At 63.6% G+C, this 57,671-nt stretch carries 41 protein-coding genes and 1 riboswitch (2 of these 42 running past the window's edge); of the genes, 15 read left to right on the top strand and 26 right to left on the bottom strand.

The genetic code is table 11. The features are described from left to right. From FSY45_RS09645 to FSY45_RS09630, 4 genes are all read right to left on the bottom strand, one after another. Positions 1–1,294 carry the 5' portion of a hypothetical protein gene (locus FSY45_RS09645; protein ID WP_046460337.1) on the bottom strand. It extends 1,067 nt beyond the left edge of the window, so only the first 1,294 of its 2,361 coding nucleotides appear in the window; it begins with the start codon at positions 1,292–1,294; the stop codon falls past the left edge of the window. Between the two features lie 74 nt (positions 1,295–1,368). Continuing rightward, positions 1,369–2,925 (bottom strand): PAS domain-containing methyl-accepting chemotaxis protein, encoded by a 1,557-nt coding sequence (locus FSY45_RS09640; protein ID WP_046460336.1) that lies wholly within the window; start codon positions 2,923–2,925, stop codon positions 1,369–1,371. Between the two features lie 137 nt (positions 2,926–3,062). Next, on the bottom strand, positions 3,063–4,280 hold the full coding sequence (gene dinB / locus FSY45_RS09635; protein WP_187427553.1) for a DNA polymerase IV: 1,218 nt from the start codon (positions 4,278–4,280) through the stop codon (positions 3,063–3,065). Positions 4,281–4,479: 199 nt separating this feature from the next. Continuing rightward, positions 4,480–6,000, bottom strand: coding sequence for an amino acid permease (locus FSY45_RS09630; RefSeq protein WP_003067734.1), 1,521 nt, complete (start codon positions 5,998–6,000; stop codon positions 4,480–4,482). A gap of 543 nt (positions 6,001–6,543) precedes the next feature. Continuing rightward, positions 6,544–6,643, top strand: a riboswitch (glycine riboswitch). 171 nt (positions 6,644–6,814) lie between these two features. Here FSY45_RS09630 and FSY45_RS09625 point away from each other — a divergent pair. Then, on the top strand, positions 6,815–8,083 hold the full coding sequence (locus tag FSY45_RS09625) for a D-amino acid dehydrogenase (RefSeq protein WP_003067736.1): 1,269 nt from the start codon (positions 6,815–6,817) through the stop codon (positions 8,081–8,083). 100 nt (positions 8,084–8,183) lie between these two features. Further along, positions 8,184–9,614: an amino acid permease gene (locus FSY45_RS09620; RefSeq protein ID WP_046460334.1), complete on the top strand. Its 1,431-nt coding sequence runs from the start codon at positions 8,184–8,186 to the stop codon at positions 9,612–9,614. A 162-nt stretch (positions 9,615–9,776) separates the two neighbouring features. On the opposite strand, the gene FSY45_RS09615 is transcribed toward FSY45_RS09620, so the two are convergent. Continuing rightward, complete coding sequence (locus tag FSY45_RS09615) at positions 9,777–10,709, bottom strand: DMT family transporter (RefSeq protein WP_046460333.1); 933 nt, start codon at positions 10,707–10,709, stop codon at positions 9,777–9,779. Between the two features lie 350 nt (positions 10,710–11,059). On the opposite strand from FSY45_RS09615, the gene nhaA reads away from it, so the two are divergent. Continuing rightward, a complete protein-coding gene (gene nhaA, locus FSY45_RS09610; RefSeq protein WP_046460332.1) occupies positions 11,060–12,448 on the top strand; it encodes a Na+/H+ antiporter NhaA in 1,389 nt (462 codons plus the stop codon). A 75-nt stretch (positions 12,449–12,523) separates the two neighbouring features. Here nhaA and FSY45_RS09605 read toward each other — a convergent pair whose 3' ends face one another. Continuing rightward, positions 12,524–13,702 carry an alpha-hydroxy acid oxidase gene (locus tag FSY45_RS09605; protein WP_003067744.1) on the bottom strand — a complete coding sequence of 393 codons (1,179 nt, stop codon included), beginning with the start codon at positions 13,700–13,702 and terminating at the stop codon, positions 12,524–12,526. 32 nt (positions 13,703–13,734) lie between these two features. On the opposite strand from FSY45_RS09605, the gene FSY45_RS09600 reads away from it, so the two are divergent. The 5 genes from FSY45_RS09600 (at position 13,735) to lldD (ending at position 19,602) form a co-directional block, all read left to right on the top strand. After that, positions 13,735–13,923 carry a hypothetical protein gene (locus tag FSY45_RS09600; RefSeq protein WP_148748056.1) on the top strand — a complete coding sequence of 63 codons (189 nt, stop codon included), beginning with the start codon at positions 13,735–13,737 and terminating at the stop codon, positions 13,921–13,923. Beyond that, a complete protein-coding gene (locus tag FSY45_RS09595) occupies positions 13,901–15,559 on the top strand; it encodes an L-lactate permease (RefSeq protein ID WP_003067746.1) in 1,659 nt (552 codons plus the stop codon). Before FSY45_RS09600 ends, FSY45_RS09595 begins: the two co-directional genes overlap by 23 nt. 460 nt (positions 15,560–16,019) lie before the next feature. Beyond that, positions 16,020–17,684 carry an L-lactate permease gene (gene lldP / locus FSY45_RS09590; protein WP_046460331.1) on the top strand — a complete coding sequence of 555 codons (1,665 nt, stop codon included), beginning with the start codon at positions 16,020–16,022 and terminating at the stop codon, positions 17,682–17,684. A 17-nt stretch (positions 17,685–17,701) separates the two neighbouring features. Then, the gene (gene lldR, locus FSY45_RS09585; protein ID WP_003067750.1) at positions 17,702–18,472 is read left to right on the top strand and encodes a transcriptional regulator LldR; all 771 of its coding nucleotides are present in this window, start codon (positions 17,702–17,704) and stop codon (positions 18,470–18,472) included. Further along, on the top strand, positions 18,469–19,602 hold the full coding sequence (gene lldD / locus FSY45_RS09580) for an FMN-dependent L-lactate dehydrogenase LldD (protein ID WP_046460330.1): 1,134 nt from the start codon (positions 18,469–18,471) through the stop codon (positions 19,600–19,602). The genes lldR and lldD overlap by 4 nt, the downstream gene beginning before the upstream one ends. Before the next feature lie 114 nt (positions 19,603–19,716). On the opposite strand, the gene pbpC is transcribed toward lldD, so the two are convergent. The 11 genes from pbpC to argH all read right to left on the bottom strand — a co-directional run bounded on the left by pbpC (position 19,717) and on the right by argH (position 37,485). Continuing rightward, positions 19,717–22,089 (bottom strand): penicillin-binding protein 1C, encoded by a 2,373-nt coding sequence (gene pbpC, locus FSY45_RS09575; protein WP_046460329.1) that lies wholly within the window; start codon positions 22,087–22,089, stop codon positions 19,717–19,719. Positions 22,090–22,258: 169 nt separating this feature from the next. Further along, positions 22,259–22,816: an HdeD family acid-resistance protein gene (locus tag FSY45_RS09570; RefSeq protein ID WP_012837236.1), complete on the bottom strand. Its 558-nt coding sequence runs from the start codon at positions 22,814–22,816 to the stop codon at positions 22,259–22,261. Between the two features lie 106 nt (positions 22,817–22,922). Continuing rightward, positions 22,923–23,798, bottom strand: coding sequence for an endonuclease/exonuclease/phosphatase family protein (locus tag FSY45_RS09565; protein WP_003067758.1), 876 nt, complete (start codon positions 23,796–23,798; stop codon positions 22,923–22,925). Between the two features lie 66 nt (positions 23,799–23,864). Next, positions 23,865–24,251, bottom strand: a complete 387-nt coding sequence (locus FSY45_RS09560) for a VOC family protein (protein WP_003067760.1) — start codon at positions 24,249–24,251, stop codon at positions 23,865–23,867. Between the two features lie 34 nt (positions 24,252–24,285). After that, positions 24,286–25,152: a carbohydrate ABC transporter permease gene (locus tag FSY45_RS09555; protein WP_046460328.1), complete on the bottom strand. Its 867-nt coding sequence runs from the start codon at positions 25,150–25,152 to the stop codon at positions 24,286–24,288. After that, entirely contained in the window at positions 25,149–26,069 is a 921-nt protein-coding gene (locus tag FSY45_RS09550) for a carbohydrate ABC transporter permease (RefSeq protein WP_046460342.1), read from the bottom strand. Before FSY45_RS09550 ends, FSY45_RS09555 begins: the two co-directional genes overlap by 4 nt. A 35-nt stretch (positions 26,070–26,104) precedes the next feature. After that, positions 26,105–27,394 carry an ABC transporter substrate-binding protein gene (locus FSY45_RS09545; protein ID WP_046460327.1) on the bottom strand — a complete coding sequence of 430 codons (1,290 nt, stop codon included), beginning with the start codon at positions 27,392–27,394 and terminating at the stop codon, positions 26,105–26,107. Between the two features lie 46 nt (positions 27,395–27,440). Beyond that, the gene (locus tag FSY45_RS09540; protein ID WP_046460326.1) at positions 27,441–28,562 is read right to left on the bottom strand and encodes an ABC transporter ATP-binding protein; all 1,122 of its coding nucleotides are present in this window, start codon (positions 28,560–28,562) and stop codon (positions 27,441–27,443) included. A gap of 230 nt (positions 28,563–28,792) precedes the next feature. Further along, positions 28,793–34,804 (bottom strand): alpha-2-macroglobulin, encoded by a 6,012-nt coding sequence (locus tag FSY45_RS09535; protein WP_148748055.1) that lies wholly within the window; start codon positions 34,802–34,804, stop codon positions 28,793–28,795. Between the two features lie 152 nt (positions 34,805–34,956). Continuing rightward, positions 34,957–35,937: a Bug family tripartite tricarboxylate transporter substrate binding protein gene (locus tag FSY45_RS09530; RefSeq protein WP_034353263.1), complete on the bottom strand. Its 981-nt coding sequence runs from the start codon at positions 35,935–35,937 to the stop codon at positions 34,957–34,959. Between the two features lie 99 nt (positions 35,938–36,036). Then, positions 36,037–37,485 (bottom strand): argininosuccinate lyase, encoded by a 1,449-nt coding sequence (gene argH / locus FSY45_RS09525; RefSeq protein ID WP_003067776.1) that lies wholly within the window; start codon positions 37,483–37,485, stop codon positions 36,037–36,039. A gap of 339 nt (positions 37,486–37,824) precedes the next feature. Between argH and FSY45_RS09520 the strand changes: the two genes are divergently transcribed. The 3 genes from FSY45_RS09520 (at position 37,825) to FSY45_RS09510 (ending at position 40,767) form a co-directional block, all read left to right on the top strand. Further along, the gene (locus tag FSY45_RS09520; RefSeq protein WP_046460324.1) at positions 37,825–38,784 is read left to right on the top strand and encodes a DMT family transporter; all 960 of its coding nucleotides are present in this window, start codon (positions 37,825–37,827) and stop codon (positions 38,782–38,784) included. Positions 38,785–38,978: 194 nt separating this feature from the next. After that, a complete protein-coding gene (locus FSY45_RS09515; RefSeq protein ID WP_046460323.1) occupies positions 38,979–40,049 on the top strand; it encodes a sensor histidine kinase in 1,071 nt (356 codons plus the stop codon). After that, positions 40,030–40,767, top strand: coding sequence for a LytTR family DNA-binding domain-containing protein (locus tag FSY45_RS09510; RefSeq protein WP_003067782.1), 738 nt, complete (start codon positions 40,030–40,032; stop codon positions 40,765–40,767). Before FSY45_RS09515 ends, FSY45_RS09510 begins: the two co-directional genes overlap by 20 nt. A 48-nt stretch (positions 40,768–40,815) precedes the next feature. On the opposite strand, the gene FSY45_RS09505 is transcribed toward FSY45_RS09510, so the two are convergent. From FSY45_RS09505 to polA, 5 genes are all read right to left on the bottom strand, one after another. Beyond that, positions 40,816–41,775, bottom strand: coding sequence for a ZIP family metal transporter (locus FSY45_RS09505; protein ID WP_003067784.1), 960 nt, complete (start codon positions 41,773–41,775; stop codon positions 40,816–40,818). A 200-nt stretch (positions 41,776–41,975) separates the two neighbouring features. Beyond that, the gene (locus FSY45_RS09500) at positions 41,976–42,881 is read right to left on the bottom strand and encodes a dienelactone hydrolase family protein (RefSeq protein WP_003067785.1); all 906 of its coding nucleotides are present in this window, start codon (positions 42,879–42,881) and stop codon (positions 41,976–41,978) included. Between the two features lie 95 nt (positions 42,882–42,976). Continuing rightward, entirely contained in the window at positions 42,977–43,288 is a 312-nt protein-coding gene (locus FSY45_RS09495; RefSeq protein WP_003067787.1) for an AzlD domain-containing protein, read from the bottom strand. Further along, a complete protein-coding gene (locus tag FSY45_RS09490; protein ID WP_222864859.1) occupies positions 43,285–43,965 on the bottom strand; it encodes an AzlC family ABC transporter permease in 681 nt (226 codons plus the stop codon). The genes FSY45_RS09495 and FSY45_RS09490 overlap by 4 nt, the downstream gene beginning before the upstream one ends. Positions 43,966–44,153: 188 nt before the next feature. After that, positions 44,154–46,967 (bottom strand): DNA polymerase I, encoded by a 2,814-nt coding sequence (polA, locus tag FSY45_RS09485; protein ID WP_046460322.1) that lies wholly within the window; start codon positions 46,965–46,967, stop codon positions 44,154–44,156. A gap of 100 nt (positions 46,968–47,067) precedes the next feature. Here polA and FSY45_RS09480 point away from each other — a divergent pair, with 100 nt between their 5' ends. From FSY45_RS09480 to FSY45_RS09465, 4 genes are all read left to right on the top strand, one after another. Then, positions 47,068–47,430, top strand: coding sequence for a hypothetical protein (locus FSY45_RS09480; protein ID WP_003067794.1), 363 nt, complete (start codon positions 47,068–47,070; stop codon positions 47,428–47,430). Positions 47,431–47,542: 112 nt separating this feature from the next. After that, positions 47,543–48,499, top strand: coding sequence for a homoserine kinase (locus FSY45_RS09475; protein ID WP_046460321.1), 957 nt, complete (start codon positions 47,543–47,545; stop codon positions 48,497–48,499). Positions 48,500–48,611: 112 nt separating this feature from the next. Beyond that, positions 48,612–49,442: a BPSS1780 family membrane protein gene (locus FSY45_RS09470; protein ID WP_046460320.1), complete on the top strand. Its 831-nt coding sequence runs from the start codon at positions 48,612–48,614 to the stop codon at positions 49,440–49,442. A gap of 231 nt (positions 49,443–49,673) precedes the next feature. Further along, the gene (locus FSY45_RS09465) at positions 49,674–51,677 is read left to right on the top strand and encodes a PhoX family phosphatase (RefSeq protein WP_046460319.1); all 2,004 of its coding nucleotides are present in this window, start codon (positions 49,674–49,676) and stop codon (positions 51,675–51,677) included. A 67-nt stretch (positions 51,678–51,744) separates the two neighbouring features. Here the strand turns inward: FSY45_RS09465 and FSY45_RS09460 are convergent, their stop codons facing one another. The 4 genes from FSY45_RS09460 to FSY45_RS09445 form a co-directional block, all read right to left on the bottom strand. Beyond that, complete coding sequence (locus FSY45_RS09460) at positions 51,745–54,228, bottom strand: UvrD-helicase domain-containing protein (protein ID WP_046460318.1); 2,484 nt, start codon at positions 54,226–54,228, stop codon at positions 51,745–51,747. 182 nt (positions 54,229–54,410) lie between these two features. Next, positions 54,411–55,991: a DHA2 family efflux MFS transporter permease subunit gene (locus FSY45_RS09455; RefSeq protein ID WP_046460317.1), complete on the bottom strand. Its 1,581-nt coding sequence runs from the start codon at positions 55,989–55,991 to the stop codon at positions 54,411–54,413. Between the two features lie 7 nt (positions 55,992–55,998). Continuing rightward, positions 55,999–57,171 carry an HlyD family secretion protein gene (locus FSY45_RS09450; RefSeq protein ID WP_046460316.1) on the bottom strand — a complete coding sequence of 391 codons (1,173 nt, stop codon included), beginning with the start codon at positions 57,169–57,171 and terminating at the stop codon, positions 55,999–56,001. A gap of 122 nt (positions 57,172–57,293) precedes the next feature. Further along, positions 57,294–57,671: the final stretch of an efflux transporter outer membrane subunit gene (locus FSY45_RS09445; RefSeq protein WP_046460315.1), read on the bottom strand. 1,119 nt of this gene lie beyond the right edge of the window; the window shows 378 of its 1,497 coding nt (coding positions 1,120–1,497); its start codon lies off the right edge, out of view — the gene reads right to left on this strand; the stop codon is at positions 57,294–57,296.

Genomic DNA, 57,671 nt, shown 5'->3' with positions numbered 1-57,671 from the left:
TCAAGCGCTGCCCCTTGAGCGGCTCGCTCTGCGCGCGCCACAGCGCGGGCTGCGCCGGATCACGCAGCCAGTCGAAACACAAGGGAAGCGAGGGTTTGAGGATGGGCAGGCCATCGCGCTGATGGGCAGCGCAGACATCCACCTCGCTCATGGCGCAACTGATGCTGGTGCCATCGTGCAGGCGCTCGGTCTCGGGCGTATCTAGCTGCACTTTCTGCAGCAGCAGTTCATTGAGCCAGCTCAGCGGCAAAACCGCTGGCGCTTGCGGCTCGCTCGGCGGCTCAAGATCCGGCAGGGCCAGGGCCCAGGGCTTGCGATCCTCGGGCATCAACTCCAGCCATTGCTGCCAGCCTCGCTCCATGGTCCAGACGGCCAGCCGCAGGCTGGCCTGGCTGGCATCGCCCTGGGTGGGGTAGGCATAGAGCGCAAAGGCCCGGGCATCGGCACGCCAGACCATGCTGTGGCTCTCGTCCAGCACCCAGGGCTGGGCGGCCTCACCCAGCATCAGCTGCCAGTGCGGATTCTGCAGCGGAGCCATGGGATAGCGCAGCTTGCGCAGCGAAGCCGGCCAGTGGCGCTGCAGCGCCACCGGCGGCACTGAGGTGGGCTGAGCCGGTTGTGGCAGAGTCGGCATGGGCCGGGCGACTTCGGCAGGCAGGCAGTCGGCCGGCACCCAGAGATCCACCACCTGCAGCAGGGGCTGCGGCTGCGCAGCCATATGCTCGCCCAGCCAGGCCTCGAAGCTGGCATCAGACATGATCACATGCGCATCGTCGGCAATGCCGCTTTCGTTGATGCTCTCGCCACTCCAGCGCGGCATGCGCCAGTGGATGACATCCAGCAGCTCGCCTTCCGGCTTGCTGATCACCCAGCTGCGACGTGATTTGCGATCGACCAGATGGGCGACCTCGCTGTCATAAAAGCCCGTGCGCAGCCAGCGCCCGTCATAGGAGGTGTGCATGTCCATCTCCCAGACATGGGGCAGGTAGACGCCGTCCGCACACAGCACATCGCCATAGATGGGACCGCCCATGCCGCGCTCGCCCTGGGGGCGAAAATTCACATCCCTGCTGGCCTCTGACGCCGTATCCGCCTGCGCCGCAAGCTCTTGATCGGAGAGTGTCTGCGCCGCAACCTCCGACGCCGTTCCGGCCTGGGCCACGGACGGCTCGGCCTCCTGCTGGGCAGTTGCAGACGACGCGGGTCTGGCGTCAGCGCGCAAACGCGATATCAGCCAGATCAGCAAACACAGGGCCAGCGCCGCAATGGCGATCAGGATCAGCACAACACTCATGGCGCAATCCTACCGAAAGCCGATGTGAAAAAGGCAGCTCCAAGGCTGCCTTTTCAGAGCAAGACCACAAAAGCCTAGAGATGGAACACGTCCACCGAACGCTCCAGCGTCTTGGCACTCTGGCGCAGCGATTGCGCAGCACTGGTCGACTGCTCCACCAGGGCCGCATTCTGCTGGGTCACGGAGTCGAGCTGGGCCACGGCCTCGTTGACCTGGGAGATCCCTATCGACTGCTCACGCGTGGCAATGCTGATCTGGTGCACCAGGGAGCCGACCTTGTCCACGGCCTGCACCATGCCGTCTATGGTCTGACCCGCGGCACGCATGCGCGCGTTGCCGTCATTGATGCCGTCGACCGTGCGGTTGATGAGCACGCTGATCTCCTTGGCCGCTTCGGCGCTGCGCTGGGCCAGTGCCCGCACCTCGCCCGCCACCACGGCAAAGCCGCGACCCTGCTCGCCGGCCCGCGCCGCTTCCACGGCCGCGTTCAGCGCCAGCAGATTGGTCTGGAAGGCAATGCTCTCGATCACGCCAATGATCTCGCTCATGCGGGTGGAGGAGCCGCGGATATGCTCCATGGCCAGTCCCACTTCGCTGATGGCCGCGCCGCTGCGGCTGGCCACCTTGCTGCTCTCGTCGCTGGCACCGGCCATGAACTGTGCCGTATCGGCCGTCTGCGACACGGTGCCCGAAATTTCCTCCATCGAGGCCGCAGTCTGCTGCAGGCTGGTGGCCTGTGACTCGGTACGCCCTGCCAGATCGAAACTGCTCTGGGCGATTTCATGGGCGGTCTGGGCAAAGCCCTGCACCTCGGTACGCACATCGCCCACCACGGCGCGCAGATTGATCTGAATCTGCTGCAACCTCAGCATCAGCGCCCCCACGGCACCGCTGTAGCTCTGGCTGCATTCGGTGCTCAGATTGCAGGCTGCCACATCGGCCGCAAAGCGGCTGGCTTCCTCCAGTCCCGCCACGCAGCGCCGTTGAAAGCGCCACAGCACGAATGCGCCGCCTGCCACCAGGCTTGCAGCACGCCAGCCCCAGGCGGCTGCACCCAGCCAGCCCAGCATATCGGGCAGCATGGCGATCAAGGCCACGATGGCCAGCAACCAGGCCATGCGCGCCACCAGGCCCACATCCTTGCGACCGTCCCACCAGCCCATCAGCCCCAGACGGCGCACCGCGCCCGCACGCAGGCGGAAGCTGGCCTGGGCCTGCTTTTCCTCGTTGCGCATGCGCGCGTACAGCGCTTCGGCTTCGGCCACTTCCCTGGCCGAAGGCTTGGTACGCACCGACAGATAGCCGCTGGGCTTGCCGCCTTCCATGATGGGCGTGACATTGGCGCGCACCCAGTAGTGGTCGCCGTTCTTTCGGCGGTTCTTGACCAGTGCCGTCCAGGGATAGCCATGGGCGATGGTGCGCCACATGTCCTTGAAGGCGGCGGCCGGCATGTCGGGATGGCGAATCAGATTGTGCGGCTGGCCGATCAGCTCTTCATAGCCATAGCCGCTGACGCGCACGAAAGCGGGATTGCAATGCGTGATCTCGCCCTTGGTGTTGGTGCTGGAGACCAGCAGCTCGTCACCTGGAAAGTCGTAGTTTTGTTGAGATACCGGCAGGTTCAGGCGCATGCTTTGCACTCCTCCAATAAGCCTGTTTAGTTTTTGTTCGAGAGTGAGCGATCAGGCATCCCGTCGACAGCTGGTTAACCAGATACACAAATTCACACTTGGATCATCGCACAGTGATGATTCCCGAGCCCCCAGGCTCAGAACAGAGATGCGGTATAGGGATCCGAATGCTTGACCGAGGTCAAACCATGAGGTCTGAGCAGCAGATCTCTTGCCACCGGATCGTGGGCGCTGGCCTGCCAGAGCTGCTCGGCAATCAGGCCCGAGACCTTGACCCCCAGCAGCCTGATGCGCTTGCCAAGCGGCACGCGCTTGAGGCATTGGCCTGCGGCCAGGCGGATGGCTGCCGCATTCTGTATCGGCAGGTTCAGGGTCTGGTCCCGCGTGGCGATCCTGAAATCGTCATAGCGCAGCTTGATGCCCACGGTGCGCCCCACATAGCCCTTGCGCTGCAGATCCTCGGCCAGACGCTCGCACAGGTCCGTGAAGATCGCGCCCAGTTCGGCCTTGTCGCGCACGGCATGCAGATCGCGCTCGAAGGTGGTCTCGCGACTCATGGAAACCGGCTCGCTCTCGGTTACCACAGCGCGTTCGTCCCGCCCCCAGGCAGACTCGTGCAGCCAATGGCCATAGCTTTTGCCAAACCAGTGCAGCAGCTGCGGCAGGCTTTGCGCGGCCAGGTGACCAATGGTTTCTATGCCCAGGCTCTTGAGCTTGGCATCGGCCTTGGGCCCTATGCCGTTGACCTTGCGGCAGGCCAGCGGCCAGATCCGGCTTTGCAGATCTTCGGGCTGGACGATGGAGATACCGTTGGGCTTGTTGAACTCGCTGGCCATCTTGGCCAGCAGCTTGTTGGGAGCCACACCGACCGAGCAGGTCAGGCCCGTGGCATCGAAGATGGATTTCTGGATCAGCCGGGCCAGCACGCGTCCGCCTTCGCGCTGGCCGCCGGGCACGTCGGTGAAGTCGATGTAGACCTCGTCCACGCCGCGGTTCTCCATCAGCGGAGCAATCGACACGATGATCTCTTTGAAGGCCCGGGAAAAGCGCCTGTACTCGGCAAAGTCCACGGGCAGAAGAATCGCCTGCGGGCACAGCCTGGCGGCCTTCATCATGCCCATGGCCGAGCCCACGCCGAACTGCCGTGCCGGATAGGTGGCCGTGGTGATCACGCCGCGCCCCGTGTAATCGCGCAGCAGCGGAAAGTCCGCCACCGGGATCTCGGACAGCGGCCGCCCCGCATGCCGCGCCAGCAGCTCTTCGTCAAAGCTGCGCCTCCCACCACCGATCACCACCGGCAGCCCCTTGAGCTGCGGGTAGCGCAGCAGCTCCACGGAGGCGTAGAACGCATCCATGTCCAGATGCGCGATGCGCCTGGGTCTGGGCTCGGGGCTGGTGGGAAGATCGCTCACAGCACCGATTTTGCCTGGGCTGGCCAGAGACGGCAGTCATGCGTCAAACAGGCACACAGACACCGGGAAACGGCAAGCAGCGCCAGCCCCCGGACCTGCTGCCATCCCCTCCCGAACAGAGAAGGGGAAGGCTCAAACAGCCTCAGGACGAAACCTTGCCCTGCTTGATGTCTTCGAGCTCGTCAAAGCGCATATCGGCATAGCTGACCCAGGTCTTGCGCTTGACCAGCCAGTAACCCAGCCAGAACAGCAGGAACAGCGGAATGCCCAGATAGGTCGACACCACGCCGCCCCAATCGATGCGATCTTCCAGGAAGGCCTGATAGTTCTGGCCCAGCGTCACCACCAGACACAGCACGAAGGCAAAGATGGGGCCGAAGGGGAAGGCGCCGGCCTTGTAGGGCAGCAGACCCACATCGTGACCATGCATGACATAGCCGCGACGGAAACGGTAGTGGCTGACGGCAATGCCCAGCCAGACGATGAACTCCGTCATGCCGGCCAGATTCAGCAGCCAGATATAGACGGCCTGCGGGCTGTAGAGCGAGGAAAAGAGGCACAGGCTGGCGACCAGCGTGCTGCCGATCAAGGCCACCAGCGGCACGCCGTTCTGGGTCAGCCGGGAGAAGATGCGCGGTGCATTGCCCTCGGTCGCCATGTTGTAGAGCATGCGCGTGGCTGCATACATGCCGGAGTTACCGGCCGACAGCACCGAGGTCAGGATCACCGCATTCATCACCGTGGCCGCCGACAGCAGGCCCGCGTGCTGGAACACCAGCGTGAACGGGCTCACGGCGATATCGGCCACATCGGTGCGCAGCAGCTGCGGATCGGTATAGGGAATCAGAAAGCCGATGACGACAATGGCCAGCACATAGAACAGCAGGATGCGCCAGAACACCTGGCGAATCGCACGCGGCACGTTCTCGCGCGGATTCTCGGATTCGCCCGCCGCCACGCCCACCAGCTCCGTGCCCTGGAAGGAATAGGCCACGATCATGGCCACGCCCACAAAGGTCGCGAAATTGCCGACGAATGGCGCATCGCCCGTGGTCCAGTTCTCGAAGCCCGGTACATGGCCGTTGCTGATGATGCCGAACAGAATCAGCACGCCAGTGATCAGAAAGGCCACCACGGCCAGCACCTTGATCAGCGCGAACCAGTACTCGGCCTCGGCAAAGCCGCGCGCGGAAAACGCGTTCAGCCCCACCATCAGCAGCAGGAACAGGCCGCTCCAGAGGATGCCCGGCACATCGGGAAACCAGTAGGCCATGACCAGTTGCGAGGCCACCAGATCCACCGCCACCACCACGGCCCAGCTGAACCAGAAGTTCCAGCCCAGCGCAAAGCCGAAGCCGCGATCCACATAGCGCGAGGCATAGGTCGAGAAGGAACCGGCCACCGGCATGAAGGCAGCCAGCTCGCCCAGGCTGGTCATGATGTAGTACACCATGATGCCGATGAGCAGATAGGTGAGCACGGCGCCGCCGGGGCCGATCTGGGCGATGGCCGAGCCGGAGGCCACGAACAGGCCCGTTCCGATGGCGCCGCCAATGGCGATCATGCTCAGGTGGCGCTGCTTGAGCACCCGGTGCAAGCGGGGCTGGTTATCGTCACCATCACCAGTCGGCGCGAGCTGCTGGCTTGAGTTGGGTTGGGACATAAATGTCTTGTTGTAATGGTTTGCGCCCATCCGGACAAAACACCCAACCATCCCGCAGGCGCTGCGACAGGCAACGCAAAAAGGCGACCATGACGGTCGCGGGCAACAAGGACAAAGGAACGAAGCCATGACAGCAGAACGCCATGGCGGATAGGCCAGTTGCATCCTGAATCGGCAGCCACCCCAGTCGGGTGCTTCAATGGCAAAGCGGTGATATCGCCGGGCCCATTGACAGGCAAAGACGATATTTTGCCCAAATCCACCGCCGACCATGACCCGCCATGCCAATGCAGGGGCTGACTCTGGGGCTGCTCGGCGGCACTTGACAGCGTCTATCGCTATGAATTTAGAAGCACACTGCGCTTTAATAAATTCATTTTCATAGACAAATAATCAATATTCCCTTGAAGGATAAGCGGTAGGCGCTATCAAATAGCATGGGCCCGACATGAGCAGCCATGGCTGAGCCCTGGCGCAGAAGTCTAGAAAACCCGTATATCCAGGCGCCGCCATTCTTCCTACATTTGCCCACAGGCTCTCAGCCCGGTGATGCCGAGAGAGACTGCAGCGCAAACTTGGCGCATGCAGCGCCGAAGGAGCAACCGCCCCGGAAACTCTCAGGCCAAAGGATCGGCATCGCTTTCACACACTCTGAAGAATGTCCGGACGTCATCGTCCGCCGGGCATACCGAAGGAGCAAGCGAGCAGCGCCGCAAGGCCCTGCCTCGTGAATCTCTCAGGTCCAGAACAGAGGGGGCGTTCGCTGCGCATGTTGCGCACGGGCTCCACCCTTGACGTTTCTGGAATCTGAATCATGAAGACAATCGCCGTCATCGGCGGTGGCATCACGGGCGTGACCACCGCCTACGCCCTCGCACGCCGCGGATTTTCCGTCACCCTGTTCGAGAAGCAGCGCTATGCCGCCATGGAAACCTCGTTCGCCAATGGCGGCCAGCTCTCGGCCTCGAACGCCGAGGTCTGGACCCATTGGTCCACCATCGTCAAGGGCCTCAAGTGGATGTTCAAGAGCGATGCTCCGCTGCTGCTCAACCCCAGGCCCAGCTGGCACAAGATTTCCTGGTTCTGCCAGTTTCTCGCTGCCATCCCCCATTACGAGAAAAACACCGTGGAGACCGCCAGGCTGGCGATTGCGGCACGTGAGCACCTGTTTGACTGGGCGGCCAGCGAAGGCATTGACTTCGATCTGAAGCAAAAAGGCATCTTGCATATCTACCGCGACCGAGCAGGCTTTGAACATGCGGGCAAGGTTTCCCGGTTGCTGGCCAAAGGCGGTCTGGAGCGCCGCGCCGTGACACCGCAGGAGATGCGCTCCATAGAGCCGACCCTGTCCGGAACCTTCTACGGCGGCTACTTCACCGAGAGCGACTCCACGGGCGACATCCACAAGTTCACCAGCGGCCTTGCCGCCGCCTGCGAGCGACTGGGCGTGCAATGCCGCTACGGCCAGGAAATCGTGTCGGTGAACAGCAATGGCAAGCAGGCCAGCGTGACCGTGCGCCAGGGCCTGGAAACCGAGACCTCGACTTTCGACGCCATGGTGGTCTGCGCAGGCACGGCCAGCCGCGCCCTGGCCGCCCAGCTCGGCGACAGCGTCAACATCTATCCGGTCAAGGGCTATTCCATCACGGTGAATCTGCCGGACGAAGCCAGCCGCGCCGCAGCCCCCGTGGTGAGTCTGCTGGACGACGAGACCAAGCTGGTCACCAGCCGCCTCGGCGACGATCGCTTCCGAGTTGCCGGTACGGCGGAGTTCAACGGCTTCAACAAGGACATCCGCGCCGACCGCATCCGCCCGCTCATCGAATGGGTTCAGCAGTGCTTCCCCGGTGTCAGCACGCGCAGCGTCGTGCCCTGGGCTGGCCTGCGCCCCATGATGCCGGACATGCTGCCGCGCGTGGGCCCCGGCAACAAGCCCTGCGTGTTCTACAACACCGGCCACGGCCATCTGGGCTGGACCTTGTCGGCCGTCACCGCCGACATGGTCGGCGACCTCGTGCTGCAGTCCATGGGCAGCGCCAGCAGACAGCCCCGACCGGCCACGCTGAGCACCGCCAGCGCCTGACCACGACCTGAAAACCTCATCAACAAGCCAGACACGGCAGCTGCAGCGCCCCGTGAGGGGCAGCTGTTGCCGTGTGAATGGCAAAACGGAGACATACAACATGAGTCGAAATCATCCAAGCGCAGCCGGGGAGTCGCTGCAGCAGACAGGGGAGCTGGAGCGCGGCCTCAAGGACCGGCACATCCAGCTGATCGCCCTGGGCGGTGCCATTGGCGTGGGCCTGTTCCTGGGCTCGGCCAAGGCGATCCACAAGGCCGGGCCGCTGCTGCTGGTCAGCTACGCCATCGCGGGGCTGGCCATCTTCTTCATCATGCGGGCACTGGGCGAGTTGCTGGTGCACCGCCCGGTGGCCGGCTCTTTTGCCACCTATGCCGAAACCTATGTCAGCCCCTGGGCCGGATTCGTCACCGGCTGGACCTACTGGTTCACCTGGGTGGTGACGGGCATGGCCGAGCTCACGGCCATAGGCATCTACACCCATTACTGGTTTCCGGCCATTCCGCAATGGGTTCCGGCGCTCGCCACCCTGGCCGTGCTGCTGGGCGTGAATCTGATTGCGGTCAAGGTCTTCGGCGAGCTGGAATTCTGGTTCGCGCTGATCAAGGTCGTGACCATTGTTGCCACGCTGGTGCTGGGTGTGGCCATCATCACCACGGGCTGGGGACCGCTGGGCCAGACGGCAAGCTTCGCCAATCTCTGGTCGCACGGCGGCTTTGCGCCCGTGGGCATGGTGGGCGTGGTCTTCACCCTGCAGATCGCCTGCTTTGCCTATACCGGCGTGGAGCTGATCGGCGTGACGGCCGGCGAGGCCGAGTCGCCCGAGAAAGTGCTGCCTCGCGCCACCAACAGCATCGTCTACCGCATTCTGATCTTCTATATCGGTGCCCTGATCGTCATCATGTCGCTGGTGCCCTGGAACGAGCTCAGCCCCGACATGAGCCCCTTCGTCCATGTCTTCGACAAGCTGGGCATTCCCGCCGCTGCCGGCATCATCAACTTCGTGGTCATCACCGCCGCAGCCTCTTCGTGCAACAGCGGCATCTTCAGCACGGGCCGCATGCTCTATACGCTGGCGCAATTCAAACAGGCGCCCGCCAGGCTGGGCCGGATCAATTCACGCCATGTGCCGGCCGCCGGCATTTTGATCTCTGCAGCCTTCATGCTGGTCGGCGTGGTGCTGAACTATCTGGTGCCCGAGGAAGCCTTCATCTACGTGACCAGCATTGCCACCATAGGCGCCGTCTGGACCTGGGGCATCATCGTCTTCTCCCATCTGCGCTATCGCCGCGCCGTCAGCCTGGGTCATGCCGCAGCCGTGGCCTACCGCATGCCCGGCGCGCCGTTCACCAACTGGTTTGTGCTGGCCTTTCTGGCCGTGGTGCTGGTCTGCCTGTCGCTGGATGCCAGCACCCGCGTGGCGCTCTATATCGCGCCCCTGTGGTTTGCGCTGCTGACGATCGGCTACCGGCTCTACGCGGTCAAGCCCGAGCAGCGCCAACGCCTGGCGCAAGCGCAACAGCAAGCCGCCTGAGGCGCAGCACAGCCGCGCTGTCGATGCCCTGGCTGCAGCTGAGACAGCGACAGCCGCGGCAGCACGCTATTGATTCAGAAGCTTCTTGCGCTTTTTCATAGTTCATTTCAAAGACTTTTAGCTTTGAAAAAGAGCATAGACAAGCGCAGGTAGCTCTTGAAATCAGAGCTGCAGACAGATCAGCACCAGGCCCAGCATCATCAGCGCCATGCCCAGCTTTTCCGTCAATGAGAGCTTCTCGCTGAACACCTTGCGCGAGACGATATAGCTGAACACCACCTCCACCATGCCCAGGGTGCGCACGGCAGCGGCCCCCTGCATGGCATAGGCGGTGAACCAGGCCAGCGAGGCCGCAGCGCCCATGCTGCCGGCCAGCAGCGAGATGCGCCAGGCCTTGAAGATGGGACGCAGGCCCTGCTCATGGGTTCTGACAATCCAGGCGCTCATGACGACGGACTGCATGGTCTGCGCGATCAGCACGCCCCAGGCCCCGGACAGCCAGGGCGAGCTCACGCCCAGTGTTGCGATCTCGACCGCGCCGCCGCGAAAGCCCACCGTGGCCAGCGCAAAACAGGCGCCGCAGATCAGCCCGTAGACCGAAGATTTGCTGGTCCAAGCCGAGAGCGTGAACAGCTGCCCGCGCGGCGGCAGCGACAGCATCAGCACGCCCACGGTGGCAAGCACCATGGCCAGCAGCGCCAGCCGGGTCGGCAGCTCGTGCAGAAACATGGCGGCAAACAAGGCCACCTGCAGCACCTCGGTCTTGGACAGCGTGACCGCCACGGCAAAATTGCGCTCCTTCATGGCCATGAGCAAGGCAGCCGTGGCCGCAACCTGAAAGAAGGCACCAAGCGCGATCCAGCCCAGATACGCGGCACTGAACTTCGGCAGCACCAGGGACGGATCGCCCAGACTGTACAGCGCCAGCAGATAGATGGCAGCAAACGGCAGGCCATAGAGAAAGCGCACCAGCGTGGCTGGCAAGGTGCCGACCTGCACCGTCAGCGAGCGCTGGGCCGTGTTGCGCACCGTCTGCGCCGCCGCCGCAAACAGCACCACCCCCACCCACAAATATTCCATTCCTATGCCCGGCATGAGATGCTTTCTTTTCTGTTAGCGCGCCAGCATAGCGCCGGCTGCCGGACGGTGCTGACGCGATTCGTGCAGTCCACCCGCTCAAGCCAAGGCGACGTGAAGCGCGAACGGCTTCCGTTCTGGTGACGAAGCCTCCACCCCGGCAAAATAACCTCAAATCCAGACCATTTCTGCGTCTTTAGCTACAATTTCAGCTGGGTGCCCGTCACACAAGGTGGCGATGGCAGGTGAATGTTCATGCGCAGGTCGGGCCGCCAGCGCGCCAGTCGTTTGCAGTGCAGACGGCACCAGCAGGAATTGCCTCAGGTGCCGCACGCCTTCAGCGTACGACTTCAGACACCTACCCACACATGGACCCACAAACACTTGTGCAGGCCCCTGCGCCTTTTGCATCCCAAAATTCACCCCGTGTTCCCGCGCTGCAATCCGCGACCGAGCGCGTGCAGGCACAAATCTCGCACCTGCTGCATATCGAATCCTTTGCCGGCATGGTGCTCATGCTGGCCGCTGCCGTCGCCCTGATCTGGGCCAACTCCGCTGCGGCGCCAAGCTACTTTGCACTATGGCATGCCCCCGTCGCGCTGACGCTGGGCCCGTGGAGCTTCAGCACCGATCTGCATTTCATCGTCAACGATGTGCTGATGACGGTGTTCTTCCTGGTCGTGGGCATGGAAATCCGTCGCGAGCTGCACAACGGCGCGCTGGCCAGCCTGCGCCAGGCCAGTCTGCCGCTGATCGCTGCCATCGGCGGCGTGGCCGTGCCCGCGCTCATCTACGTGGCCCTGGCGGGCAACGACAGGACGCTGCTCAACGGCTGGGCAATTCCGACGGCGACCGACATCGCGTTTGCCGTGGGCGTGCTGGCCTTGCTGGGCCGCAATATTCCGGGAGCGCTGCGCATCTTCCTGCTGGCCCTGGCCATCATCGACGACATCGTGGCCGTGCTCATCATCGCCTTCTTCTACTCGGGCGGGCTGCAGGCCATGGGCTTTGTGGTGGCCGCAGCCGGCGTGCTGCTGGTGCTGCTGTTCAACCGCATGGGCATTGCCGCCGCTCCTCTGTATGTGCTGCCCGGAGCCATTCTCTGGTTCGGTCTGCTCAAGACCGGCGCTCATCCCACTCTGGCAGGTGTGGTGCTTGGTCTGATGACGCCTGTGTTTGTACGTCCCGCCTCCATGCCGCTGCTGATCACGGCACAGACGGCCATGCGCAAGGCCGGTGAGCAGATGCTGAGCGGCCGCCCCGATCCGCAGCACCTGCTGCAGGAGTTGCGCATTGCCCAGCTCGCACAGCGCGACCTGCTGCCGCCTGCTCTGCGCCTGCCCATGATTCTTCATCCATGGGTGGCTTTTTGCATCATGCCCATCTTTGCGCTGGCCAATGCCGGCGTGCAGTTCTCGGGCATAGACCTGAGCGCTGCCGCACCGCAGACCACGGCCATGGCCGTGCTGGTGGCCCTGGTGCTGGGCAAGCCCCTGGGGGTCTTCATCTGCACCTGGCTGGCTGTCAAGAGCGGGCTGTGCAGCCTGCCCGAGGGCCTGAACTGGCGCGGCGTGCTGCTGGTGGGTCTGCTGGCCGGCATAGGCTTTACCATGTCCATCTTTGTCGGCGGCCTGGCCTTTACGGATGCTTCCCTGCTGGGCGCGGCCAAGCTGGGCATTCTGGCCGGCTCGGCCATGGCAGCCTTGCTGGGACTGGGCTATGGCTTTGCCATGCGCAAGCGTTTCGAGCAGCCCTGAACGCCACGACACACCGGCGGAAATCAAAAAGGTCAGCCCTGCAAAGGACTGACCTTTTTTCATGCCGCAGAACAATCAGCTCTGCTCGAAAGGTTTCGGGTAAGTGCCGGGCAACAGAATTTCTTTGCCGACCTGGTTGATATTGGTGTGCCCGCAGAAGGCCATGGTGGTGTCCAGTTCCTTGTGGATGATCTGCAGCGCCTTGCTCACGCCGGCCTGGCCATAAGCGCCCAGACCGTAGAGGAAGCTGCGACCTATCATCGTGCCTTGCGCACCCAGTGCGCGAGCCTTGAGCACGTCCTGACCGCTGCGAATGCCGCCATCCATCCAGACTTCGATATCCTTGCCCGCAGCCTCTGCAATCGATGGCAAGGCTGCAATCGAAGAAGGCGCACCATCGAGCTGACGGCCGCCATGGTTGCTGACCACCAGCGCGTCTGCACCGCTTTGTGCAGCCAGACGCGCATCTTCGGCATCCATCACGCCCTTGAGAATGATCTTGCCGCCCCAGAGCTTCTTGATCCATTCCACATCGCTCCAGTTCAGTGACGGATCGAACTGATCTGCCGTCCAGGACGACAGCGAGGACACATCGCCCACACCATCCACATGGCCGACGATATTGCCGAAGCTGCGGCGCTTGGTACCCAGCATTCCAAGGCACCAGTGCGGCTTGGTCGCGAGATTGATGAGGTTTGCCAGCGTGGGCTTGGGCGGGGTGGACAGGCCGTTCTTGATGTCCTTGTGGCGCTGACCCAGGATCTGCAGGTCCAGCGTCACCACCAGCGCCGAGCAGTTGGCTGCCTTGGCGCGATTGATCAGGCGCTCCATGAAGGCCTTGTCGCGCATCACATAGAGCTGGAACCAGAACGGATGGCGATCGGTGTGCTCGGCTATGTCCTCCAGCGAGCAGATGCTCATGGTGGACAGCGTGAACGGCACGCCAAAGGCCTTGGCGGCCTTGGCTCCAAGAATCTCGCCATCGGCATGCTGCATGCCGGTCAGGCCCGTGGGCGCAATCGCCACCGGCATGGCGACCTCCTCGCCGATCATGGTGGTGCGCGTGCTGCGCCCTTCCATGTTCACGGCCACACGCTGACGCAGCTTGATTGACTGGAACTCGTCTTCGTTGGCCCGATACGTGCCCTGGGTGTAAGAGCCCGAATCGGCGTAGTCATAGAACATGCGCGGCACACGACGCTTGGCCACCACACGCAGGTCTTCGATACAGGTGATTTTGGAAAGATCGCTCACGACTTCTAGCCTTGTAATTGGAGTTGAACCCGATGGTAGCCCTCATCGCCGTCATCGGCAGTTCACTATGGTTTGAAGTGATTTATGCCGGTTTTGAAATTTTCTTCAGCGAGGGAAAATCAAGGGCTAATGCTAGGTATGCAAGCCTATTCGCACATCCACCATCCTTGTCACCACAACAAACAGGAGACAACAGAGATGGTTTGGCAACAGGTCTATGACCCTCTATCGAATATGTGGCTATCCACATTGCTGGCGGCCATTCCGGTCGTGGTGATGCTGGTGGGCCTTGGTTTTCTGCACATGAAGGCCCACCTGGCCGCAGGAGCAGGCCTGATTGCAGCGCTGCTGATTGCAGTCTTTGTCTACAACATGCCCGGCGAAATGGCGGGGCGCGCAGCCTTGTTCGGCGGCTTCACCGGCCTGCTGCCCATTGGCTGGATTGTGCTGAACATCATCTTCCTGCATCAGCTGACCGAGCAGAACGGCAGCTTCAAGGTGCTGCAGGATTCACTTTCCGGGATCACCGAAGACCGCCGCATCCAGTTGCTGCTGATTGCCTTTTCCTTCGGTGCCTTTTTCGAGGGCGCTGCCGGCTTCGGGACACCCGTGGCCGTGACGGCAGCCATCCTGATCGGCCTGGGCTTTTCTCCACTGGCGGCATCCGGTCTGTCGCTGATCGCCAATACCGCACCCGTGGCCTTTGGCGCCCTGGGCACGCCCGTCATCACGCTGGCCAAGGTCCATGGCTACGATCTGATGGAAGTGACCGCCATGATCGGCCGCCAACTGCCTTTCTTCTCGGTGCTGGTGCCGTTCTGGCTGATCTGGGCCTTTGCCGGTCGCAAGGGCATGATGGAGATCTGGCCCGCGATTCTGGTCACCGGCCTGTCGTTTGCCATTCCCCAGTATCTGGTCTCCAACTTCATCGGCCCCGAACTCGTGGACATCATCGCGGCCATCGTTTCCATGGCCAGCCTGATCCTGTTCCTGCGCGTCTGGCAGCCAAAGAAGATCTGGACCTCGGCCTCGCTGCGCGGCAAGGATATCAGCGCCTCCGAAGTCAAGCCGCCACAGCCCGTGGCCAAGCACAGCAAGAGCGCGCTGATCGCCGCCTGGACACCCTGGATCATTCTCTCGGTGTTTGTCTTCATCTGGGGCCTGCCGCCGGTCAAGGCCTGGCTCAACAGCCTGTTTGCCCCCGCCTTCCCCATGACGGGCCTGCACAATCTGATCGAGAAAATGCCGCCCGTGGTGCCCCAGCCGACCAAGGAAGGTGCTGTCTACACGCTGAACCTGCTGTCTGCCACCGGAACAGCCATTCTGTTCTCGGCCATCGTCAGTGCCTTCGTCATGAAGTACAACCCGGTGACCATAGTGCGCACCTTCTTCAAGACCACCTGGCTGGTGCGCTACTCGCTGCTGACCATCGTGCTGATGCTGGCCCTGGGCACGCTGACACGCTATTCGGGCACCGACACCACCCTGGGCCTGGCCTTTGCCAACACAGGTGTGCTCTACCCCTTCTTCGGCACGCTGATGGGCTGGCTGGGCGTGGCGCTCACAGGCTCGGACACGGCGTCCAACGTGCTGTTCGGCGGCATGCAGAAGGTCGCCGCCGACCAACTGGGCCTGTCCCCCAACCTCATGGGCGCCGCCAACAGCTCGGGCGGCGTGATGGGCAAGATGATCGATGCGCAATCCATCGTCGTGGCTTCGACCGCCACACGCTGGTTCAACCGCGAAGGCGACATCCTGCGCTACGTATTCTTCCACTCCATCGCCCTGGCCTGCCTGATGGGTCTGTTCGTCACCATGCAGGCCTATGTCTGGCCGTTCAAGCTGATGGTGAACTAAGCCCCCGAGCCGCTTTGCGGCTTGCCCTGACGGGACACCTCAAAGAGCCACACAGGCCCTTGCTCGGTATCTCTGGCCTGGGCCGCGGCGGTTTTCCGCCGCGCATGTCCCTTTTCTCAACCCACCAGATGGGCATTCCAGCAGCCGCAGCGCCTTCGAGCCTGCGGCTTTTTTGCGCCGTTTGCAGGTAATCAGCGTAATACCAATTCGCAAATTGGTATTACCAATCAATTATTCAAAACAAGGGAAAACCACTAATTCATGAGCAAAACCTCATTTCTATAATCCGCTTTACCCGAAATCGCCACATATTGGTAATACCAATTTAACAAACGAAGCCGAACAAGACTGCGTGACAGCGTCCGGCACAGGGTGACACGGTTGTTTAAAGAATTGACGGGGAAGCTTCTGGACGCTCAGGAGGGTTGCCCTCCCCGCATAAATCCAGGAGATCAAGGCAATGCAAGAAATCTGGTCGCAGAACTACGACCCCGCAGGCAATGTGTGGGTGTCGGCGCTGGTGGCGCTGATACCCATCATCTTTTTCTTTCTCGCTCTGACCAAGCTGCGCCTCAAGGGCTATGTGGCGGGCACCATCACGGTGGCGCTGTCCCTGGCCGTGGCGCTGCTCTTCTATCGCATGCCCGTGGCCAATGCGCTGGCAGCAGGCGTCTACGGCTTCTTCTATGGCCTGTGGCCGATTGCCTGGATCATTGTCGCGGCGGTGTTTCTCTACAAGGTCTCGGTCAAGACCGGACAGTTCGACATCATCCGCTCGTCGATTCTCTCGGTCACAGAAGACCAGCGCCTGCAGCTGATCCTGGTGGGCTTTTGCTTCGGTGCCTTCCTTGAGGGAGCCGCCGGCTTCGGCGCCCCCGTGGCCATCACGGCAGCACTGCTGGTGGGCCTGGGTTTCAGGCCTCTGTATGCAGCCGGCCTGTGCCTGATCGGCAATACCGCCCCCGTGGCCTTCGGCGCCATGGGCATTCCCGTCATCGTGGCCGGTCAGGTCTCGGGGGTCGATGTCATGGCCATCAGCCAGATGGCCGGCCGCCAGCTGCCGTTCATGACCATCATCGTGCTGTTCTGGCTCATGGCCATCATGGATGGCTGGCGCGGCGTGAAGGAAACCTGGCCTGCGGTGCTGGTCGGCGGCGGCAGCTTTGCACTCGGACAGTTTCTGACGGCCAACTACATCGGCCCCGAACTGCCGGACATCACCTCGGCCATCTTCGCCCTGGTGACACTGACCACTTTCCTCAAGTTCTGGCAGCCCAAGCGCATCTTCCGCTTCGACACCGAGCCGGGCGCAGCAAAGATCCAGACGACAGCCCCTGTCAAACTGACGACCGGCATGGTGATCAAGGCCTGGTCGCCCTTCATCATCCTCACGGCCATGGTGACCATCTGGAGCCTCAAGCCCTTCAAGGCGCTGTTCGCCTCGGGCGGTGCACTGTCCGGCACGGTCTTCAGCATTCCCGTGCCCATGCTGCACAATCTGGTGCAGAAAATGGCTCCCGTCGTCGCCGCGCCCACGCCCTATGGCGCGGTCTATTCCTTCAACTGGCTGTCGGCCACTGGAACCGCGATCCTGATCGCCGCCGTGCTCGCCATTCTTTTGCTGCGCCTCAAGCCAGCCGTGGCAGTCCAGACCCTGGGCGAGACCTTCAAGGAACTGGCCCTGCCCATCTACTCCATCGGCATGGTGCTGGCCTTTGCCTTCATCGCCAACTACTCCGGCCTGTCCACCACGCTGGCCATGGCGCTGGCCCATACGGGCAAGGCCTTTGCGTTCTTCTCGCCCTTCCTGGGCTGGGTCGGCGTATTCCTCACAGGCTCGGACACCTCGGCCAATGCGCTGTTCGGCGCTCTGCAGGCCACGACGGCCGCCCAGCTGGGGCTGCCCGAGGTTCTGGCCGTGACGGCCAACACCACCGGCGGTGTGACCGGCAAGATGATCTCGCCCCAGTCCATCGCCATTGCCTGCGCAGCCGTGGGCCTGGCCGGCAAGGAATCGGACCTGTTTCGCTTCACCGTCAAGCACAGCCTGGCCTTCCTGGTGCTGATCGGCATCATCTGCACGCTGCAGGCTTATGTGTTTCCGTGGATGATTCCTACCACCTGAAACTCCTGCCCGACCCCATGCCCGCCATCCGCCTGTCCGACCGCGTTGCCCAGCAGTTGCTGGAGCTGATCCAGAGCACCCAGCTCCAGAGCGGCGCCAAGCTGCCGACCGAGCGGGCGCTGGCCGAGCAGCTGGGGGTCTCGCGCACGGCGCTGCGCGAGGCCATACAGAAGCTGGCCAGCCGCGGCGTGCTCGAAAGCCGCGTGGGCGCCGGCACTTTTGTCGGCTCGCGCGTTCCGCTGTGGCACGAGCAGGCCGTCGCACCGCTGGAGTCCTTGCTGCGCGACGACCCCCAGTATCGCTACGACGTGCTGGAAGCACGCCAGGCGCTGGAGCTCAGCACCGCCTGGTATGCGGCCCAGCGTGCCACCGACAAGGACAGGGACCGCATCCGCCGCTGCTTTGACGACATGCTGCGCCACCAGCAGGCGCGCGATGCCGCCAGCGCGGCCCGCTCCGACGCACAGTTCCATCTGGCAATTGCCGAGGCTTCGCACAACGCCGTGCTGGTGCAGCTCATGGGCAGCCTCTTCGAGCTGGTGCTGGGTACCGTGGCCCAGAACCGGCGCCTGATGTTCGTGCATGATGATCTTTCGACGCTGGAGCATCTGACTGCGCAGCACCACAACCTCATGCAGGCCATTGTCGACGGCGAGCCGGAGCAGGCCAGAAGCGCCATCGGCCAGCACCTGGCCTATGTTCACGAAAAGCTGTCCGAGTCGGATGCCGAAGCGGCCCGACGCAAGCGGCTGGATCGTTTCTCCTCTTCCTCCGCCATTTTTTCATGATCATTTCCTCCACCACCGACTACCGCGCGGCTGCGCAAAAGCGCCTGCCGCCCTTTCTGTTCCACTACCTCGACGGCGGTGCCTATGCCGAGAAGACGCTGGCCCGCAATGTCGATGACCTGGCCGACGTGGCCCTGCGCCAGCGCGTGCTCAAGGACATGAGCCAGCTGGACACCAGCATCGAGCTGTTCGGCGAGAAGTTCTCGATTCCCGTGGCGCTGGCTCCCGTGGGGCTGACCGGAATGTTCGCCCGCCGCGGCGAAGTGCAGGCCGCCATGGCCGCTGATAAAAAGGGCATCCCCTTCACCATGTCCAGCGTCTCGGTCTGCCCCATCGAGGAAGTCGCGCCCAGGCTGGGCCGCCCGATGTGGTTCCAGCTCTATGTGCTCAAGGACCGGGGCTTTATGAAGAACGCGCTGGAGCGCGCCCAGGCTGCCGGCGTCTCCACCCTGGTCTTCACCGTGGACATGCCCGTGCCTGGCGCCCGCTACCGCGATGCGCATTCGGGCATGAGCGGCCCCAACGCCGCCATGCGCCGCTACCTGCAGGCCGTGACCCATCCGCACTGGGCCGTGGACGTGGGCCTGATGGGCCGCCCGCACACGCTGGGCAATATCTCCACCTACAAGGGCCAGAACGTCTCGCTTGAAGACTATATGGGCTACCTGGGCGCGAACTTCGACCCCTCGATCTCGTGGTCGGACCTGGAGTGGATCCGCGACTTCTGGAAAGGTCCCATGCTCATCAAAGGCATTCTCGATCCCGAGGACGCCAGGGATGCGGTGCGCTTCGGGGCCGACGGCATCATCGTCTCCAACCACGGCGGGCGCCAGCTCGACGGCGTGCTCTCCTCGGCACGCGCCCTGCCGGCCATTGCCGATGCCGTCAAGGGCCAGATCAAGATCCTGGCCGACTCGGGCGTGCGCAACGGCCTGGACATCGTGCGCCTGCTGGCCCTGGGCGCAGACTGCACCATGATAGGCCGCGCCTTCGTCTACGCGCTGGCCGCGGAAGGCGAAGCCGGCGTCACCAACCTGCTGAACCTGCTCGAAAAGGAAATGCGGGTGGCCATGACGTTGACCAGCGTCAAGAAGGTCTCGGAGATCACTGGCGATCTGCTGGTGCGCTGAGCGCCTCTGAGAGACGGCGCTGCTGCCTCCCGATGGCTTGGCTTGAGGACAGTCATGTCCGGCGGTCATGCCCCGTCTGCAAACCGCTGACCCCAACCAGCGGTTTTTTCATGTCTATCTTTTTTTCTTGATGTCCTCGGGGCCCGCAACCAGTGCGCCGGCACCACGCACCTCGAGCGCAATGCTGTCCAGCACCTTGCCGGAGGCATCAAGCAGCTCCAGCTTGTGGCGCCCCGGCCAGGGCAGCCAGCCCAGCTGACTGCCACGCCCCAGCTCGCGCTGCACTTCCCGCATCACGGGTTGGGCGTTCTTGTCTGCTGTGGCGGGCGCTCCATATTGCCGGGTCACCAGCCGCCAGCGCAAGCTGCTGTCGCGCCAGTCCTGCTCGGCCGCCATGCCGGCCTGGCGCGCCACCAGCTGCACGCGCTGGCTATCGGGCGGAATATCGGGGTCCAGCGCCAAAATGGTGCCATTGGCCGGACGCGAGATACGCACAGCGGCCGCAGCCGCAGCGCTGCCGGACTTGCTGCCTTTTTGCCTGGCTAGGCTTTTCTGCTCTGCACTGCCCGCCACGTGATCCATGGCAAACAGCGACTGCTGCGTGCCTTCCACAAACCATTCGCCACGGGCGCTTTCGATGGGCGTTCCGCCACTGGCCAGCGCGCCAAACTGCACTTGCTGCTGCAGCACGCCTATCGGAGCCCTGGGCGCGCGGCTGGACAGGTTGCGATGCAAAAAGCCCATGATATCGGCCCAGATGGGCGCTGCGCCGCTGGTGCCGCTGACCGAATGCATGGCCTCGCCACCCGCATTGCCCACCCAGACGCCCACGGTGTAGCGCTCGGACCAGCCCACGGCCCAGTTGTCGCGCATATCCTTGCTGGTGCCGGTTTTCACGGCCGTCCAGAAGCGCGTGGCCAGCACGCTGTCCGTGCCGAACGTCGGGGCCCGCGCCATATTGTCGGAGAGAATGTCGCCCACGATAAAAGCTGCCCGCGCATCCAGTGCCTGCACCGCGTCGTCGCCGGTTTTGCCGCCGGCCTTGCGGCTTTCAGTCTGAGGCAAGGCCCAGCTCACGGGACGATATTGACCGCTATTGCCCAGTGCCCGATAGGCATTGGTCAGATTGAGCAGCGCGACCTCGCTGCTGCCCAGCGCCAGGCTGAAGCCGTAATAGCCTCCGCTTTCGCGCAGCGGCAGACCCAGTTTTTTGAGCTGCTCGAAGAAGGCGTCGGGCGTGACCATGACCAGCGTGCGCACCGCAGGCACATTGAGCGAGGAAGCCAGCGCCGTGCGCGCCGATACCCAACCCTTGAAGCGCCGGTCGTAATTCTGCGGAATATAGAGGCCGTTCTGCGTGGGAATATGGGCCGATGAATCCTCGATCAGCGAGGCGGCCGTGATGCGCTTTTCGGCAATCGCCTGGGCGTAGAGAAACGGCTTGAGCGTGGAGCCGGGCTGACGCAGCGCAGTGACGCCATCGACCTCGGACGCCTGGCTCAGCGTGCCCGAAGAGCCCACCCAGGCCAGAATCTCGCCTGTTCGGTTGTCCAGCACCACGGTCGCACCATCTTCCACATTGCGGCCCTGCAACTCGCGCAGATGCTGCTGCAGGCTGGCCACGGCAAAGCGCTGCAAGGGTGCGCTCAAGGTTGATCGCACCTGCTCCTGCCCCCTGTTCTGAGGCAGCGCCAGCCAGCGCCGCGCGAAATGCGGGGCCACGCCCTCGCTGGCCAGCCATTGACGCCGCTGCAGCACGCTGGAGGTGTAGAGCTGCATGGCCGAGCAATCCCTGGCCGCCACATCATCGGGCACCATCACCTGCAGCACGCCACAGGCACGCTGGGCCACCCGCTCCACCGAGGCATTGGGTGCCCGCACCAGGGCTGCGGCAATGGCGGCCTCGCGCGCGTCCAGCCCGTGTGCTGCCTTGCCGTACAGGCTTTGCGACAGCGCAGCGATACCCACGATCTCGCCGCGGAACGGCACCAAGTTCAGATAGGCCTCGAGAATCTGGTCCTTGCGCCAGCGCCTGTCCAGCACCTGGGCCGCCATGGCCTGCCCCACCTTCTGCACCACGCTGCGCCCACCCGGTCCCTGACGCCAGTCTCCATCCAGCAGACCGGCGAGCTGCATGGTGATGGTGCTCGCGCCGCGCGTGCGTGTGTTCCAGAGGTTGCCCCATGCAGCTGCGGTGACGGCAGCCCAGTCCACGCCGCTGTGCTCGTAGAAACGCTTGTCCTCGCTGAGCACCAGGGCCGTGCGCAGTGCCGGCGAAACATCGGCCAATGCCACCCAGGGACCGCGGCGCACCGTGCTGTCGGTGCGCAAGCGCTGCAGCACCTCGCCTTCGCGCGAAAGCAGAAGGGTCTCCGACGAGCGATGGTCGCTGCGCACCTCGTCATAGCTGGGCACGGCTTGGCTGCTGGCGGCAAGACCCAGCCACAAGGCGGCCGTCATGCCAACGGCTCGCCAGAACGGCTTCATTCTCTGGGGCTGGAAATACCGCTGCATGCCTTGTTTCATGTCTTTGTGCGCTGTTGGAAGTCAGCAGGCATTGTCCCAAAGATGGCATGGCAAACTGTCCGCTCAGGCAAGCGGCAATAAAAAAGCGGCTCCAGCGAGCCGCTTTTTTTCCGGAACCACCGCCTTTTCTTCAGGCCGTGAACTTCTTGATCTTGAACGCCAGTATCACCATCAGCACGCCAAAGATGACGGCATAGGTCGCCAGCACCCACAGCATGGCCATCATGCCCGCGCCGGGTTGCATCAGCACGAAGATGCCGAACAGCACCGAGAGCAGCCCCCCGAGCACCAGCACCCATTCGCCTTGAATTTCCTTGCGCAGACGCAGCGCCGCGACAATCTGCAGCACACCGGTCATCAAGGCCCAGACGCCGATATAGATGGTCAGAACCAGCGCCGTAATCGCAGGGTTGATGACCGTGAGCACCCCCACCACCACACCCGTCAGCCCCCACAGCAAAACCACCCACCAGTGGCGCGACTGTTGACGGCTCTTGATGGCGGTGTAGATGCCTAGCAAGCCGTCGACAAACACATAGGCGCCAAACACCAGCACCAGCGCGGCGGCGGACGCCGCAGGCTGCATCCAGGTCAGCACGCCGAAGATGATGGCTGCGGCGCCGCGCAACAACAGCACCCACCAGCTACGGTGCAACATGATGGACATGGACGGAATTTCTACAGGCATGAAGACTCCTCTCTTTTAGAACGTGTTTACGTTCTCAGGGTTTCACAACAGTGCGACTTGTGCAGCCACTCGTCTCTCGAATCCAGCTTTGACCCTAGCAACAAGCTCAGCCCAGCGTCAACATCACAGGCTGGTGATCAGACGCCTGTGTGGCGCTGTCAACACTCCAAGTGTGCACTCTCTGACACAAGCTATCGCTGACCCATATCAAGTCGCATGCCCCAGGCTCTGCCCCCCAGGTTCGATCCACCAGTCTGAAGGTCGGAGGCTGCGGTTGCCCGGGATACAGCACATCCCAGCTATTGCGCCACTGCCCGGCCTGCAGACAGCCTTCCTCGCCGGCAACCCAAGGTGCGGACAGAACGGCATATTCGGGCTCGTGCGGCTCGAAGTTGAAATCCCCACAAAGCACGGCATGGCGGGTATGCGGCTTGGTTTGATAGGGCGAGCCATCGCTGGCCGGCTGAGGCGGGGCATCGGCCAGCGCACAGGCCTGCATCTGCAGGGCACGCAGTGCGCCGGCCTGCGCCATGCGCTGACGCGCCGAGAAATATTCGAGATGCGTGGTCATGATGCGTACCGGTCCCAGCGCCGCGTCATCGACCGTGACCACGGAACACATGCGCTGCATGCAGCGCATATCGGCTTGGGCCGGCATGGGCAGCAGATAGTGCTGAACCAGCAGCACCGGCAGCCGCGTGGCAATCAGATTGCCAAAACGCTGATGGCCACTGGACGTGAATTCATCGACCGATGCGCCAAAGAAAATCTGCCAGCCCGGCAACAGCGCCTTCAGCTCGGCCAACTGGTCGCCGGGCCTTCCTTGCAGATCGGGGTAGTTGACGGCGATTTCCTGCAGGCACAGCACATCCAGACCGCCGGACTGCTCGCCCATTTGCAGCGCGTGACGCACGATGCGTTCCACACTGACCAGTCCATCCATGCCGCAGCACCATTGCACATTCCAGGTCAGGATATTCATCTTGTCGCGTCTTTCCAGATTGAAAGTGGCTGAAGCCCCGGCAGCCACTATTTTTACAGCAGCTGATCAGGCCAAGTTCTCGCGCAACTGGAACACATTGCCTTCCTTGTCCATGGCATTGCAGGCCGCAAAGCCAGGACCTTGCCAACGCTCGTCAAACACTTGTCCGCCCAGCGCCTGTGCTGCGCTTTCGGCGTCGGCAATCGCCGGCACGGTGACAAAGAACTTGAGTGCCACATCGGCGCGGCGCTGCGGTGGCGTGCCGATCTTGACCCGCGCCGCAATCTCGGCCGGCAGGGCGTGAATCACCAGTTGCAACACGGCGGACTCCAGCACGATGACGTGCGCATCTTCATGCAGTCGCCGCATGCCCAGAACCTGCTCATAGAAGCCTGCCAGACTCTGGAAATCCTTGGCATAAATCAGCACACCAGCAGCAGCGGGACCGGGCATCGTCAACTCCTCAAATGGTTTGACTGTATCCCAGTCACTTGATGCCCGCACGCATGAAGCTTTGCACGAACTGGCGCTGGAACAGCAGGAATGCAATAAGCAGCGGCCCTGAAGTCATCAGTGTGGCGGCGCAGATGGTCGACCATTCCACGCCCGATTCCACGCTGGAGAAAACCTGCAGGCCCACGGTGAGCGGACGCGACTGCACGCTGTTGGTGATGATCAGAGGCCAGAGAAAATTATTCCAGTGAAAGCTCACCGAAACCAGCGCAAACGCCGTGTAGACCGGCCTGGCCAGCGGTACGTAGACACGCCAGAGAATCTGCAGCGTGCTGGCACCTTCCACGCGCGCGGCTTCGTCCAGCTCGCGGGGTATGCCCATAAAGGTCTGGCGCAGCAAAAAGATGGCAAAGGCCGAGGCGAAATACGGCAGACCTATGCCCGCCAGAGTATCGATCGCCCCCAGCCCGGACATGGTCTGATAGTTCGCCACCAGCAGAATGTCCGGCATGATCATCAGCTGTATCAGCACCAGCGAAAACGCTACATTGCTGCCGCGAAAGCGCAAGCGTGCAAAGGCAAATGCAGCCAGCGTGGACAGCAGCAGCTGCACCGCCAAAATCATGGCCACCAGCAAGATGGTGTTGAGAAAATAGCGCGCAAACGGCGCGGCTTCCCAGGCATGGCGGAAGTTCTGCAGCGTCCAGGGCGCGGACAGATCCAGGCGCGTGGACGCATCGGAGGGGTGAAACGCCGTCCAGACCGCATAGGCCAGCGGCAGCAGCCACAGCAGGGCCAGCGTCCAGGCAGCCAGGGTGTCCAGCCATGAAGCGCCATAAAAGCTCACGCCCTGGATTGCCCGGGCGCTCCTGCGCCCTGGCAGAAATGAAGCAGCTGTCATTGATAGTGCACCTTTTTGTCCAGCACGAAGAACTGGAACAGCGCCACGGCAGCCAGCACCACGACCAGCACCACGGTGATGGCCGCGGCATAGCCGGTATCCCAGAACTTGAAGCCCACTTCGTAGAGGTGATAGAGCAGCAGCGTGGAGGCATTGTCCGGTCCGCCACGTGTGAGGATGAACACATGGTCCACGAGCCGGAAAGCATTGATCACGGCGTTGACCAGGATGAACAGCGTGGTCGGCATGAGCAGCGGCCACTGCACGCGGCGCAGGAAATACCAGCGCGATGCGCCTTCGATGACCGCTGCCTCCTTGAGGCTGGGGTTGAGCGTCTGCAGCGCGGCCAGATAGAAGATCATGAAAAAGCCGGCCTCCTTCCACACGGCCACCAGCGTGATGCAGGCCAGGGCCGTGGAAGGATCGCCCAGCCAGTTGTGCGCGTCCAGGCCCAGTGCGCCGCGCAGTTGCTCCAGCAGCCCGTACTGGGGCGTGTAGAAGAACAGCCAGATATTGGCCACGGCAATCATGGGCAGCACCGTGGGCGTGAAATAGGCCATGCGCAGCAAGGCCCGCCCCGCGAGCTTCTCGTTGACCCACAGCGCCATCAGCAAGGCCAGCCCCATGGACAGCGGAATGGTGGCAGCAGCAAACCAGAGGTTGTTGCGCACGGCCTGCCAGAACACGGGGTCGTCGACCATGAGCGCATAGTTTTCCAGCCCCACCCATTCTCCGGACTGGCCGCCACGACCCGTGGCATGCAGGCTGTCGATCAACGTGGACAAGGCCGGCCAATGTGTAAAGCCCAGCAGCAGCACCAGCGCCGGCATGAGCAGCAGCCAGGCATGCACGGCCTGCTTTCGTGCTGCGGCCTGCGCCAGCCTGCGGGCGGCCCCGGATGACAAGGGCGCAGACATGGCACCCTTGCCGGGTTCAAGCGCCGGACTGCTCATTACTTGTAGCGACGCAGAATGCGGTCGGATTCCTTCTGCGCGTCGTCCATGGCCTGGGCTGCGGTCTTGGTGCCGTTCAGGGCCGCCTGAATCGCATCGTTGAGCACCTTGGTCACGCGCTGGTTCTCATGGGTGGAATACTCGGCCACCGACACGGGCAACTGGTCACGCGCCACCAGGGCCTGAGGAAATTCCTGGCCGTACTTCTTGAGCGCAGGTGTCTCGTAAGCCGCGGGCGAGACCGCCACATAACCGCTGTCCATGCTCCACTGGGCGGCACGCTCGGGCTGGGTCACCCATTTGGCAAACTCGAACGCAGCCTGCTGCTGCTCCTTGGGCGCGTTCTTGAAGATGTAGAAATTGCCCCCGCCCGTGGGCGAGCCCTTGCGGACATTGCCGGCGATCTGGCCCACGCCGAAGTCGAACTTGGCATTGGCGCGGATATTGGTGAGATTGCCCGTGGTCGTCACGATGATGGCGGCCTTCTTTTCCATGAAGTCCCTGGGCGTCGTGCCCCACTCCACCACACCTGCCGGGTGCACGCCGTCCTTGACCAGGCTGACCCAGAAGTTCAGCGCTTCCACCACCTTGGGGTGGTTGAGCATGACGCGGGTGCCGGACTCGTTGGCCAGCAGCACATCATTGGGCGTGGTCAGGGTCTGCAGCATCCAGTAGCCAAAGCCTGTGGACGGAATCTGGATGCCGTATTGCACGACCTTGCCGCTGGCGTCCTTCTTGGTCAGCTTGTGGGCGGCCTCCTTGAGTTCCTTCCAGTTCTGGGGCGCCTTGTCGGGGTTCAGGCCGGCCTCCTTGAAAGCTTCCTTGTTGTAGTACATCACCACGGTGGAGCGCTGAAAGGGCACGCCCCAGGTCTTGCCACCGGTCTGGCTGTTGGCCATGAAGGCCGGATAAAAGCCCTTGAGCCAGGCCTTGTCGGCATCGGTTTTCACGAAGTCGTCAATGGGCGCAATCGCGCCCTCGTCCATCAGCGTGAACATATCGGTGGACAGCAGCACCGAAGTCGCAGGCGCCTTGCCGGCCTTGTGCGCCGTCAGCGCCTTGACGATGGTTTCCTGATAGGTGCCCGCATAGATGGGCGTGATCTTGTATTGCGGATGCGCCTTGTTGAAGTCCGCCGCATAACCGTCTACCACCTTGGTGATGGGGCCGCCCACGGCCACGGGGTAATAGAAAGGCACTTCCAGCGGGGACTGCGCAAGAGCAGTGCCCGCCAGGCCAAGGCCGGCGGCAGCGGCGATCACGCCATGAACAAAGGTTTGACGACGCATGGGAATCTCTCCTCGGGATTTGCAGACAATGGAAAACGCTGGCGACTCAGGCTGCGGCCAGCAAGGAGCGGGCGGATTCCACCGCCTGCCCGCAAACATGAATGCGCCCGCCCTGGGCATCGAACCAATGCGCGGCCTGCTGCGGCCAGTACAGGATCACGCCTTGTCCAGGCCGCAGAGCTGCATGGGCATGGCCGGGCACACGCGCCGTCAGCAGCTCGCTGCCCACCAGGCAGCGCAGCACCAGATCGGCACCCAGATATTCAAAGCCCTGCACGGTGGCCGGAATGCCGTTGCCCAGACCCTCGTTGCCGCCGCCGGCATCACCTGCCACGGCAATCACCTCGGGCCGCACGCCCAGCGCTTGCGGATAGGCGCTGCCAGCCACCAGATCCGGGGCCACGACCACATCGCTGCCTGCAATCCGGTTGCCCTGCAGGGCCACGATGTTCATGGCGGGCGTGCCGATAAAGCGCGCGGCAAACGTGGTTGCGGGCTTGGCATAGATCTCGCGCGGCCCGGCCGCCTGTTCCACCCGGCCCTTGTTGAGCAGCACCACCTGATCGGCCATGCTCATGGCCTCGGCCTGATCGTGGGTCACATAGACCACCGTGAGGCCCAGACGCTGCTGCAGCTCGCGCAGCTCGGCGCGCATTTCCTGGCGCAGCTGGGCATCGAGATTGGACAGCGGCTCGTCCATCAGACAGACCCTGGCCTGCGCCACCAGCGCACGACCCAGTGCCACGCGCTGCTGCTGACCGCCCGAGAGCTGGGCTGGCCGACGGTCCAGCAGCGCCGTCAGTCCCAGCAGCTCGGCCGTTTGCTCAAGACGCTGCTCGCGCTCGGCCTTGCCGACCTTGCGCACCTGCAGACCGAACTGGATGTTGTCGGCCACGCTCAGATGCGGGAACAGCGCATAGTTCTGAAACACCATGGCAATGCCGCGCTGCGCAGGCGGCAGATGGGTAACGTCGCGACCATCGATGCGCACCGACCCCGAGGTGGGCATGTCCAGCCCGGCAATCATGCGCAAGGTGGTGGATTTGCCGCAGCCCGAAGGGCCGAGCAGGACGCAAAACGAGCCTGGTTCAATGCGCAGATTCACGGCATGCAGGGCCGTGGCGTCACCCCAGGATTTGGCGACGTTCTCCAGCTCGATCAAAGACATCGCGCCAGTCTAGAAAGACTGGATGACAACCGCGTGTCAACCCAGATCCAACCAAATAAAAACAGGAGCTTCTGGCGCCTGCTATATATTGATCTCAGATAGAAATGATCTTGAATCATCCTTTTTAAATGCGAAAGCAGCTTCAATATCCATAGCATCAGTGCATGAAAAAAGCCCCGGCTGCTTGCGCAGACCGGGGCTTGGCGTATGGCCGGGAAACCGCTGAAGGCTTACTTGGGCATCACCACCTTAAGCTTGGTGTTGGGAATCTCGCCAAACATCTCGGGCGCATACAGCGCTTCGGCACGCGTGGGCGGGAGGGCGAATTCACCGGCGTTGTTCAGGCGCACCGTGTATTCGACCTTGGTCGTCCCTGCGGGCAGGTACTGGTAGTAGGCACGGTAGGACTCGAAGCTGCGCTCTTCGTAGGCCAGCCAGCCGGCCCCCTCCTGCTTCTCGCCCTTGGACGCGATCTCCGAATCGCGGCCCAGGCCGCCGCCCAGAATGGTCGCCCCCGTGGGGACGGGATCGGTGATGGCCACCCAGGTCATATCGGTCTTGGCCTGCACCTCCAGCGTCACGCGCAGCACATCGCCGCGCGTGTACTGACCGCCACCGAACAGGCCCTTGTCGGCCTGCTCCACGGGCGTGACGGTCTTCTTGATGGTGTAGCCGGCGCTGAACGGTGCCTTCAGGGCCACGGCCGCCACGGACTGCACGGTCAGCCAGGGCTTGCCCGTGCCTTGCTGCGTCACGCTCAGCTGGCCCTTGCCGGCCTTGGCCCAGGGCATGAACATGGTGTTGTTCATCAGGCCGCCGGCGCGCACGGGCTCGCCAAAGACGCTGTTGGCATGGGCCGTGCCCTGCGCATCCTCGGACGTGGCGCGCCTGACCTCGGCCCAGTTCACCTTGGCCTCGTTGCCGTTCATGCTGGCCACGGTGCTGCCGGCCACGGGCTCGGACTCGAACTTCTGCGAGAAGCGGCGCAGCGCCAGAGCTCCCCAGAGGTTGGCCGTGGTCGTGTTCCAGGCACCGCCCTGCTGGCGAGCGATAAAGCCGCTGACCAGGCGCGGCATGTCTTCGGCCCATGCCGGGTCGTTGATGGTCGCGAGGATCAGGCGCGCCAGATTCACGTCAGGGCCCTGCATCAGCCACCACCAGCCATCGTCCTGATCGGTCGAGAAGCCGGCACGCGTGCCGTTGTAGGTCAGGCGGGCACGCAGAATCTGCATGGCCTGAGCCAGGCGCTCATCGCGCTGGGGCGCCTCGCTCATGCGCTGCAGCAGCATCACCCAGTCGATGACCGTGTGCGTGGGCCACTGGTTGGGCGTGGCATTGATGCTGTCGAGCATGCGCGGCGTGGCCTTGCCCGACAGTGCCAGTGCAGCAATCGCCGCCAGCTTGCGCATTTCCAGATCCTTGCGCGGGCTCCAGAAGTTGCGCTGGATGCGGCCTTCCACAAACGCGATCAGGCCGTCCTCCATGCGCGTACGTTCGGCTCCGGGGATCACGAAGCGCTTGTCAACGCCCTGCGCCATGGCCGACAGATTAAGCAGATGCGCGGTCAGCGTATCGCTGCCGCGGCTGACCGAGCCGTCCTGCGGCGGGAAGTAGTTGGCCAGGCCGTCACCGTCCAGATAGTTGGGCAGCTGGGCCATGGTGCTGCCCCACAGCTCGGCGTTGTTCATGCCGACGGCCTTGCTGGTGGTCTGCTCCAGGCAGGAGTAGGGGTAGCGGGCCCACCAGTCGCGCACGCCGGGCAGACCTTCGGTCAGCTTGGGTACCAGCGACATCTGCAGGCCGCCACGGCCTGGCAGCGCATCGGCTGGCGGATTCACGGGCACGCTATAGCTGCCGTTGACCTGCACCAGCGTGGCCTGCTGCACCGACAGCGGCACGGCGGGCACGATGCGCTGGCTGACCTTGAGCGCATCCTGCGCCGCATCGGCGCCACCAGCGGTGTCGCGCGCAGAAATCTCCCAGATCAGCGCCTCGGCACGCGTGCCGGAGAGCTGAGCCGGAGCCTTCACATCCCAGGCCACTTCACGCGCCTCGCAGGCGGGAATCTCCACGGTCTGGGCCTTGAGTTCCAGCAGCGTGGCGCGCGGCGTGACCTCCACCTTCATGGCCTTGGCCGAGGTGTTGCGCAGCGTGACCTGGGCGCGGAACTGATCGTCCTCGCGCACCAGGGGCGGCAGGCCGCTGATGATCTGCAGATCCTGCGTGGTGCGGATCGCCGCCTGGCCGGTGCCGAACAGGCTCACGCCCGCATCGGCCACGGCCACCACCTGGAAGGTGGTCAGGGCGTCGTTGAGCGGCACCTCAATCAGCGCCATGCCGTTGCCGTCCAGCACCACATCGGGCTTCCACAGCAGCAGGGTGTCGAGCAGTTCGCGTGTGGGGCTGCGGCCACCGCCACCGCCCGCAGGCACGGCCTTCTTGCCGTAGTGGCGACGGCCGATCACCTCCATTTGGGCGGTTGCCGTCTGCACGCCCCATTCGCGGCGCGTCAGCATGGCATCGAGCAAATTCCAGCTGCTGTTGGGCATCAGCTCCAGCAAGGCCTGGTCCACGGCCGCCAGCGCCACATGGGCACCTGCTGCAGGCTTGCCATCGGGCAGCGTGGCCTTGACGGTGACCTTGGCCGTGCCGCGCACCTTGTAGCTGGACTTGTCCGAGGAAACCTTGACGTCCAGCGTATTGCTCTTCAGGCCCACGCGAATTTCGGACATGCCGAAACGGAAGGCAGGCTTGGAGAGGTCCACCATGGAAGTCGGCGCGATGAATTCCTTGCCGTCATTCCAGAAGGCACGCCACCACTCCAGCGGCGACTTGAAGCCCCAGGTGAAGAAGCTGTACCAGGGCACTTCCATCAGGCGGCCGCGCAGCGCCAGCACGCTGACATAGGCATTGGGGCCCCAGTTGTCTTCGATCTTGACGTCCACCGTGGGGTTGTCACCCGCCAGCTCCACCACCTGGGTGCTGACGATGCCTTCGCGCTCCACGGCCACCAGCGCCGTGGCGCGACGGAAAGGCATGCGCACCTGAAAGCGCGCGGTCTCGCCGGGCTCATAGCTCTTGCGCTCGGACAGCACGTCCATGCGGTCATGGTCTTCGCCGCCGAACCAGAGTTCGCCCTGGCCCGTGACCCACACCGAGGTCGCGGCCTGGCTGCTGCGGCCTTCCTTGTCGGCGGCCTTGACGATCAGCTCCACCTCGCCCGGCTGGGACAGCTGGGCCTCGCATTGCACAAGGCCATGGCTGTCGCTGGTGCCCGAGCACACGGTGCCCAGATTCTTGAGCGTGGTCTGGTTGTCGTAGCTGTAGAAGCCACCCACCAGTCGCTTGCGGCTGGAGGTGGTGATGCGCGCCACGGCCTCGACCTTGACGGGCACGCCGGCCTGGGCCTTGCCTGCCGTATCCAGCGTCAGCGCCTGAAAGCGCAGCTTGCGGTCCACCGAGATCCAGTTCTCGGAGCGCACGCCTGCCACCACGGCAGCCGGCCAGATGGTGCGCGTGCTGCGCAGGGTCTGCACCTCGCCATTCGGGTCGGCGTAGGTCGCTTCCATCAGCAGCTCGCGCGGCTCACCCGACTTGGGCAGCTTGTCGATGCTGACCTTGCCCAGACCGTTCTTGTCCAGCGTCACGGGCAGCTTGTCGGCCACGACCTTGGTGTCGTCGGCCGCCGTGCTTTCTTCATCGTCGCTGCTGCCCACGTCCTGGGCACTGCGCGGCGGGTTGAAGCTGAAGCCATCCCATCCCGCGAAATCCAGCGATTTGGAGCGCAGCAGAGCCGACACCTTGACCGGCAGATTGGCGGCGGCACCACCCGAGACATAGTTGATCTGCACTTCGGCAGGCACGCTGCTGACAGCGTAGAGCTGCTCCTTGCCGGCCGGGCCCACACGTCCCTCCATCACGGGAAGGCGGAACTCCTCGACACGGAAGATGCCCGTGCTGAAACTGGAGCGACGGCCGCTGCCATTGGTATAGCCCAGCTCCACCGCATATTCGCCGAGCTTGGCGGCCTTGGAGATGGGGAACTCGCTGCTCGCGCTGCCGTTGGCATTCCAGCTCAGGGCCTGGGTAAAGCGCTGGCCGCTGCCCAGATGGGTGATGGTCAGGCGGTCAGGCTTGTCCTGGGTCTGTTCAAAACCCGTGGAGTTCTTGCCGGGGCCCGTCAGGGCACGCAGAAAGTGCTTCATGGACACGGTTTCGCCGGCTCGGAACAGCATGCGGTCAAACACCGTATGCGCGACTTCGTCGCGCTTGCTGCTGGAGCTGGTCGGCACATTGAAGCGCCAGGACTCTATACCCTTGTTCCAGTTGCTCCAGACAAACGCCAGTTCCTCGCCAGCCTCGGTCTTGGCCCGCGCACTCACGAAATAGGAGTTGCTGCGGTAGTAGCCGTCTTCGTTGCTGCAGGAAGGCGGATTGGGATTGAGGCCGTTGAAGGTCACCAGACCCTGGGCATCACTGACGGCCGAAGCAATCGCCTGACCGTTGCAGTCCGAGACCTGCACCGTCGCGCCCGGCACCACCTTGCCCTTGTCCAGCGTCGTCACCCAGGCCACGGAGTTCTCGCGGCCCAGCTTGAAGTGCACGGCCAGATTGGTCACCAGCACCGAGGTGCGCACATACATGGTGCGGCCCGCTCCATAGCCTTCGTCGAGCAGAGACTGGCCCAGCATGGGCGAGGCAATCTCCACTACCTGAAAGCCCGGGTTCAGCGGAATGCCGACGACCTCAAAGGGGCGCGGATCGCTCTTGGCCGCCTTGGGCAGCTCCAGTGTCTGGGTCTGGCTCTGGCCGTCCAGCAGCGACAGCATGCGGGTCTGCACCCAGTGCTTGTCGTCGTTGATGACAGGAGGCAAGACCTTCACATCGCGCGCAGCGCGCTTGCGCTCCACGCTGTAGCTGTCATAGCGCTCGACCTTCTTGAGCCAGGCGATGATGTCGGCATCCGAGCCACCCTTCTTGGTGCGCACCACGCTGGCGTCCAGCGACTTGCCCAGAAGCTGCGGCTCCACATTGCGCAGCGTCACGGGCAGCAGCGCCGGGCCCTTGGGGCCTTCGGCAAAGCGCTCGACGATGCCGAAGGGCGCGGCGGCAAACTTCACCAGCGGCGGCATATTGCCCGTGGCCGTGGCCAGCGGGAACAGATTGGCATTGCTCAGCGTGCGGCCCGCTGCATCCTTGAACTGCGGCGGCAGCTCCACCACATATTTGGAGTTCGGCTGCATGGTGGCGGGAAAGCTCACGCTGTCCACCAGCGAATCCTCGGCCAGCTTATCGCCGTTCTGCTCGATGATGGGTGCCACGGCCGAGGCACCGCTCTTGAGGCGTATGCCTTCGATCAGCTTGCGCGGCACCGGCGCGCTGAATGACAGCCGCATGGGACGGATCGGCAGGCAGGCGGCGTTGGCGTTCTCGCGCTCGCAGCTAAAGTCGGCGCTGAAGGGCTGGCGCACCTGGTACTCGTAGCGCTGCTCGTCCTTGCTGACCAGGCCGTTGGCCATGGCCACGCCCTTGCCATAGACCAGGGTCATCTTGCTGCCCGAAGTCAGACGGCGGTTACAGGCCAGCACCGCATAGTTCTGCGGGTTCTTGGCGGCATCCTTGTCCCAGTGGCGCTGCTCGAGCACGGCCTCGCGGTCCTTGCCCTCGATCAGTTGCACGGGAATGCGCTCGCCCACACCTTCGGAGGTACACCAGACGCGCTGCTTGAGGCTGTCGACGGATGCCGCGCCCGTCAGGCGCAGAGCAAAGTACTGCTGCTCGTCCACCTCTTCATAGGTGTCGGGCGCAATGCTGGCCACCTGCGGTCCGCCGGTCTGGAACTGATAGCTGGCTGCGCCCGTCAGGGCCCCGCCCGATACGCTCTTGAACTGCGGGTTGAGCTGGGCCGTGCAACGCACGCCGGCGGGCAGGTTCTGGGCAAAGTCGAAGACCCATTCCTTTTCGCTGTTCCAGCGCCCCGTGCCCTTGGCGGCCTGCGCATTGCTGCACTGCAGATTGACCGGCGCCGCGGCCTTGGGGTCGCCAAAGCGCACGGCTGCCCCATCGAACTGCACCACCACCTGGCCCACCTTGCTTACATCGCCCTGCGGGCTGAACTGGCGCACCCCCACGGCATGGGCCGCCGTGGCCGCCAGGCCCCATAACAGGCCTGCCTTGAGCAGCGCGCGCCAGTGCGGCGCGATCTGCTCCCTCTTCCTTCCCTCTGCATAAGGCACAGTCATACAGTCACTTCCTTTTGGGGCCGGCGTGGCCGGCCCTGGCTGTTTGAATCTGAAGTCTGGAGTCAGCGACGCAGCAGTGCGAGACGGCAGAATGCAAAAAGCCCTGCCTCGCAAGTGAAGCAGGGCCTTGAGCAGGTGCCGCACGCGCGAAACTACTGCGGCTGGAAACCGCTGCGCTGAATGATACCGGCCCAAACCTTGGAATAGGCGGCCTCACGCTCCCCCAACTGGCGGGGATTCATGTATCCAACTGTAAGCCCCAACGCCGTCAGCTGCGCGTAGACGTCACGCTGCTTGAGCACATTGCCCACAGCTGCAGAAAAGCGCTCGACAAAGGCCTGGGGCACGCCCTTGGGCGCAAAGATGCCGTAGTAAGGCATGTCCTCGAAGCCCTTGATGCCCTGCTCCAGCAAGGTCGGCACTTCGGGCATGGAGGCCTGGCGCTTGGCGCCCAGCACGCCGATCACGCGCAACTTGCCGGCCTTCTGGTTCTCCATGAAGTCGGGCACCGAGGCAATGCCGGCAGGAATCTGATTGCCCAGCATATCGGCCAGCAAGGGAGCGCTGCCGCGATACGGTGCCGCCACCAGATCGAGCTTGTAGTGGTCGGCCAGGATCTTGACCAGAAATTCGGGCGTCGATGCCGGAGCCGGAATGCCGATGGTTCCGTTCTTGGCACTGCCCCTGGCCCAGGCCGCGTACTCGGCCAGATTCCTCACCGGCGTGTTGCTGGACACGGCCAGCGCATTCACGAAAGTGGCGACCCCGGCCACGGGAATGAAGTCCTGTTGCGGATCGAAGCCCGGCTTTTTCACGACCTTGGGCAGGATGGAGATGGTGTGGTCATGCGTGAGAAACAGCGTATGGCCATCGGCAGGCGAGGCCTTGAGCAGTTGCGCGGCAATCTGGCCGCCGGCACCGGGGCGATTCTCCACCAGCACCGTCACGCCGCCCAGTTCGTCCTTGAGCTTGTCGGCCAGCAGGCGCGCAATCGCATCCGAGCCACCGCCGGGCGGAAAGCCCACCAGAATGCGGATGGGCTGGCCCGACGAGGCCCAGGCCAGCGGGCCCAGGGCCGATGCTGCCACCGCTCCCGCACCGGCTCTCAGCAATTGACGACGAGATTGCGTCATGTGTTTTCTCCTTATGCTTTTTCCAGACTAACCAAAACAAAAGCGCCCGGCAAAGGGCGCTTTCAAGGCGTGAACGTTACGCCACAGTGCTTGAGTCCATCAGGCCAGACGAGCGTGGTGCTTGGCCAGTTGCGCACGCACCTGCGCCGGAGCCGTACCGCCCAGCGTGTTGCGGGCATTGAGCGAGCCCTCCAGACTCAGGGCCTCGAACACATCGGCCTCGATATTGGGGTTGAAGGCCTGCAGCTCGGCCAGCGGCAGCTCGGTCAGGTCCACGCCCTTCATGGTGGCCAGCTTCACGGCGTGAGCCACGGTTTCGTGGGCGTCACGGAAGGGCAGACCCTTCTTGACCAGATAGTCGGCCAGGTCGGTGGCCGTGGCATAGCCCTTCAGGGCAGCAGCGCGCATGTTCTCGGCATTCACGGTGATGCCGCCTTCCTTGACGCCGCTGGCGGGGTTGAGCTGGCCGCCGATCATCTCGGCGAAGATGCGCAGCGTGTCCTTGAGGGTATCCACCGTGTCGAACAGCGGCTCCTTGTCTTCCTGGTTGTCCTTGTTGTAGGCCAGGGGCTGGCCCTTCATCAGCGTGATCAGGCCCATCAGATGACCGACCACGCGGCCGGTCTTGCCGCGTGCCAGCTCGGGCACGTCGGGGTTCTTCTTCTGGGGCATGATGGACGAGCCGGTGGTGAAACGGTCGGCGATCTTGATGAAGCCGAAGTTCTGGCTCATCCAGATGATCAGCTCTTCCGACAGGCGGCTCACGTGCACCATGCACAGCGAGGCAGCAGCGGTGAACTCGATGGCGAAGTCGCGGTCGGACACGCCGTCCAGCGAGTTCTGGCTCACGCCTTCCATGCCCAGGGTCCTGGCCACGCGCTCGCGGTCCAGCGGGTAGGTGGTGCCGGCCAGGGCGGCAGAGCCCAGGGGCAGCACGTTGACGCGCTTGCGCACGTCCAGCATGCGCTCGGCGTCGCGCTTGAACATTTCCACATAGGCCAGCATATGGTGGCCGAAGCTCACGGGCTGGGCCACTTGCAGATGGGTGAAACCGGGCAGGATCACGTCCACATTCTTGGCAGCCACGTCGACCAGCGAGCGTTGCAGCTCCTTGAGCAGGCCTTCGATCAGGTCGATCTCGCTGCGCAGCCACAGGCGCACGTCGGTGGCCACCTGGTCGTTGCGGCTGCGGCCGGTGTGCAGACGCTTGCCGGCATCGCCGACCAGCTGGGTCAGGCGCGCCTCGATATTCAGGTGCACGTCCTCCAGATCCAGCTTCCACTCGAAAGTGCCGGCCTCGATTTCGGCCGTGATCTGCGCCATGCCCTTCTGGATGGAAGCGAAATCTTCGGCCGCAATGATCTTCTGGGCCGACAGCATTTCGGCATGCGCCAGAGAGCCCTGGATGTCGGCCTGCCACATGCGCTTGTCAAAGAACACGCTGGAGGTGTAGCGCTTGACCAGGTCGCTCATGGGTTCGGAGAACAGGGCAGACCAGGCTTCGGCCTTGGAATCGAGCTGGTTGTGCGAAGGAGCAGATGTAGACATGTGAGGGCAACAATCCCGTAAAACCACAGGCCGCCCAATGCAGAAGTTTGGCGTGACGGCTGTGCAAAGCAGAAACAGGGATTTTATCGGCCTGACCCGGCGCCGGCGCCAGAGCACCCCAGAGCCATTGCCGGCCACTGCGACAAAGCGGCATTCGCGCCCCAAAAACTCACTAATCAATAGCACCATGTAATTGATGGATAAGGCCTGCAAGCCTTATTTCCCCGAGCCGACAAATCCGGCTGCAGCCACCCGGTTTCTGGCTTGCGCGGACAATCACATCGTCCCCGCTCACTTCCCTCCCAGGCCGCTGCCCAAGCGGCTGACGCGCCTCCCGGCATGCATTCCCGCTCTTCCCTGATTTCCGGCCTCGGTTTTGCGCTGGCCGCCTGCGCGCTCTGGGGCGCGATTTTTCTCGTGCCGGCCATGCTGCCGGAGTTCTCGCCGCTGCAGATCACCTTTGGCCGCTTCGTGCTCTATGGTGTAGTGGCCTTATGCGTTTTTCTGCCTCGGGCCACCAGGCTGCTGCCCAGGCTGCAAGCGGCCGATATCCGGCATCTGGTCTGGCTGGCCCTGACGGGCAATGTGGTGTACTTTGCCCTGGTTGCCACGGCCGTGCAATGGATAGGCATGGCCGTGACCTCGCTGATCGTGGGCCTGGTTCCCGTCACCGTGCCGCTGCTGGGCCGCAACACCCATGGCGCGCTTCCGCTGCGCCGCATGCTGGCGCCGATGGCACTGATCCTGACCGGCATCGTGCTCGTCAACGCCCATGCGCTGACCACAGGGCCCGAAGGCAGCCAGGGGCGCTATCTGCTGGGCGTGCTGATGGCCGTGCTGGCCATGCTCTGCTGGAGCCGCTACGCGCTGGACAACACCCGCTATCTGGCGCAGAGTCGCTTCAACGGCACGGAATGGTCCACGCTCTGGGGTCTGGTCGTAGGGCTGATCAGCGCCTTGCTCTGGGCGCTGCTCTGGCTGGTATCGCCGGAGGCCAGCGGCGCCAACAACCCCGACATTCCAGCCCAGCGCTGGCAGCTGTTCTGGCTGTTGAACCTGGCCGTGGCCGTGCTCTCGTCCTGGCTGGGCAACTGGATGTGGAATGCCGCCAGCCAGCGCCTGCCCATCACCTTCGTGGGCCAACTGCTGGTATTCGAGACCCTGTTCGCCCTGGCCTACCACTTCCTCTACGAGCAGCGCCTGCCACGGCTCGGCGAGCTGGCACCCATGCTGCTGATTCTCGCAGGCCTGGTCTGGTCGCTCAGACGCTATCAGGCCGCAGGCAGGGCTGCAGCCTAGTTTTGAGTCAGCACAAACGCTGATGCATCAAACTGACAGACGCCGCGCGAATTGCAGCTGCACAGCGGCTGCTGGCCAATAATCACAGGACTTGCGCAAATTCGGACCGGGCATGCTGCCCTGTCGACAGGGATGCCCTTTGTGCTTTTTTGCCCCAGTCTGCATCCAAGACACCGCCCTGCTCCAGACCACCTGTGCCCATTTCACCGCTCATCGCCGCCACTCCCGCATCGGCCCGCCCGGCCCTGGTGTTCGACGCCTGCAATGCCGGCGTGGTGCTGCGTGCCGTGCTGTTTGTACAGGTGGTGGTGAGCACGGCCGCCATCTATGGCGCGGACTCGCTCTGGGAATGGTTTACCAGCGCGGCTCTGCTCACCGGCGCCTGCCTGCCAGGCACCCTGGTCTGGCTGATCGCCGCCTGCAGCCTCAAGCACCAGTTGCAGCGTCTGGACACGCGCGGCCAATATCTGGCCGGCGTGCTGCTGGGCGCGCTCGCAGGGCTCTATGCCTGCGGCATGCTGTTCTTCATCGGCATAGCCAAAGCCCCCTGGCTGGCCAGTGCCGTCACGGGAGGCCTGCTGGCCGCGCTGCTCGTGACGGCGCTGGTGCTACGCGCGCGCGGCAACACGCCGGCGCAGACTCAGGCCCGTCTCACCGAGCTGCAGTCACGCATCAGACCGCATTTTCTGTTCAACACCCTCAACAGCGCGATTGCGCTGGTGCGTGCCGAACCCGCCAAGGCCGAGGCCTTGCTCGAGGACCTCAGCGACCTGTTTCGCTATGCGCTGGCCGAACCCCATCTAACCACCACGCTGGCGCAAGAGATAGAGCTGGCCCAGCGCTATCTGTCCATAGAGCAGGTTCGCTTTGGCGAGCGGCTGCAGATGCAGTGGCAGCTCGATGAAAGCGTGCATGGCGCACTGCTGCCGCCGCTGCTGCTGCAGCCGCTGGTGGAGAACGCCATCCGTCACGGCGTGGAGCCCAATGCGCGCGGCGGCAAGCTGCAGGTCCGCACCGAAAGGCGCGGCAACGAAGCACTGATCCAGATCATCAACACCTTGCCGCCGGCCAGTGCCGAGCATCAAAGCACGGGCCATGGCATGGCCCTGGACAACGTCAGGGCCAGGCTGTCGCTGCTGCACGACCTGCAAGGCAGTTTCAGCGCCAAGGTGCGCGACGGGCTGTATGTAGTGCGCCTGAGCGTGCCTTTGCAGCAGACCGCGCCAAAACCGGGAGAATCCCGTCATGCACATTCTGATCGTTGATGACGAAGCTCTGGCTCGCGCCAGACTGCGCACTCTGCTCGGCGACTGCGCACATGGCCCCCACCATATTCAGGAAGCCGCCGACGGCGAACAAGCCCTGCAGATGCTGCAGGCTGCACAGCCGGCCCCGGTGCAACTGGTGCTGCTGGACATCCACATGCCGGGCCACAACGGGCTGCGACTGGCAGCGGCTCTGGCCGAGCTGCCCAACCCGCCCGCCATCGTGTTCGTGACAGCGCATGCCAGCCATGCGCTACAGGCTTTCGAGCTCGATGCCGTGGACTATCTGACCAAGCCCGTACGCCTGGAACGCCTGCAGCAATCGCTGCAAAAGGCCGAACGTGCGCTGAGCACGCGCAGCGTCGTGGACAGCGGCCCCGTCCTGCTGATCCAGGAGCGCGGCGGCACGCTGCGGCTGCCGCTGTCCGAAGTACGTTTTCTCAAGGCAGAGCAGAAATACATCACCGTGCGCACCGTGCAGCGCAACTACATCCTCGACGGAGCACTGGCCGATCTCGAAACCCGCCATGGCGAGCATCTGCTGCGCATACACCGCAACGCCCTGGTGCTGCGTGCGGCCCTGCGCGGCCTCGAGAAATATGACGACCCGCAGGAAGGCGAAGGCTGGGGCCTGCGCCTGCAGGGCGTGAGCGAGCTGCTGCCGGTCTCGCGCCGCCAGCTGGCGGCGGTCAAGACCGAACTCAAAGATATTTCCTGAATAAAAAAACCGGCTGGAAGCCGGTTTTTTTATCGAATGCAGTTGCAATCAATGCTCGTGCTTGTGCGCCGCTTCATGAGCAGCCGCGGGCGCGGGGGCGGGCTCGTGCGAATGCCCGACCTCGGCACCATGATCGTGCTCATGCTCGTGTCCATGGTTGTGCGCCGCACCGCTCATCACCGTCACGATGACGATGCCCAGCAGCAGCCAGAAGACCTGGGCTGCGGTTTCCTTGGCGCTCAGGCGCTTTTGCAGCTGGGGAATCAGGTCGGCCAGCGCCACATAGATGAAGCTGCTCGACGCAATGACCAGGAAATATGGCAGCAGCTCGTGCAGCTGTCCGATGAGGAAATAGCCAGCCACCCCGCCCAGCGTTGTCACGGCCCCTGCCATGGACACCTTGATCAGCGCCACGCGGCGATTGCTGCTGGACTGGCGCAGCACCACGATATCGCCCATGTGATGAGGCACCTCATGCGCCAGCACCGACAGCGCGGCGATCAGGCCCAGACGGATGTCGGCCACGAAAGCCGATGCAATCAGCACGCCATCGCCAAAGCAATGCACGCTGTCGCCCGTCAGAATGGCCCAGCCGCCCTTGCCATGGCTGTGAGCGTGCGTATGCTCGCCATGCTCATGACGGGCGTGACCATGCTGGTGATCGTGGCCATGACCGTGAGCATGGTGCACGGGAACATGCTGGTGGGCGTCGCCATGCGAATGCTCATGGCCGTGGTGCCATAGCTCGGCCTTGGACAGCAGAAAGAAAAACACCAGCCCGATCAGCAGCACCACGAACAGATCATGGGACTTGCCGTGGCTCTCGAACGCCTCGGGCAGCAAATGCATAAAGGCCGTGGCGAGCAAGGCTCCCGCCGCCAGGCTCAGCAAACGCTGAGGCATCAGCCCTGGCGTGCGCCCCCCTCCCAGACTCATCAACAAGGCGGCCACCCAGACACTGCCGATACCAGCAGCCAGGGTGGCCAGAATAATTGCTACCAATGTCATAGCTTTATATGGCTTAACCGCAACCTTTTACAGGCGAATCTTGAGGATTTTCGCAGAATGCGCCGCCCAACGCGGCCCGCTTGCGACTATCCCCATACCGTCAGCCCCGGATGCGCATGACATGCATGGCACGCCGGGACTTCTTTCACCTTAGCAAAGCTGTCAAGCCCCCCGGGCCGAAAATTTCAGCGTATGAGGCATCAAGCCACGCCATGCTGGTTGAACCAGGTCAGCATGCGGGTCCAGCCGTCCTGCGCGGCCTGCTCGCGATAGCTGGGGCGGTAGTCGGCATGGAAGGCATGGGGCGCCTCGGGGAAGATCACGAACTCCGAGGCCCTGGCGGCCGCAGAGCCGGTCTTGAGAGCTGCTTTCATGGCTTCGACCGACTCCAGCGGAATGCCCGTGTCCTTGCCGCCGTACAGGCCCAGCACCGGCGCCTTGAGCTGCCCCACCAGATCCAGCGGATAGCTGGGCTGCAAATCGTTCTTGTTGCCCTGCAGACGCCCGTACCAAGCCACGCCGGCCTTGAGCGGGGCATGCGCCGCATAGAGCCAGGTGATGCGCCCGCCCCAGCAAAAGCCGGTGATGGCCAGCTTCTTCACATCGCCGCCCTGCGTACCCGCCCATTGCACGGCCGCGTCCAGATCGCCCATGACCTGGGCATCGGGTACCTTGGCGATCACCTCGCTCATGAGCTTGGCCATCTCGGCATAGGCCATGGGGTCGCCCTGGCGCACAAACAGGTCGGGCGCTATCGCCAGATAGCCGGCACGAGCCAGGCGGCGGCAGGTGTCGGCAATGTATTCGTGCACGCCGAAGATTTCGGAGATCACCAGCACCACGGGCAGATTCTGCCTGCCCGCAGGCATGGCCCGGTAGACCGGCAGCTTGAAGCCTTTGACATCGATGCTGACCTCACCTGCCGTCAGGCCGTCGACCGGAGTCTTGATGGCCGTCTGTGCCATGACCGGCCCGGCAGCGCAGGCATAGCCCACGCCCAGACCGGCCCCCAGGGCTGTGCGCAAGGCCGCGCGGCGGCTGGGCCGGGCATCGGTGCGACCGCCAAGCAGCCCCTGCATATCCTGAGCGATGTCTTCGTACTTCATGGATCCTCCTTGGGTTGATGGAATCTCAAGCCAGCCCGGCTCGCGCAGCAAGCCGGGCTGGCCATGCAGTCTAAGGCCAGTGCCTTTCCGTCAGCTCAGACCAGCCAGCGCAGCAGCGCCGCAGCGGCCGCCCCCAGAATCACCACCAGCAAGAACGGTGCCCGCAGCCACAGGGCAAGCGCCGCCACCAGCAAGGCGCCCAGACGCGCATCCAGGCTGATGCGCGTGCCGCTGGCCAAGGTGTTCATCACCGTCAGCGATGCCAGCAGCGCCACCGTCAGACAGGCCGCGATCTGGGCCATGCGCGGGCTGCGCATCCAGCGCTCGGGCAGGCTGTAGCCCAGCAGCTTGGTCACAAAGGCCAGCGCACAGGCCAGCAAAATCCATTGCCACAGGGACAGCGTCATTGCTCAGCCTCCGAAGGACGCACCCAGCCCCAGAAGGCGCCCAGGGCCGCGGCCAGCAGAATCGGCACGCCTGCGGGCACCCAGGGTATGGCCAGGGCCGTGACCAGCCCGCAGCCCAGTGCCAGCGCCACCGGCTCGCGCGCATTGAGGCGCGGCCAGAGCAGACCGAGAAAGGCCGCCACGGCGGCTCCGTCGAGACCGAAGCGGCGCGTGTCGCCCAGCGCATTGCCCATCAGCGCGCCCAGCAAGGTGAACAGATTCCAGAGCAGGAACACGCCCGCCCCTGCGACCCAAAAGCCGCGCCGCTGCTCGGCCAGATCTTCCTGCCCCGATGCCGTGGCCGCAGATTCGTCGATGGTCCAGTGCGCGGCCAGCCAGCGCTGCAGCCCTTTGACACCCAGCAGACGGCTCATCTGCATGCCGTAGATGGCATTGCGCACGCCCAGCAGCGAGGCCGCGCTCACGGCCGCCATGCCGCTGCCGCCGCCCGCAACCACGCCGATGAAGGCGAACTGCGAACCGCCCGTGAACATCAGCGCACTCAGCGCCATGGTCTGCCAGAGGCTGAGGCCCGCCGCCACGGACAGCGCGCCGAAGGAGATGCCGTACAGCCCCGTCGCCACCGAAATCGACAACCCCATGCGCACGGCGGGCGTCATTGCAAAGCCTTTGAACAAGATATTTCCCGCAACAAGCCAGAACAATTCAGGAGCTGACAGCGCATGTGAACAAAGCACTTCAGGTCAAAAACAACCTGAAATTCTTTATTAGAAAGCGCAAGCAGCTCTCTTTTTTAAGGATTCGTCTCGGCAAGACCTAGTCGCCCCGGGACGAACGCGTATCAGTGCGCCTTTGGGTGAAAAGCTCAATGCGCCTTTTCCCAGCTGCTGCCAAAGCCGATCTCGGCCAGCAGCGGCACGGACAGGTCGGCCACGCCGGCCATGATGGAAGGGATCTCGGCCTGCACCCAGTCCCTGGCGGATTCAGGCAGCTCGAACACCAGTTCGTCATGCACCTGCATGATGACCAGCACCTCGGGCTTTTCGGTATCCAGCCTGGCCTGCACGGCCACCATGGCCTTCTTGATCAGATCGGCCGCCGTGCCCTGCATCGGGGCGTTGATGGCGGCGCGCTCGGCCGCTTTCTTGCGCGGGCCGTTGCCGCCATTGATCTCGGGCAGCACCAGGCGGCGGCCGAACACGGTCTCCACATAGCCCTGGGCGTGGGCCAGCTCCACGGTCTGGTCCATATAGCGCTTCACGCCGGGATAGCGCTGGAAGTATTTGTCGATATAGGCGGCCGCCGCCTTGGTTTCAATGCCCAGGTTCTTGGCCAGGCCGAAGCTGCTCATGCCGTAGATCAGGCCGAAGTTGATGACCTTGGCATAGCGGCGCTGCTCGCTGCTGACCTCGTCCACACTCACGCCGAAGACTTCGGCCGCCGTCGCCCGGTGCACGTCCAGGCCGTTCTTGAAGGCGCTCAACAGGGCCTCGTCGCCCGACAGATGGGCCATGATGCGCAGCTCGATCTGTGAATAATCGGCGCTGGCAATCAGCTTGCCCTCGGGTGCCACAAAGGCTTCGCGCACGCGGCGGCCTTCGGGCGTGCGCACCGGAATGTTCTGCAGATTGGGGTCATTGCTGGACAGGCGCCCCGTCACCGCCACGGCCTGGGCGTAGTGGGTGTGCACGCGGCCATCGCTGGGCAGGGCCATCTGCGCCAGCTTGTCGGTGTAAGTTCCCTTGAGCTTGGACAGCGAGCGGTGCTCAAGCAGCTTGGCGGGCAGCGGATAGTCCTCGGCCAGCTTTTCCAGTACTTCCTCGTCCGTGCTGCGCGCGCCGGTGGCGGTCTTCTTCACGACGGGCATGCCCAGCTTGTCGAAGAAGATCTCGCCCAGTTGCTTGGGGGAGGACAGATTGAAGGGCTGGCCCGCAATCTCGTAAGCCTCTTCCTCGAGCTTGAGGATGCGTGCGCCCAGATCATTGCTCTGGCGTGCCAGCTCACCCGCGTCGATGCTGACGCCATTTCGCTCTATGCGAAACAGCGCTTCGCTGGTCTGCATTTCCAGCTCGTAGATATGCAGCAGCCCGGCATGGGCCTGGATGCGCGGCCACAAGGTGTTGTGCACATCCAGGGTCTGGTCGGAGTCCTCGCAGCTGTACGCCGCGGCCTTGTCCACGCTCACCTGGGCAAACGGAATCTGGTTCTTGCCCTTGCCGCACAGGTCCTCGTAGCTGATGCCGCTGCGACTCACATGGCGCAGCGCCAGGCTGGTCAGATTGTGCGGGCGGTCGGCTTCGAGCACATAGGACTGCAGCATGGTGTCGTGCGCATAGCCGCGCACGGTGATGCCGTGGTTGGCAAACACATGCTGGTCGTATTTGACATGCTGGCCCAGCTTCTTCTTGCCGGCATCTTCCAGCCAGGGCTTGAGCCTGGCCAGCACCATGTCCATATCGAGCTGCTCGGGCACGTCCATGCCTTCGTGGCGCAGCGGAATATAGGCGGCCTCGCCCACGGCCACGCTGAAGGAGATGCCGACGATGCGGGCCACCATCTCGTCCAGCGAATCGGTCTCGGTATCCAGCGCCGTCAGCTCGGCGGCGCTGATCTTGGCCAGCCACTCATCGAGCTGAGCCTCGCTCAGAATGGTGGTGTAGAGCACATCGCGCTGCTGGGCAGTCACGGCGACCTCGGTCGCCGCCGCGTCATCGGCATCGAACAGGCCGCCCTGGGCACTGTCGACCTTGGCAGCCTTGCCTGGCTTGGCCGCCTTGGCTTCGGCTGCTGCGGCGCCCAGCGTGCGCACCAGGCCCTTGAAGCCGTATTTCTCGTAGAAGGGCGCAAGCGCTGCGCTATCGGGCTCGGCCAGCGTGATGGCATCGAGCTGCGGCAGGCCGCTGATATAGGAGGACAGATCGCAATCGGTCTTCATGGTCACCAACTGGCGGCTCAGCGCCAGCTGACCGCTGGCAATCGCATCGCGCAGGTTCTGACCGGCAACGCCCTTGATATCTGCGGCGCGGGCGATCAGATTGTCCAGCGAACCATGCTCCTCCAGCCACTTGGCTGCTGTCTTGGGCCCGACCTTGGTCACGCCGGGCACGTTGTCCACGGTGTCGCCCACCAGGGCCTGGTAGTCGATCATCAGCGCCGGCGGCACGCCGAACTCGGCCGTCACTCCCGCCACGTCGCGCTTCTTGCCGTTCATGGTGTCGATGATGGTCACATGCTCGTTGACCAACTGGCTCAAGTCCTTGTCGCCGCTGGAGACGATGACCTGTATGCCCTGGGCCGCCGCGGTCTGCGCCAGCGTGGCGATCACGTCATCGGCTTCCACGCCGGGCACGGCCACCACCTTCCAGCCCAGCAACTGAACCACCTCGTGGATGGGCTCGATCTGGCTGCGCAAGTCATCGGGCATGGGCGAGCGCGTGGCCTTGTACTCGGTGTACATCTCGTCGCGGAAGGTCGGGCCCGAGGCATCGAACACGCAGACGGCGTAATCGGCCTGCACATCCTTCCTCAGCGCCTGCATCATGTTCACCATGCCGCGGATGGCGCCCGTAGCCGGGCTGGCCGGGTCGCCTGGAATCGCCCGCAGGTCGGGCATGGCATGGTAGGCGCGGTAGAGGTAGCTGGAGCCGTCCACCAGCACCAGGGTCTTGGAATTGCTCATACCCCGGATTGTGCACGCGTGCCCGGCTCCTCCGAGCTGCAGCCCAAAGACAGGCTGCGCCTGGTGGGACAATTCGAAGTCGCCCTACAATCTATGCATCATGCGCGCTGCACCACTTTTCATCATCCTGAGCCTGGCTGCCGGATCCGTTCTGGCCCAGTCCCCCACTCCTGCTCCGGCCAATGCCGTGGTCGCTCCTGCGCCCCAGGGCCAGCAGGACAACGCGGCGGCGACCGGCAGGCACAACCAGCGGATCGAACATATCCGCGTGGAAGATGCTGGCAGCCGTGTGGATGAAACCCGTGTGGGCGGTCAGACCCAGAGCATCACCGTGCAACCCAAGGTCGGCTCCATGCCCGAGTACGAGGTGCAGTCCAACGACGGCGCCCGCGCAGCCCGCAACCGCGACAACAACAGCGGCGACACCACGGGCACCCGCGTCTGGAATTTCATCAAATTCTGAAGCGCGGCGCGCTTTTCCCCATTCATGACAGGGCAGTGCTTCACTGCCCTGTTGCATATAGACACCTTCTCCCCGCTAGTTCGGTCGGTCGCCCCAGACCGGCGTATTCACCATGGCTGTTTTCACCGAAGTTTCCGATAAAGATGCGCGCGAGCTGCTGCGCCGCATGTCCCTAGGCGCGTTCAAGGAATTGCGCGGCATTCAAGGCGGCATTGAAAACACCAACTATTTTCTGACGACCGACCAGGGAGAGTGGGTGCTGACACTGTTCGAGCGCCTGAGTGCCGAGCAGTTGCCTTTTTACCTCTACCTGATGAAGCATCTGGCACAAGCCGGGATTCCCGTGCCGGACCCGCAGGGCGAGACACGCAGCGGTGACATTCTGCTCAAGGTCTGCGGCAAGCCCGCATCCATCGTCAACCGCCTGGCCGGCAAGAGCCAGCTGACCCCGGCTGCCGTGCACTGCGCTGCCGTGGGCGAGATGCTGGCGCGCATGCACCTGGCCGGTCAGGACTACAACCGCCAGCAGCCCAATCTGCGCGGCCTGCCCTGGTGGAATGAAACCGTGCCCGTGGTCCTGCCCCATCTGGGCGAGGAAACCGCCGCCATGCTGCGCGCCGAGTTGGCCTATCAGAACCATATCGCCGCCTCGGCCAGCTATGCGGCCCTGCCGCACGGCCCCATCCATGCCGACCTGTTCCGCGACAACGTGATGTTCGACGGCGACCGGCTGACCGGCTTTTTCGACTTCTATTTCGCGGGCGTGGACACCTGGCTCTTCGATCTGGCGGTCTGCCTCAACGATTGGTGTATCGATCACGCAACAGGTGCACATGATGCCGAGCGCGCCAAAGCCATGCTTGCGGCCTACCAGTCCGTGCGTCCTCTGACCGGGCCCGAGCGCGAGTTGCTCAACGCCCAGTTGCGTGCCGGCGCCCTGCGTTTCTGGATCTCCCGCCTCTGGGACTTCCATCTGCCGCGTGAAGCCGCACTGCTGCAGCCTCACGACCCCACCCACTTCGAGCGCGTGCTGAGCCAGCGCATCGCACATCCGCTGACGCTGGACTGAGTACCAGGCAAGCTGATTGCTCCGGGGCTTTTGATGGCCCCGCTCAGCCGTCTCGGGTACAGTGCAAGAAGCGACTTTTGCACGCTCTCGCAAAAGTATTTCAGCCTCTTCCATGAAACTTCAAATCGTTCCACCCGGCACCGGTCTGCAATGGGTGCTGCAGGGTCTGCGCACCTTCAAAAGCCAGCCCCTCGCCCTTGCCGCCCTGTTCTTTCTGGGCATGGCCAGCATGTCTCTGATCTCGGCCCTGCCGCTGATCGGCCCCGTCATTGCACTGGCACTGCTGCCCTGCATCTCGCTGACCATGATGGTCGCAGCATCCGAAGCCGCCCACGGCCGCAAGCCCACACCGGCGCTGCTGCTGGTGGCTTTCCGCTCCGGCAGCCAGCATCTGCACTCCATGCTGATGCTGGGCGGCCTCTATGCCGCAGGCTTTTTGCTCATCATCGGTGCCTCCAGCCTTGTGGACGGCGGCACGTTTGCCAGCGTCTACCTGGGTCAGACCCCCATGACCCGAGAACTGGCCGAAGAGCCCGAGTTCCAGTCTGCCATGTGGCTGAGCATGTTTCTCTACCTGCCGCTGTCGCTGGCCTTCTGGCATGCACCGGCGCTCATCCACTGGCATGGCATCAGCCCCGTCAAATCGCTGTTCTTCAGCTTTGTCGGCTGCATTCGCAATATCGGTGCCTATCTGGTGTTCGGTGTCTGCTGGATCGGCGTGTTCATCGTCTCAGGCATGGCCCTGGCCATCGTGACCGGCATACTGGCCATGCTCATCGGCAGCATTGCCGGTGGCCTGATGGTGGCAACGGCACTGATGCTGGCAGCCATCTTTTTTACCTCGATTGTGTTTACCTTCCGTGACAGCTTCAGCCCGCCCGATGACGACCAGACTCTGATCGACTCCTCGCCGGGCACAGCGCCGCCATCATCGGATTCCTAAGCTCGAGCACTACCCCGCACCAGCCCCGCCCCAGGTCGGGGCTTTTTTATGGGCTGAACACAGGCCCGTGTAGCCAGATCATTCATCCCGGCGTCATCAAGCCGCCACGGCACTGTCATATTCGTTTCCTAGGATTCGCAGGACTGACCAAGGCATGCATCTCATGTCCTGGCATTCATCCAATTCAGCGCGGCCCCAAGTCTGCGCTTCACCCCACACTGCGAAACTCTCATGGCACAAAATCTGCTCAGCCGTCGTAAGGCCCTGCAACTCTTTTCCGGCGCTCCTCTGCTCCCACTGGGTTCGGTCGTGTCCGCATCCAGCCTGCTGGCCGCATGTGGTGGTGGTGACGATGACAACACAACGCCGACAACGCCTCCTGTCACCAAGAATTATGTTTCCGCCACCTTCACCAGCATGGCAGCGCCCACGCTGACCACGCCCGCCAATATGGCGACCATGTATGCGGCCTCGCAGCTCAAGGTCGCTTTCGACGACAAGAGCGAGCAGGTCTACGACCTGGGCTATCAGCCCTTCTTCGTGACCGGCGACATGGTCTCCAACGGCAAGGGCGACCAGGTGCTAGCCGGTGGTTACTACGACATCTACAACAACAAGATCATCGATAAGACCGTCTCCGGCAAGGAGCGCCACTTCTTCTCCGATTCGCCCGACGGCACATCGTTGCTGACCGTTCCTGATGCCAAGGTGGACGGCGTCAAGGGCAAGCCCGTCTTCGCCGTGGTGCAGTTCGAATACACCACCTGGGCCCAGGACGGTACGACCGATATGTACGGCAAGCTGCCATCGCCCATCGCCGTGCTGACGCTGGATCAGGACCAGACTACGGGCAAGCTGAGCCTGGTCAAGTACCACAATGTGGACACCTCCAAGGTCCACGGTCTGTGGATCACCTGCGGCGCCAGCCTGTCGCCCTGGGGCACCCATCTGTCCTCTGAAGAGTACGAGCCCGATGCCTTCAGCATCGGCACCAACACCATGTTCCAGGCTTACAGCGAGAACCTGTATGGCGACAAGAACAAGGCCAACCCCTACCACTACGGCCACATGCCCGAAGTGATCGTCAATGTCGACGGCACGGCCACCATCAAGAAGCACTTCTGCATGGGCCGCATCTCGCACGAGCTGGTGCAGGTCATGCCCGACCAGCGCACCGCCCTCATGGGTGACGATGCCACCAACAGCGGCTACTTCGTCTTCGTGGCAGACAAGGAAAAAGACCTGTCCTCGGGCACGCTGTATGCCGCCAAGGTCGGTGCTGGCTTCTCCATCGACCCTGCAGCCAAGAGCGCTGCCCCCCTGACCTGGATCAAGCTTGGCTCGGCCACCAGCGCCGAGATCGAAAACCTGGCCAACACGCTCAAGCCTGCGGACATCATGACCGTGCTCAAGGCCGACCCGAGTGACTCCAGCTACACCAAGATCGTGGCCAACGGCAAGACCGAGTGGATCAAGATCAACGCCGGCATGGACAAGGCCGCCGCCTTCCTCGAAACCCATCGCTATGCCGCCTTCAAGGGTGCCAGCCTGGGCTTTACCAAGATGGAAGGCACGACCGTCAACGCCAAGGACAAGATCGCCTACTCCGCCCTGCAGAACGTGCAGTCCTCCATGGTGGCCGGCAATGCCGCCAACGTGCCCGGCAACGGCGTCTCCGTGCCCAAGCAGTTGGTGGCCGGCGTGGTGATGGCGCTGAACCTCAAGGGCGGCCAGAAGGATACCGACGGCGCAGCCATCAGCAGCGAATGGATGCCCGTGGACACGGCTCCCCTGCTGGCTGGCGAGGATCTGCTGGACAGCGACGGCAAGACCCTCAAGGGCGACGCCCTGGGGAACACCGCCAACCCCAACAAGATTGCCAACCCCGACAACCTCAAGTTCTCGGAGAAAATGCGCACCCTGTTCATCGGCGAGGACAGCAGCCAGCACGTCAACAACTTCATGTGGGCCTACAACGTGGACACCAAGCAGCTGTCGCGCGTGCTGTCCGTGCCCGCAGGCGGTGAATCCACCGGCCTGCATGCCGTGGACGAGATCAACGGCTGGACCTACATCATGAGCAACTTCCAGCACGCTGGCGACTGGGGCGGCATCCACGCCAACGTCAAGACCCAGCTGGATCCGCTGATCAAGGCCAACTACAAGGACAAGTTCGGCTCCGCCGTGGGCTACATCACGGCCTCGCCCGCCCAGATGAAGCTCAGCGCCAAATAAGCGCCAACGCCTCATAAAAAAGCCGCCTTCTACAAGGCGGCTTTTTGCTGGGCAAAGGCGCTATGCCTCAGTCCACAATCGTCAGCTTGGCAATCGCCAGCGCCAGCCACTTGGTGCCATGGCGGCCAAAGCTGACCTGTGCGCGCGCATCGTCACCCGAGCCTTCCACCGCCAGTACCTTGCCCTCGCCAAACTTGTTGTGGAACACCGCGATACCGGCCTTGATGCCGTGCGCGGGCTCGGCCTTTTGCTGCGGCACGGGCGGGCTGGCAAAGACTTCGGTCTGCTTGCCGCCCCAGCCCGAGCCGGAGCCGAACTGGCTTGCGCCCCTGGATCCCCAGGCGCCGCCAGCGCCCGATGAAGGGGCAAAACTGCCAAAGCCGCTTTGCCTGGGCGTGATCCACTTGAGCGCTTCCTCAGGCAGCTCGTCAAAGAAACGGCTCTTGACGTTGTAGCGCGTCTGGCCATGCAGCATGCGCGTCTGCGAATGGCTCAGATACAGACGCTTGCGCGCACGCGTGATGGCCACATAGGCCAGGCGCCGCTCCTCCTCCAGACCGCCACGATCCATCATGGCGTTCTCGTGCGGGAACAGGCCTTCCTCCACACCGCCGATGAACACGGCATCGAACTCCAGGCCCTTGGAGGCATGCACGGTCATCAGCTGCACGGCATCCTGGCCCGCCTGGGCCTGGTTGTCGCCCGCTTCCAGTGCCGCATGCACGAGAAAGGCCTGCAGCGGCGACAGCGTCTCGCCGGTATCGGCATTGACCATGGAGGCCGCCGTACCTGCCGGTGCCTTGAGCGCCTCGTCCAGCAGCGGCTGATTCGGGTCCAGCCCCTGGCTGACCGGCGACTGGCTCAGCTGCGGCGCATTCTGCTGCTCGTCCAGCGGCATGGCCACGGCATCGCGGCCAAAGCCTTCCTGGGTCACAAAGCTCTCGGCAGCCGTGACCAGTTCCTGCAAGTTCTCGATGCGGTCCGCGCCTTCCTTCTCGTTGCGGTAATGCTCGATCAGGCCGCTTTGCTCTTCCACGGTCTCGATGATTTCACGCAGCGTGCGCCCTTGCGTCTGCTCGCGCAGCACATCGATCTGTGCCACAAAGCCCTGCAGCTTGGTGCCGGCCGTGCCGCCCACGGCCGTGACGGCGTCGCTCAGCGAGGTGCCGCTGCTGCGCGCCGTGTCCTGCAGGACTTCGATCGTGCGCGCGCCGATGCCGCGTGCGGGAAAGTTCACCACGCGCAGGAAGCTGGTGTCGTCGTGCGGATTCTCCAGCAGGCGCAGATAGGCCAGGGCATGCTTGATTTCCGCGCGCTCGAAAAAGCGCAGGCCGCCGTACACACGGTAGGGAATTTTGGAATTGAACAGCGCCGACTCGATCACCCGGCTTTGCGCATTGCTGCGGTAGAGCACGGCAATTTCCTGGCGCGTGAAGCCATCGTTTCTGACCAGCTGCTTGATCTCGTCGACCATCCACGCAGCCTCGGCCAGATCGCTGGGCGCTTCGTAGATACGCACCGGCTCGCCCGGGCCCTGGCTGGTGCGCAGGTTCTTGCCCAGGCGGTTGCTGTTGTGGCTGATCAGCGCATTGGCGCAGTCGAGGATATTGCTGTAGCTGCGGTAGTTCTGCTCCAGCTTGATCTGGTTTTTGACGTCGAACTCGCGGATGAAGTCCGCCATATTACCCACGCGTGCGCCGCGAAAGGCATAGATGCTCTGGTCGTCGTCACCCACGGCAATCACGCTGGCGGCCGACTCGTAGCGCCCGCCCACATCGTCGCCCGCCAGCTGCTTGAGCCACTGGTACTGCAGCTTGTTGGTGTCCTGGAACTCGTCCACCAGGATGTGCTGAAAGCGGCGCTGGTAATGATGGCGCAGATGGGCGTCGTCACGCAGCAACTCGTAGCTGCGCAGCATCAGCTCGCCAAAATCGACCACGCCTTCGCGCTGGCATTGCTCTTCGTAGAGCTGGTACAGCTCCACTTTCTTGCGAGTGTCGGGGTCGGTCGCCACCACATCGCCAGGGCGCATGCCCTCTTCCTTGCAGCCCGCAATGAAGTACATCAGCTGCTTGGGCGGAAAGCGCTCGTCATCCACATTGAACTGCTTGCACAGACGCTTGATGGCCGAGAGCTGGTCTTGCGTATCCAGAATCTGAAACGCCCGGGGCAACTTCGCGGCCTGATAGTGGGCGCGCAGCAGTCGGTTGCACAAGCCGTGGAACGTGCCTATCCACATGCCGCGCACGTTGTAGGGCAGCATGGCCGACAGACGCGTGAGCATCTCCTTGGCGGCCTTGTTGGTGAAGGTCACGGCCATGATGGAGCCGGGCGTGGCCTGCCCGGTCTGCAGCAGCCAGGCGATGCGCGTGGTCAGCACGCGCGTCTTGCCCGAGCCGGCACCCGCCAGAATCAGCGCATGGCCCGCAGGCAGGGTCACCGCAGCCAGCTGCTCATCGTTGAGGCCGGTCAGCAGGGGCGAGTGAGAGGCGGGATTGGCGCCGGAATTTGCACCGTCTGGCGCGGAGTCAAGCAGGTCGATCGGGAACATAGCCCCCCATTGTAGAAATGCTGGCGACTCCCTGCGACTTGCTGCTGCTTTCGTGGCTTCATGCTCCTGAAAGAAAAGCTGCCTGCGCTTGATAAATATGGATTTCAGATATTTTCATATCTGAAAAGCATGAATATCAAACGCAAGCAGCTATCAAATCATTCAAGCCACGGCACTCACACTCAGTGTCCACCCGCACCGGGCTCGACCGTGCGGCTCGGCCTCGGTGCCAGCCAGATCGCGCAGGCTGCCAGCACAAAGCCGCCCGCGATGATGAACATGATCTGGTTGGTGGCCAGCATCACGCTCTGGCTGGTGATGAGCTGATCGAGCGCCGACAGCGCCGCATCAGGACTCATGCCCGACTGCTGCAGCCCGTGCAACACCTCGCCGCTGGCATCGCTCAAACCCACCAGATCCGCATGCTTGCGCGTCGTGCCATTCTCCCAGGCCGTGTTGACCACGGAGACCGCGGCCGCGCCCGACAGGGTGCGCAGAAAGTTCATCAGGCCGGCGGCGTTGTCCATCTCCTGCGGCTCCACGCTGGCCAGCGCCAGCCCGGTGGTCGGGATGAAGAAGAACGGCAGACCCAGCCCCATGAACATCAGCGGCAGGGCGATGTCCCAATAGCCCATGTCCGTGGTCGCGAACGCGCGCCAGAAGGTGATCACCCCCATCCAGAACACGCCGCCAAAGATCAGCCGGCGCGGGTCCACCCGGGCCGCCAGCCCGGCCGCAGCCGGCGCCACGAACAGCGCGAACAAGCCCGTCCAGGCCGTGACCAGACCCGCCAGCGTGGCCGTGTAGCCCATGAAGCTCTGCAGCCACAGCGGCGTGAGCACATTGACGGCGAAGAAGGCTGCAAACGCCAGACTGATGGTCAACACGGCCATGGAAAAGCCGCGGTGCCTGAAGACGCGCAAATCCACGATCGGGTGCTCGGCATGCAGCTCCCAGATCATGAAGGCCGCAAAGCCCACCACGGCGACCACGGCCAGCGCCACGATCATGGGCGAGGCAAACCAGTCCAGGTTCTTGCCTTCGTCCAGCATCAGCTGCAGCGAACCCACCCAGACGATGAGCAACACCAGGCCTACGGTGTCTATGGGGTTCTTGAACAGCGGCTGCTCGTAGCGCCTGACCAGATGCCAGACCGCGAACGCGCAGACCAGGGCCACCGGGATGTTGATCAGAAAGATCCAGTGCCAGGTGTACTCGTCGCAGATCCAGCCGCCCACGATGGGGCCCAGCACGGGAGCTATCAGCGTAGTCATGGACCACAGGCCGATGGCCGCAGGCGCCATCCGCGGCGGGAAGATGCGCAGCAGCAGCGACTGGGACAGCGGCATCAGCGGGCCGCCGGCCAGGCCCTGCAAGATGCGCGCAAACACCAGCATGCCCAGCGAATTGGCCAGACCGCACAGCAGCGATGCCAGACCGAACAAGCCCATGGCCGTGGCAAACACGCGCACCGCGCCGAAGCGCGCCGCCAGCCAGCCGGTCAGCGGCACGGTGATGGCCTCGGCCACCGCGTAGCTGGTGATGACCCAGGTGCCCTGGCTGGTGGTCGCGCCCAGGTTGCCGGCAATGCTGGGCACGGAGACATTGGCCACCGTCATGTCCAGCACGGCCATGAAGTTGGCCGCTGCCAGCACCAGGGCCGCCAGCCACAGCGTGCCCCCCGTCAGCGGCACCATGCCGGCGGCCATGGGCACGGCAGGCGCATCGGCCGCTGCGGCCGCACTTGCGTTGTGATCGCTCATGAGACGCTCACTGCGCGGCCGTGGTCGCCACGCCGGCTGCGTCGGCAGGGCCGCTGCGGGTGTCCACCGTCACCTGCATGGACAGGCCCACGCGCAGCGGGTTCCTGGCCAGCTCGGCGGCATCGAGCTGAATGCGCACGGGCAGGCGCTGCACCACCTTGATCCAGTTGCCCGTGGCGTTCTGCGCGGGAATGGCTGCAAACGCCGAGCCGGAGCCGCCGCTGAAGCCCACCACAGTGCCGCTGTACTTCACATCGCTGCCGTACAGATCGGACTGCAGCTGCACGCGCTGGCCCACGCGCACCTTGCCCAGCTGGCCCTCCTTGAAATTGGCATCCACATAGATCCGCTGCACCGGCACCACCGTCATCAAGGGCGCGCCGGCCTGCACGCGCTGACCGATCTGCACGCTGCGCCTGGCCACCACGCCATCGACGGGAGCGCGCACCGTGCTGCGATCCAGATCGACCTGGGCCTGATCGCGACGCGCCTGCGCCAGCTGCACCTCGGGATTGCTCTGTGCATCCGCGCCCTCGATCAAGGTGGCGTTGACCTGCTTGGCACCAATGGCGGCTTCGCGGTTGGCCCTGGCCTGGGCCTGCGCGGCCACGGCCGATGCCAGCTGCGCCTTGGCTGCGGCAAAAGCGTTCTGCGCCTGCGTCAGCTCCTCGCCCGAGACCGAACCACTCCTGGCCAGGGCCTGGCGGCGCTGCAAATCGATGGTGGCACGTTCCATATCGGCCTCGGCCGCCAGCAGCTGCGCGGCCGCGCGCTTTTCATCGGCCTCGCGTGCCGTCACCTGGGCCTTGAGGCCGCCATCATTGGCCACATAGCCCTTGACGCGGCGCATGGCGCGGGCCAGCTCGGCCTCGGCCTGGGCCAGTGCCAGCCTGGCGTCCGTGGGATCGATGCGCAGCAGCACATCGCCTTGCTTGACGGCCTGGGTGTCCCTGACCAGCACCTCCAGCACCGTGCCGCCTATGGACGGCGTGACCTGCGCCACCTCGGCCGCCGCATAGGCGTTGTCGGTGGAGACGAAGTGGGAGGCATGCAGCCACCAATAGGCGCCGGCGCCCGCACCGCCAAGCAGCACCACGCCAGCCAGCCCGGCCAGCAGCCGGTTGCGGCGCTGTTCGCGCACGGCAGGATTCGCGCTCACGGAAGAAGCGTTTTCAGTCATACAAAAACCTTGGAAATATTCATGGGACCTACGCAAACAGGAATGCAATCACGGCCTGCCGCCTGAGGCAGTCGTCTTGCCGGAACCCGTTTTGCGTAAGTCATTCAGTTCAGGAAAGTGGCTCAGGCCTTTGGCGCAGCCGCATCAGGGGCGCCGGTGGACTCGCTCCAGCCGCCGCCCAGTGCGCGATGCAGACCGATATCGAGCGTCAGGGCGCGCGACTGCACATCGACCAGCTGGCGCACGCTGGCCAGCAACTGGTCTTCGGCCGACAGCACATCGAGATAGCGCGCCAGCCCGCCTTCATAGCGGTTGCGCGCCACGCGATGCGCCTCGGTCGCGGCCGTCACGGCTTGCTGCATGGCCGTCAGTTGCTGCTGCAGCGCTCGCTGGCTGACGGCGTTGTCCGCCACCTCCTGCAAGGCCCGGTTCAGCGTGCTGCGGTACTGGGCCACGGCCTCGTCATAACGGGCGCGCGCGGCACCCAGTTGCGAGCGCAA

It is taken from the genome of Comamonas sp. Z1 (assembly GCF_008121555.1).
In the GTDB taxonomy this organism is placed as follows: Bacteria; Pseudomonadota; Gammaproteobacteria; order Burkholderiales; family Burkholderiaceae_C; genus Comamonas; species Comamonas thiooxydans.
The sequence above is the reverse complement of the archived record's forward strand: the minus strand, read 5'-3'. Positions and strand labels throughout refer to the sequence as shown.

What these genes read in the sequence shown, in the direction of transcription:
- FSY45_RS09640 (WP_046460336.1), bottom strand. Translation starts at nt 2,925, where the DNA reads ATGCGCCTGAACCTGCCGGTATCTCAACAAAACTACGACTTTCCAGGT.
- dinB (WP_187427553.1), bottom strand. Translation starts at nt 4,280, where the DNA reads ATGGATGCGTTCTACGCCTCCGTGGAGCTGCTGCGCTACCCGCAGCTC.
- FSY45_RS09630 (WP_003067734.1), bottom strand. Translation starts at nt 6,000, where the DNA reads ATGTCCCAACCCAACTCAAGCCAGCAGCTCGCGCCGACTGGTGATGGT.
- FSY45_RS09625 (WP_003067736.1), top strand. Translation starts at nt 6,815, where the DNA reads ATGAAGACAATCGCCGTCATCGGCGGTGGCATCACGGGCGTGACCACC.
- FSY45_RS09620 (WP_046460334.1), top strand. Translation starts at nt 8,184, where the DNA reads ATGAGTCGAAATCATCCAAGCGCAGCCGGGGAGTCGCTGCAGCAGACA.
- FSY45_RS09615 (WP_046460333.1), bottom strand. Translation starts at nt 10,709, where the DNA reads ATGCCGGGCATAGGAATGGAATATTTGTGGGTGGGGGTGGTGCTGTTT.
- nhaA (WP_046460332.1), top strand. Translation starts at nt 11,060, where the DNA reads ATGGACCCACAAACACTTGTGCAGGCCCCTGCGCCTTTTGCATCCCAA.
- FSY45_RS09600 (WP_148748056.1), top strand. Translation starts at nt 13,735, where the DNA reads ATGGTAGCCCTCATCGCCGTCATCGGCAGTTCACTATGGTTTGAAGTG.
- FSY45_RS09595 (WP_003067746.1), top strand. Translation starts at nt 13,901, where the DNA reads ATGGTTTGGCAACAGGTCTATGACCCTCTATCGAATATGTGGCTATCC.
- lldP (WP_046460331.1), top strand. Translation starts at nt 16,020, where the DNA reads ATGCAAGAAATCTGGTCGCAGAACTACGACCCCGCAGGCAATGTGTGG.
- lldR (WP_003067750.1), top strand. Translation starts at nt 17,702, where the DNA reads ATGCCCGCCATCCGCCTGTCCGACCGCGTTGCCCAGCAGTTGCTGGAG.
- lldD (WP_046460330.1), top strand. Translation starts at nt 18,469, where the DNA reads ATGATCATTTCCTCCACCACCGACTACCGCGCGGCTGCGCAAAAGCGC.
- pbpC (WP_046460329.1), bottom strand. Translation starts at nt 22,089, where the DNA reads ATGAAGCCGTTCTGGCGAGCCGTTGGCATGACGGCCGCCTTGTGGCTG.
- FSY45_RS09570 (WP_012837236.1), bottom strand. Translation starts at nt 22,816, where the DNA reads ATGCCTGTAGAAATTCCGTCCATGTCCATCATGTTGCACCGTAGCTGG.
- FSY45_RS09565 (WP_003067758.1), bottom strand. Translation starts at nt 23,798, where the DNA reads ATGAATATCCTGACCTGGAATGTGCAATGGTGCTGCGGCATGGATGGA.
- FSY45_RS09560 (WP_003067760.1), bottom strand. Translation starts at nt 24,251, where the DNA reads ATGCCCGGTCCCGCTGCTGCTGGTGTGCTGATTTATGCCAAGGATTTC.
- FSY45_RS09555 (WP_046460328.1), bottom strand. Translation starts at nt 25,152, where the DNA reads ATGACAGCTGCTTCATTTCTGCCAGGGCGCAGGAGCGCCCGGGCAATC.
- FSY45_RS09550 (WP_046460342.1), bottom strand. Translation starts at nt 26,069, where the DNA reads ATGTCTGCGCCCTTGTCATCCGGGGCCGCCCGCAGGCTGGCGCAGGCC.
- FSY45_RS09545 (WP_046460327.1), bottom strand. Translation starts at nt 27,394, where the DNA reads ATGCGTCGTCAAACCTTTGTTCATGGCGTGATCGCCGCTGCCGCCGGC.
- FSY45_RS09540 (WP_046460326.1), bottom strand. Translation starts at nt 28,562, where the DNA reads ATGTCTTTGATCGAGCTGGAGAACGTCGCCAAATCCTGGGGTGACGCC.
- FSY45_RS09535 (WP_148748055.1), bottom strand. Translation starts at nt 34,804, where the DNA reads ATGACTGTGCCTTATGCAGAGGGAAGGAAGAGGGAGCAGATCGCGCCG.
- FSY45_RS09530 (WP_034353263.1), bottom strand. Translation starts at nt 35,937, where the DNA reads ATGACGCAATCTCGTCGTCAATTGCTGAGAGCCGGTGCGGGAGCGGTG.
- argH (WP_003067776.1), bottom strand. Translation starts at nt 37,485, where the DNA reads ATGTCTACATCTGCTCCTTCGCACAACCAGCTCGATTCCAAGGCCGAA.
- FSY45_RS09520 (WP_046460324.1), top strand. Translation starts at nt 37,825, where the DNA reads ATGCATTCCCGCTCTTCCCTGATTTCCGGCCTCGGTTTTGCGCTGGCC.
- FSY45_RS09510 (WP_003067782.1), top strand. Translation starts at nt 40,030, where the DNA reads ATGCACATTCTGATCGTTGATGACGAAGCTCTGGCTCGCGCCAGACTG.
- FSY45_RS09505 (WP_003067784.1), bottom strand. Translation starts at nt 41,775, where the DNA reads ATGACATTGGTAGCAATTATTCTGGCCACCCTGGCTGCTGGTATCGGC.
- FSY45_RS09500 (WP_003067785.1), bottom strand. Translation starts at nt 42,881, where the DNA reads ATGAAGTACGAAGACATCGCTCAGGATATGCAGGGGCTGCTTGGCGGT.
- FSY45_RS09495 (WP_003067787.1), bottom strand. Translation starts at nt 43,288, where the DNA reads ATGACGCTGTCCCTGTGGCAATGGATTTTGCTGGCCTGTGCGCTGGCC.
- polA (WP_046460322.1), bottom strand. Translation starts at nt 46,967, where the DNA reads ATGAGCAATTCCAAGACCCTGGTGCTGGTGGACGGCTCCAGCTACCTC.
- FSY45_RS09480 (WP_003067794.1), top strand. Translation starts at nt 47,068, where the DNA reads ATGCGCGCTGCACCACTTTTCATCATCCTGAGCCTGGCTGCCGGATCC.
- FSY45_RS09475 (WP_046460321.1), top strand. Translation starts at nt 47,543, where the DNA reads ATGGCTGTTTTCACCGAAGTTTCCGATAAAGATGCGCGCGAGCTGCTG.
- FSY45_RS09470 (WP_046460320.1), top strand. Translation starts at nt 48,612, where the DNA reads ATGAAACTTCAAATCGTTCCACCCGGCACCGGTCTGCAATGGGTGCTG.
- FSY45_RS09465 (WP_046460319.1), top strand. Translation starts at nt 49,674, where the DNA reads ATGGCACAAAATCTGCTCAGCCGTCGTAAGGCCCTGCAACTCTTTTCC.
- FSY45_RS09460 (WP_046460318.1), bottom strand. Translation starts at nt 54,228, where the DNA reads ATGTTCCCGATCGACCTGCTTGACTCCGCGCCAGACGGTGCAAATTCC.
- FSY45_RS09455 (WP_046460317.1), bottom strand. Translation starts at nt 55,991, where the DNA reads ATGAGCGATCACAACGCAAGTGCGGCCGCAGCGGCCGATGCGCCTGCC.
- FSY45_RS09450 (WP_046460316.1), bottom strand. Translation starts at nt 57,171, where the DNA reads ATGACTGAAAACGCTTCTTCCGTGAGCGCGAATCCTGCCGTGCGCGAA.